The 57671-nt window shown below is 63.6% G+C and carries 47 protein-coding genes (2 of these 47 running past the window's edge); 17 read left to right on the top strand and 30 right to left on the bottom strand.

Annotation, left to right across the window (positions count from 1 at the left end; translation table 11 throughout):
• Positions 1-507: the start of a DUF3857 domain-containing protein gene (locus BLR66_RS02850; RefSeq protein ID WP_093280116.1), read on the bottom strand. 1452 nt of this gene lie to the left of the window's left edge; the window shows 507 of its 1959 coding nt (coding positions 1-507); its start codon is at positions 505-507; the stop codon falls past the left edge of the window.
• Between the two features lie 51 nt (positions 508-558).
• Positions 559-2925, bottom strand: coding sequence for a DNA translocase FtsK (locus BLR66_RS02845; RefSeq protein WP_093280115.1), 2367 nt, complete (start codon positions 2923-2925; stop codon positions 559-561).
• A 367-nt stretch (positions 2926-3292) separates the two neighbouring features.
• On the opposite strand from BLR66_RS02845, the gene trxB reads away from it, so the two are divergent.
• The 6 genes from trxB to BLR66_RS02815 all read left to right on the top strand — a co-directional run bounded on the left by trxB (position 3293) and on the right by BLR66_RS02815 (position 8016).
• Complete coding sequence (gene trxB, locus BLR66_RS02840; protein WP_093280114.1) at positions 3293-4246, top strand: thioredoxin-disulfide reductase; 954 nt, start codon at positions 3293-3295, stop codon at positions 4244-4246.
• Positions 4247-4278: 32 nt separating this feature from the next.
• Positions 4279-5175 carry a metallophosphoesterase gene (locus BLR66_RS02835; RefSeq protein ID WP_093280113.1) on the top strand — a complete coding sequence of 299 codons (897 nt, stop codon included), beginning with the start codon at positions 4279-4281 and terminating at the stop codon, positions 5173-5175.
• Positions 5175-6299 (top strand): GNAT family N-acetyltransferase, encoded by a 1125-nt coding sequence (locus BLR66_RS02830; protein WP_093280112.1) that lies wholly within the window; start codon positions 5175-5177, stop codon positions 6297-6299. The genes BLR66_RS02835 and BLR66_RS02830 overlap by 1 nt, the downstream gene beginning before the upstream one ends.
• 79 nt (positions 6300-6378) lie before the next feature.
• Entirely contained in the window at positions 6379-7140 is a 762-nt protein-coding gene (aat, locus tag BLR66_RS02825) for a leucyl/phenylalanyl-tRNA--protein transferase (protein ID WP_093280111.1), read from the top strand.
• 82 nt (positions 7141-7222) lie between these two features.
• Positions 7223-7441: a translation initiation factor IF-1 gene (infA, locus tag BLR66_RS02820; RefSeq protein WP_079726088.1), complete on the top strand. Its 219-nt coding sequence runs from the start codon at positions 7223-7225 to the stop codon at positions 7439-7441.
• A 209-nt stretch (positions 7442-7650) separates the two neighbouring features.
• Positions 7651-8016, top strand: a complete 366-nt coding sequence (locus BLR66_RS02815; protein ID WP_143014532.1) for a DUF2059 domain-containing protein — start codon at positions 7651-7653, stop codon at positions 8014-8016.
• 77 nt (positions 8017-8093) lie between these two features.
• Here the strand turns inward: BLR66_RS02815 and clpA are convergent, their stop codons facing one another.
• Together clpA and clpS are read right to left on the bottom strand one after the other, a co-directional pair.
• Positions 8094-10376 carry an ATP-dependent Clp protease ATP-binding subunit ClpA gene (gene clpA, locus BLR66_RS02810; protein ID WP_093280109.1) on the bottom strand — a complete coding sequence of 761 codons (2283 nt, stop codon included), beginning with the start codon at positions 10374-10376 and terminating at the stop codon, positions 8094-8096.
• Positions 10377-10547: 171 nt separating this feature from the next.
• Positions 10548-10868, bottom strand: a complete 321-nt coding sequence (gene clpS, locus BLR66_RS02805) for an ATP-dependent Clp protease adapter ClpS (protein WP_093280108.1) — start codon at positions 10866-10868, stop codon at positions 10548-10550.
• A gap of 70 nt (positions 10869-10938) precedes the next feature.
• Between clpS and BLR66_RS02800 the strand changes: the two genes are divergently transcribed.
• The 4 genes from BLR66_RS02800 to hflD are packed head-to-tail and all read left to right on the top strand — an operon-like array spanning position 10939 to position 13657.
• On the top strand, positions 10939-11445 hold the full coding sequence (locus BLR66_RS02800) for a YbjN domain-containing protein (RefSeq protein ID WP_093280107.1): 507 nt from the start codon (positions 10939-10941) through the stop codon (positions 11443-11445).
• Positions 11446-11922, top strand: coding sequence for an NUDIX hydrolase (locus tag BLR66_RS02795; RefSeq protein ID WP_093280106.1), 477 nt, complete (start codon positions 11446-11448; stop codon positions 11920-11922).
• The gene (gene mnmA / locus BLR66_RS02790; protein ID WP_093280105.1) at positions 11919-13049 is read left to right on the top strand and encodes a tRNA 2-thiouridine(34) synthase MnmA; all 1131 of its coding nucleotides are present in this window, start codon (positions 11919-11921) and stop codon (positions 13047-13049) included. The genes BLR66_RS02795 and mnmA overlap by 4 nt, the downstream gene beginning before the upstream one ends.
• A complete protein-coding gene (hflD, locus tag BLR66_RS02785; RefSeq protein ID WP_093280104.1) occupies positions 13046-13657 on the top strand; it encodes a high frequency lysogenization protein HflD in 612 nt (203 codons plus the stop codon). Before mnmA ends, hflD begins: the two co-directional genes overlap by 4 nt.
• 166 nt (positions 13658-13823) lie before the next feature.
• On the opposite strand, the gene acnB is transcribed toward hflD, so the two are convergent.
• The 3 genes from acnB to BLR66_RS02770 are packed head-to-tail and all read right to left on the bottom strand — an operon-like array spanning position 13824 to position 17121.
• Positions 13824-16409: a bifunctional aconitate hydratase 2/2-methylisocitrate dehydratase gene (gene acnB / locus BLR66_RS02780; protein WP_093280103.1), complete on the bottom strand. Its 2586-nt coding sequence runs from the start codon at positions 16407-16409 to the stop codon at positions 13824-13826.
• Between the two features lie 39 nt (positions 16410-16448).
• A complete protein-coding gene (locus BLR66_RS02775; RefSeq protein ID WP_093280102.1) occupies positions 16449-16850 on the bottom strand; it encodes a type II toxin-antitoxin system VapC family toxin in 402 nt (133 codons plus the stop codon).
• 25 nt (positions 16851-16875) lie between these two features.
• Positions 16876-17121, bottom strand: a complete 246-nt coding sequence (locus BLR66_RS02770; RefSeq protein WP_093280101.1) for an AbrB/MazE/SpoVT family DNA-binding domain-containing protein — start codon at positions 17119-17121, stop codon at positions 16876-16878.
• A gap of 251 nt (positions 17122-17372) precedes the next feature.
• On the opposite strand from BLR66_RS02770, the gene acnA reads away from it, so the two are divergent.
• Positions 17373-20162, top strand: a complete 2790-nt coding sequence (acnA, locus tag BLR66_RS02765) for an aconitate hydratase AcnA (protein ID WP_093280100.1) — start codon at positions 17373-17375, stop codon at positions 20160-20162.
• Positions 20163-20245: 83 nt separating this feature from the next.
• Here the strand turns inward: acnA and BLR66_RS02760 are convergent, their stop codons facing one another.
• Positions 20246-20656, bottom strand: coding sequence for a hypothetical protein (locus BLR66_RS02760; RefSeq protein WP_093284220.1), 411 nt, complete (start codon positions 20654-20656; stop codon positions 20246-20248).
• A 157-nt stretch (positions 20657-20813) separates the two neighbouring features.
• On the opposite strand from BLR66_RS02760, the gene BLR66_RS02755 reads away from it, so the two are divergent.
• Positions 20814-22499, top strand: a complete 1686-nt coding sequence (locus tag BLR66_RS02755) for a long-chain fatty acid--CoA ligase (RefSeq protein ID WP_093280099.1) — start codon at positions 20814-20816, stop codon at positions 22497-22499.
• A 268-nt stretch (positions 22500-22767) separates the two neighbouring features.
• Positions 22768-23640, top strand: coding sequence for a crotonase/enoyl-CoA hydratase family protein (locus BLR66_RS02750; protein ID WP_093280098.1), 873 nt, complete (start codon positions 22768-22770; stop codon positions 23638-23640).
• A gap of 78 nt (positions 23641-23718) precedes the next feature.
• On the opposite strand, the gene BLR66_RS02745 is transcribed toward BLR66_RS02750, so the two are convergent.
• The 5 genes from BLR66_RS02745 to BLR66_RS02725 all read right to left on the bottom strand — a co-directional run bounded on the left by BLR66_RS02745 (position 23719) and on the right by BLR66_RS02725 (position 31074).
• Complete coding sequence (locus BLR66_RS02745) at positions 23719-25887, bottom strand: ATP-binding protein (protein WP_093280097.1); 2169 nt, start codon at positions 25885-25887, stop codon at positions 23719-23721.
• A gap of 3 nt (positions 25888-25890) precedes the next feature.
• The gene (locus BLR66_RS02740; protein WP_093280096.1) at positions 25891-27030 is read right to left on the bottom strand and encodes a cyclic di-GMP phosphodiesterase response regulator RpfG; all 1140 of its coding nucleotides are present in this window, start codon (positions 27028-27030) and stop codon (positions 25891-25893) included.
• A 291-nt stretch (positions 27031-27321) separates the two neighbouring features.
• Entirely contained in the window at positions 27322-28836 is a 1515-nt protein-coding gene (lysS, locus tag BLR66_RS02735) for a lysine--tRNA ligase (RefSeq protein ID WP_093280095.1), read from the bottom strand.
• A gap of 145 nt (positions 28837-28981) precedes the next feature.
• Positions 28982-30107, bottom strand: a protein-coding gene (prfB, locus tag BLR66_RS02730) for a peptide chain release factor 2 (protein WP_143014531.1) whose coding sequence is annotated in 2 segments (ribosomal slippage) — positions 28982-30031 and positions 30033-30107 — 1125 coding nt in all. Because the reading frame shifts where the segments join, the coding sequence is not laid out codon by codon here.
• Positions 30108-30174: 67 nt separating this feature from the next.
• On the bottom strand, positions 30175-31074 hold the full coding sequence (locus BLR66_RS02725; RefSeq protein WP_093280093.1) for a LytTR family DNA-binding domain-containing protein: 900 nt from the start codon (positions 31072-31074) through the stop codon (positions 30175-30177).
• A gap of 155 nt (positions 31075-31229) precedes the next feature.
• Between BLR66_RS02725 and BLR66_RS02720 the strand changes: the two genes are divergently transcribed.
• Positions 31230-32429, top strand: coding sequence for an acyltransferase family protein (locus BLR66_RS02720; RefSeq protein ID WP_093280092.1), 1200 nt, complete (start codon positions 31230-31232; stop codon positions 32427-32429).
• A 69-nt stretch (positions 32430-32498) separates the two neighbouring features.
• Here BLR66_RS02720 and BLR66_RS02715 read toward each other — a convergent pair whose 3' ends face one another.
• From BLR66_RS02715 to hrcA, 13 genes are all read right to left on the bottom strand, one after another.
• Complete coding sequence (locus tag BLR66_RS02715; protein WP_093280091.1) at positions 32499-35444, bottom strand: VIT domain-containing protein; 2946 nt, start codon at positions 35442-35444, stop codon at positions 32499-32501.
• 105 nt (positions 35445-35549) lie between these two features.
• Positions 35550-37274 carry a single-stranded-DNA-specific exonuclease RecJ gene (gene recJ / locus BLR66_RS02710; RefSeq protein WP_255402271.1) on the bottom strand — a complete coding sequence of 575 codons (1725 nt, stop codon included), beginning with the start codon at positions 37272-37274 and terminating at the stop codon, positions 35550-35552.
• Between the two features lies 1 nt (position 37275).
• Positions 37276-38196, bottom strand: a complete 921-nt coding sequence (locus BLR66_RS02705; RefSeq protein ID WP_093280089.1) for a phosphoglycerate mutase — start codon at positions 38194-38196, stop codon at positions 37276-37278.
• Between the two features lie 11 nt (positions 38197-38207).
• Positions 38208-38672: a transcription elongation factor GreA gene (gene greA, locus BLR66_RS02700; protein WP_176943811.1), complete on the bottom strand. Its 465-nt coding sequence runs from the start codon at positions 38670-38672 to the stop codon at positions 38208-38210.
• Positions 38673-38680: 8 nt separating this feature from the next.
• Positions 38681-41926 (bottom strand): carbamoyl-phosphate synthase large subunit, encoded by a 3246-nt coding sequence (carB, locus tag BLR66_RS02695; protein ID WP_093280087.1) that lies wholly within the window; start codon positions 41924-41926, stop codon positions 38681-38683.
• 17 nt (positions 41927-41943) lie between these two features.
• Positions 41944-43848 carry a S9 family peptidase gene (locus BLR66_RS02690; RefSeq protein WP_176943740.1) on the bottom strand — a complete coding sequence of 635 codons (1905 nt, stop codon included), beginning with the start codon at positions 43846-43848 and terminating at the stop codon, positions 41944-41946.
• Between the two features lie 94 nt (positions 43849-43942).
• A complete protein-coding gene (gene carA / locus BLR66_RS02685) occupies positions 43943-45067 on the bottom strand; it encodes a glutamine-hydrolyzing carbamoyl-phosphate synthase small subunit (RefSeq protein ID WP_093280085.1) in 1125 nt (374 codons plus the stop codon).
• A 182-nt stretch (positions 45068-45249) separates the two neighbouring features.
• The gene (gene dapB / locus BLR66_RS02680) at positions 45250-45966 is read right to left on the bottom strand and encodes a 4-hydroxy-tetrahydrodipicolinate reductase (RefSeq protein WP_093280084.1); all 717 of its coding nucleotides are present in this window, start codon (positions 45964-45966) and stop codon (positions 45250-45252) included.
• Between the two features lie 22 nt (positions 45967-45988).
• Positions 45989-47194, bottom strand: a complete 1206-nt coding sequence (locus BLR66_RS02675; protein ID WP_093280083.1) for an aminotransferase-like domain-containing protein — start codon at positions 47192-47194, stop codon at positions 45989-45991.
• A 403-nt stretch (positions 47195-47597) separates the two neighbouring features.
• Positions 47598-48725: a molecular chaperone DnaJ gene (dnaJ, locus tag BLR66_RS02670; RefSeq protein WP_093280082.1), complete on the bottom strand. Its 1128-nt coding sequence runs from the start codon at positions 48723-48725 to the stop codon at positions 47598-47600.
• A gap of 144 nt (positions 48726-48869) precedes the next feature.
• Positions 48870-50786 carry a molecular chaperone DnaK gene (gene dnaK, locus BLR66_RS02665; RefSeq protein ID WP_093280081.1) on the bottom strand — a complete coding sequence of 639 codons (1917 nt, stop codon included), beginning with the start codon at positions 50784-50786 and terminating at the stop codon, positions 48870-48872.
• 178 nt (positions 50787-50964) lie between these two features.
• Positions 50965-51495: a nucleotide exchange factor GrpE gene (gene grpE / locus BLR66_RS02660; protein WP_093280080.1), complete on the bottom strand. Its 531-nt coding sequence runs from the start codon at positions 51493-51495 to the stop codon at positions 50965-50967.
• A 50-nt stretch (positions 51496-51545) separates the two neighbouring features.
• On the bottom strand, positions 51546-52595 hold the full coding sequence (gene hrcA / locus BLR66_RS02655) for a heat-inducible transcriptional repressor HrcA (RefSeq protein ID WP_093280079.1): 1050 nt from the start codon (positions 52593-52595) through the stop codon (positions 51546-51548).
• Positions 52596-52689: 94 nt separating this feature from the next.
• Between hrcA and recN the strand changes: the two genes are divergently transcribed.
• Positions 52690-54357: a DNA repair protein RecN gene (gene recN, locus BLR66_RS02650; RefSeq protein WP_093280078.1), complete on the top strand. Its 1668-nt coding sequence runs from the start codon at positions 52690-52692 to the stop codon at positions 54355-54357.
• Positions 54358-54497: 140 nt separating this feature from the next.
• Here recN and fur read toward each other — a convergent pair whose 3' ends face one another.
• Positions 54498-54899, bottom strand: a complete 402-nt coding sequence (gene fur, locus BLR66_RS02645; protein ID WP_176943739.1) for a ferric iron uptake transcriptional regulator — start codon at positions 54897-54899, stop codon at positions 54498-54500.
• A 114-nt stretch (positions 54900-55013) separates the two neighbouring features.
• Between fur and bamE the strand changes: the two genes are divergently transcribed.
• Complete coding sequence (gene bamE / locus BLR66_RS02640; RefSeq protein WP_093280076.1) at positions 55014-55409, top strand: outer membrane protein assembly factor BamE; 396 nt, start codon at positions 55014-55016, stop codon at positions 55407-55409.
• A 3-nt stretch (positions 55410-55412) separates the two neighbouring features.
• Here the strand turns inward: bamE and BLR66_RS02635 are convergent, their stop codons facing one another.
• Both BLR66_RS02635 and BLR66_RS02630 read right to left on the bottom strand, forming a co-directional pair.
• Positions 55413-55688, bottom strand: coding sequence for an RnfH family protein (locus BLR66_RS02635; protein WP_093280075.1), 276 nt, complete (start codon positions 55686-55688; stop codon positions 55413-55415).
• Complete coding sequence (locus BLR66_RS02630; protein WP_093280074.1) at positions 55688-56116, bottom strand: type II toxin-antitoxin system RatA family toxin; 429 nt, start codon at positions 56114-56116, stop codon at positions 55688-55690. The genes BLR66_RS02635 and BLR66_RS02630 overlap by 1 nt, the downstream gene beginning before the upstream one ends.
• Positions 56117-56179: 63 nt before the next feature.
• On the opposite strand from BLR66_RS02630, the gene smpB reads away from it, so the two are divergent.
• Positions 56180-56674, top strand: coding sequence for an SsrA-binding protein SmpB (gene smpB, locus BLR66_RS02625; RefSeq protein WP_093280073.1), 495 nt, complete (start codon positions 56180-56182; stop codon positions 56672-56674).
• Positions 56675-56752: 78 nt separating this feature from the next.
• Here smpB and BLR66_RS02620 read toward each other — a convergent pair whose 3' ends face one another.
• Positions 56753-57671 carry the end of a S8 family peptidase gene (locus BLR66_RS02620; protein WP_255402370.1) on the bottom strand. 1397 nt of this gene lie beyond the right edge of the window, so only the last 919 of its 2316 coding nucleotides appear in the window; the start codon falls outside the window, past its right edge; the stop codon is at positions 56753-56755.

Raw genomic sequence — 57671 nt, 5'->3', positions numbered from 1 at the left:
GAAATAGCCGGGAAAATACGGAGCGTTCTGGCTCTGCCGATAGCGGTAGACCAAGCGCGTGCCGGGCGAGAGATTGGGGAATACGATGACCTTGACCTTGCGGTCGGCGTACATCGCGGCCGAGGCGCTGGAATAACTCTCCTGGGTGTAGATCTTGTCCGCCGGCACGTCGTGGCGCTCGCCGTCGGGCGTCAGCGTGTAAGCCGCCAACACTTCCAGCGACTCCATCTTCTCGCTGTAGCTCAGGCGCACCTGGCTGAAGTTGTCCACGCCGGCCTTGGTCTTGATCAGGATTTCGTATTCGTTGGTTTCCACGCTGGTGGCGTCGGCCTTCACTTCGTAATCGGCACGGTAGCGGACGAAGCTGAAGCTGTTGACGGGTTCCTGCGCGGCGGCGGGCTGTGGCTCCGTTGGAGCAGTCGTCTGGGTCGAGCTCGCCGGTTCTTGCGCCAAGGTGGCGGAAGAAAAGGCGATCAACAGCAGTGCGGCGATAGGTCGCATGCGCATTTTCCGGTTATCCGATGGAGTGCCGCAGGAATGCGGTCGTTGCCGGCGTCATCAGTCGCGCGGCGGCGGCGCCAGCACGCTGCGATCGCCGTTGTGTTCGGGCGGAGTCACTACGCCTGCCGCTTCCATGGCTTCGACCAGGCGCGCGGCGCGGTTGTAGCCGATCTTCAGCCGGCGCTGCACGCCGGAGATGGAGGCCCGGCGCGTTTCGGTGACGATGCGCACCGCTTCGTCGTAGAGCGGGTCGCTTTCGGCGTCGCCCGATCCCGCCGCGGCTTCGGGCAGGCCGGTGGCTCCGACCACGGTGCCGTCGCCCATGGTCTGGATTTCCTCCAGCACGCCTTCGATGTAGTCGGCCTTGCCGGTGGCTTTCAGATGCTCGACCACGCGGTGCACTTCTTCGTCGCTGACGAAGGCGCCATGGATGCGCTCGGGCATGGCGGTGCCGGGCGGCAGGTAAAGCATGTCGCCCATGCCCAGCAGCGTTTCGGCGCCCGACTGGTCCAGGATGGTGCGCGAATCGATCTTGCTGGAAACCTGGAAGGCGATGCGGGTGGGGATATTGGCCTTGATCAGGCCGGTGATCACGTCCACCGACGGGCGCTGCGTGGCCAGGATCAGGTGCATGCCGGCGGCGCGCGATTTCTGCGCCAGGCGCGCGATCAGTTCCTCCACCTTCTTGCCGACGATCATCATCATGTCGGCGAATTCGTCGATGAAGATAACGATGAAAGGCAACGTCTCCAGCGGCATCGGCGCTTCGGACAAATCGGGGTTGGGCTTGAACAGCGGATCCATCAATGGCTGCCCGGCATCCTGGGCATCCTTGACCTTCTTGTTGAAGCCGCCCAGGTTGCGCACGCCCACCGCGCTCATGAGCTTGTAGCGGCGCTCCATTTCCGCCACGCACCAGCGCAGGCCGTTGGCAGCCTCCTTCATGTCGGTGACCACCGGCGCCAGCAGATGCGGAATGCCCTGGTAGACGGACAGCTCCAGCATCTTCGGGTCGATCATCAGGATGCGCACGTCCTTGGCGCTGGCTTTGTACAGCAGGCTCAGAACCATGGCGTTGACCGCAACGGACTTGCCCGAGCCGGTGGTGCCGGCGACCAGCAAGTGCGGCATGCGCGCCAGATCGGCCACGGTCGGGCGGCCGGCGATGTCCTTGCCCAAGGCAATCGTCAGCGGGCTGGGCGACTTGTCGTATTCCTTGGAACGCAACAGCTCGCTGAGGTAGATCATCTCGCGGCTGGTATTGGGGATTTCCAGACCGATCACCGACTTGCCGGGAATCACGTCCACCACGCGCACGGATTTCACGCTGAGGCCGCGGGCGATGTCCTTGTCCAGCGAATTGACCTGGCTGACCTTCACGCCGGGCGCGGGTTCCATCTCGAAACGCGTGATCACCGGCCCCGGATAGGCGCCGACCACCTGCACGTCGATGCGGAAGTCCTTGAGCTTGAATTCGATCTGGCGCGACAGGGTTTCCAGGGTTTCCTCGGAATACCCCCGGGTCTGCGGCTTGGGATCGTCCAGCAGCGACAGCGGCGGAATGCCGGAGTCGTCGCCACCGGTACCGTGGAACAACGGGATCTGCTGCTCGCGCTTGGCGCGGTCGCTCTTTTCGATCACCGGTGCCGGCGGCGGTTCGATGTGCACGGGTTCGCGGCGGGCGCGCTGCACCGCGTCCACCTTGCGGACTTCCTCGCGCTCCTCGCGCAGCACGCGGGTCTGTTGCCATTCCGCCGCTTGATGGGTGCCGCGGCGGAACAGCGCCGGCAACGCCATCACGCCCTTGCCGATGCGCTCCATCACTGCGAACCAGGACAGGCCGGTGGCCAGGGTCACCGAAACCAGGAACAGGGCCAGCAGGAATAGATTGCCGCCCAGGCTGCCGAACAAGGTGTTGAGCGAACTACCCACCAGCTTGCCGAGGATGCCGCCCGGCCCTGCGGAGAAATCCGCGGCGGGCAGGTCACGCATGAACAGCAGTCCAGTCGATGAAATCAGGAAGCCCACGATGCCGACCAGGCGTAGCGCCGGCCCCAGGTCGGCCTCGCCATCGCCATCGGTATCCATGCCAAACAGCGCTATCCACGCGACCACGCCCAGCATGATCGGCAGCAGGAAGGCCACATAGCCGCAGAACGAAAGCAGCAATGCCGCCACCCAAGCCCCTACTCGTCCGCCCAGATTATGGATGGGTGCGGTCAGGCTACCGGACTGCGTCCAGCTGGGATCGTCGGGCGAATACGTGAACAGACTCGCCAGCAGATAGAGCAGCAATGGCGCGATGGCGATCAGCGCAAGATCGCGCCACAGGCGCTGGCGGCGCGGATTGACCGCCGACGCCTGCTTGCGGGCGGCCGAATTGGCGCCCTTGGCTTTGGAAGTTTCCGGAAGCTGCTTTGCCACCTATCGACCAGACCTTAAGAATGCTGCATTAGTCTTTGATAATAAACGAATCAGGAAGGGATTTCAGTAGCAATCCGCCATTGTGATGCGATTACCGGTAACCGAGGATCTCCATGATCCCGTTCGTGGTGAGCCTGTCGAACCACGCTTTTCGCGGACGAGCTCAGTATTCGGTGCTAACCCGCAAAGAGCGTGGTTCGACAGGCTCACCACGAACGGGGCTATGAGATCGCCACAAACCAATACGCATCAGCGCATTCCACCGGTACGCCTTGATTCAACTTCGCCCCACCGCCACTCTATGCGCTTGCCGAAGCGATGCGAAAACGCAGCCGCATCGCCTTTCCCACCTTCATTTTGAGTATACATGAGCACTTCAAAGCACTGCCGTCTCTTGATCCTGGGTTCCGGCCCCGCCGGTTGGACCGCCGCTGTCTATGCCGCGCGGGCCAACCTCAAGCCGGTCCTGATCACCGGGCTGCAGCAAGGGGGTCAGCTGATGACCACCACCGAAGTGGACAACTGGCCGGGCGACGCCCACGGCCTGATGGGCCCGGACCTGATGACGCGCATGCAGGCGCATGCCGAGCGCTTCGACACCGAGGTGATCTTCGACCACATCCACACCGTGGACTTGGCCCAGCGCCCGTTCAAGCTGATCGGCGACAACGGCGAGTACACCGCCGACGCCCTGGTGATCGCCACCGGCGCTACTGCCAAGTACCTGGGCCTGGAATCGGAAGAGCACTTCAAGGGCCGCGGCGTGTCCGCCTGCGCCACCTGTGACGGGTTCTTCTACCGCGACCAGGATGTGGTGGTGGTGGGCGGCGGCAACACGGCTGTCGAGGAAGCGCTTTATCTCTCCAATATCGCCCGCAAGGTCTACCTGGTGCATCGCCGCGACACTCTGCGCGCGGAAAAGATCATGCAGGACAAGCTGTTCGCCAAGGTCCAGTCCGGCAAGATCGAACTGGTCTGGCACCACGCGGTCGACGAAGTGCTGGGCAACGAGGCCGGCGTCACCGGCGTGCGGGTCAAGTCGGTGCAGGACGACAGCACGCGTGAGATCACCGCGCACGGGCTGTTCGTGGCCATCGGCCATACGCCCAATACCAGCCTGTTCGAGGGGCAGCTGGCGATGAAGAACGGCTACATCACCATCCGCACGGGCCTGGACGGCGAAGCCACCGCCACCACCGTGCCGGGCGTGTTCGCTGCCGGCGATGTGGCCGACCAGGTCTACCGACAGGCCATTACCTCGGCCGGTTTCGGTTGCATGGCCGCGCTGGATGCCGAGCGCTTCCTCGATAAGGACGCCTGAATAGCCGCATCCTCGCAACGGCCGCGCAGGGCATGGACAAGATCCTGATCAAGCACTGCCTGTTCTATGGCAGCTATCTCGCGTTCCCGTTCATTGCTTACCTGCTTTGGCGGATGCGCAAGTCGGGAAAGCGCGTACGCATGTTCGCGGGCTGCCTGCTGGCGCTAAGTCTGTTGTTCGTATGGGCGCGGTTCGTCGAGCCGCAGATGATTCGGGTGCGGGAAACCACGCTTTCCGGAACCGGCATGAATGCCGACATCGCCCTTATCAGCGATATCCATCTGGGAATCTACAAGGACCCGGAGTTCCTCGAGCGCATCGTCGGCCGCATCAATACCTTGCCGGCCGATGCAATCGTAATCGCGGGTGATTTGACCTACGAGCCAGAACCAGGCGCGTTGCCTGCGCTTTTCGCCCCGCTCGCCCGGGCGCGCAAGCCGGTGTATGCCGTATTGGGCAACCACGACCAGCAGGCTCCCGGCCCGGATATCGACCAGGCCTTGCGCCAAGCGCTGACCGATCACGGGGTGGAGATCCTCGAAGGCCGTCTCGTCGATACACGATCCGGCTATCGCTGGGCGGGATTGGGCGATCGCTGGGCAGGCAAGGACGATCCTGCTTTCCTCAAGGCCAGGCCCGCGGCTGTGCCCACGATCGTGGTCGCGCACAACCCGGACAGCGCGATGGGGCTGGCACCGACCGATGCGGCGATCGTGCTGGCCGGACATACGCACGGCGGACAGATCCGGATTCCCTGGCTATACCGGCGTGTCATACCCAGCGCTTATGGCTTCGACCGTTCCGAGCAGTTCGCCCATACTCGGGAAGGGGATGTGCGCGTCTTCGTTACCACGGGGGTCGGAGAAATCGGACTGCCCATGCGCTTGTTCAACCCGCCTACCATCGATCTACTGCACCTGCGCCCTTGATGCCTTCTGTGCGCACGCTCGACACCTTGAGCCGAATTCCCGCGGCGCAGTGGGATGCGCTGCACGACGGCCGCAACCCATTCGTTCGTCACGCCTTCTTGTCCGGTCTTGAGGAACACGGCTGCCTGCGCGAGGACTGGGGCTGGATTCCACAGCACATCACCTTGTGGGAAGGCAGTGAACTGGTGGCTGCCGCCCCCGGCTACTTGAAAACCAATTCGCACGGCGAATTCGTGTTCGACCATGCCTGGGCGCACGCCTACGCGCAGTATGGACGGGACTACTTCCCCAAGTGGCTGGGCGCGGTGCCCTACTCGCCCGTCACCGGGCCGCGCCTGCTTGCGCGCACGCAGGCGCATAGGACAGCCCTACTGGACGCCACTATCGTGCAGGCGCGCGATGGCCGCTTGTCCTCAGCCCACATCAATTTCCACACGGACGAGGAGGATTCCACGTTCGGCCCTGAATGGCTGGCCCGTACCGATGTGCAATACCACTGGCGCAACGAAGCGGGCTGGAAGGATTTCGACGGCTTCCTCGCCGCCTTCGACCACAAGCACCGCAAGAACATCCGCCAGGAACGCGCCAAGGTGCAGCGCGCCGGCATCGGCTTCCGCGTCGTGCACGGCGACGAGGCCAGCGACGAGGACCTGGCGACCATGTTCGCCTTCTACCTGCTGACGTTCCGCGATTATGGAAACTCTCCCGCGCTGACCCTGGAATTCATCCGCCATTTGGCCCGAACGATGCCTCGCAACCTGGTGCTGTTTCTGGCCGAGCGCGAAAGCCGTCCGATAGCAGGTGCGATGTGCCTGCGCGGCGGCGACACGCTTTACGGCCGCTATTGGGGTGCCAGCGAAACCTCGCCCGGGCTGCATTTCGAAACCTGCTACTACCAGGGCATCGAATACTGCCTGCGCGAAGGCCTGAAGGTCTTCGAACCCGGCGCCCAGGGCGAGCACAAGCTGGCACGTGGCTTTCTGCCGACCTTTGTGCGCAGCCGGCACTGGATCGCCGATGCGGACTTCGCCGATGCGCTGAAGCACTGGTGCGCCGAGGAAACCCGCTCGGTGCAGCGCTATGCCGCCACGCTGGCCTCCCATTCCCCTTTCCGCCACCTGTAGGAGCGGGCCCTGCCCGCGACGCTTTTGCTGGTCGTCAAAATAGAGCTTCGCGGGCAGGGCCCGCTCCTACAATGGAGGGATGAGCCGCCATCCTGTCTTGCTTGGCATTGATCCGGAATCGCCCTTCCCTCCGGCCGAGGCCGCGCTGCGCCAGCCCGATGGTCTGCTGGCCATCGGCGGAGATCTTTCTCCGAGGCGCCTGCTCAACGCCTACCGCCAAGGCATCTTCCCCTGGTATTCCCAAGGCCAGCCGGTGCTGTGGTGGACGCCGGATCCGCGCATGGTGTTCCGTACGGAAGGCGTCCGGTTGTCCTCGCGTTTCCGGCGGCAGCTGCGCCGAAGCGCGTGGCAGGTGCGCGCCGACACCGCGTTCGCCAGCGTGGTCGCCGCTTGCGCCGGCACGCCCCGGCCGGGCCAGGACGGCACCTGGATCACCGATGACATGCAGGCCGCTTACCTGGAGTTGCACCGGCTGGGCCATGCGCATTCGGTCGAGGTCTTCGATGTCGGGGATTCGAATGAAAACCGCCTGGTCGGCGGCATTTACGGGGTGGCGATCGGCCGGATGTTTTTCGGCGAAAGCATGTACAGCGGGGAATCCGGCGGGTCCAAGGTGGCGCTGGCCGCGCTGGCGCTGCGTTTGCGCGAATGGGGATGGCCGCTGATCGATGCCCAGGTGGAAAATCCGCACCTGTCCAGCCTGGGGGCGGAAAGCTGGCCGCGTTCCCGGTTCCTGGCCCAGGTGGGCGTGCTTACCCGGATCCCGGAAGCTGGGGGCGTTTGGACCCGGCGCTTCGGCATAATCCAGGCCGCCGCACTAGCGGAAGTCAGCGCCGATTAACGCATTTTTTGCATGCACGGCGGCCGGCGCGTAGAATCCCCGCTCTTACGGCCCACGCCGCTCGCTACACCTACAGGTTTACATGTCGAAAGACGACTCAATCGAATTCGAAGGCACCGTCACCGAGACGCTGCCCAACACCATGTTCCGGGTCAAGCTGGAGAACGGGCACGAAATCATCGCCCACATCTCCGGCCGCATGCGCAAGAACTACATCCGCATCCTCACCGGCGACAAGGTAAAGGTCGAAATGACCCCCTACGACCTGACCAAGGGTCGCATCACATACCGGATGAAGTAATTTCATCAAGTCATTGATAACAAAGGCGACTTCGGTCGCCTTTGTCGTTCTTGCAGAATCTGCGCCCTAACCGGCCGCCTACCGACTTTGCATGCTTTGGTCTGAGCACGTGCGATTGGTCACCGACACTTCAAGCAGATTCATGCCTGCCCCGGGTTGCCTAACCTGAGCTCAGCCCACTTCCGGGCTGTCATCCTGGTCAGGCTCAGATGTTCAAGCTCAAATCGACAATGATTCTCGTGGCCCTTTTGGGTTTCGCGACCGCAGCCCACGCTCAGCAGGACAACGACAAGCTGGCGGATTGCGTCGACCTGCCTACCGATTACCAGGCCACGCGCTTCGGTTCCCAGTACCTGCTGGTCAAAGACGGCGATAACTACTACCGGCTCGGATTCGGCGGCAGTTGCAGCGCCATTTCCCTCTCATCAAGCGTCAAGATCAGCACTGAAGGCCAGGCCAACCGGCTGTGCCCGAAGGAAACAAAAATTTCGACCAAGCGCGACAGCTGCAATGTGCGCGAAGTGATACGTGTGGACGAGCACGAATACCAGCAATACGCCCGCAAGAATCGATGATGGCGGAATAAACCCAGCGTTATGGACAAAAAAGGCGGCCGAACGGCCGCCTTTTCCATCCGTGTCTGGATTGCCGCCTAGACAGTCGCAGGCAACAGCCGCTCCGGTTCGGATTGGGCGACGACCACCAGGTCGTCGTCCTTCACGTCGATGCTGACGCGCCCGCCGCCCACCAGCTTGCCGAACAGCAACTCGTCGGCCAGCGGACGTTTGACCTTGTCCTGGATCAGGCGGGACATCGGGCGTGCGCCCATCAACGGGTCGAAACCGTGCTTGGCCAGCCAGTCGCGTGCGGCCGGCGTGCTGGACAGGCTTACGTGCTTCTCCTGCAGCAGCATTTCCAGCTCGATCAGGAACTTGTCCACCACGCGCTGGATATGATCGAAGCCCAACCCCTGGAACTGCACCACCGCGTCCAGGCGATTGCGGAATTCGGGAGTGAAGCTCTTGCGGATCACTTCCATCGCATCAGTGGAATGGTCCTGCTGGGTGAAACCGATGGTGCGCCGCGCCGCCTGGGTGGCGCCGGCATTGGTGGTCATCACCAGGATCACGTTCTTGAAATTGGCTTCGCGACCGTTGGTGTCGGTGAGGATGCCGCGGTCCATGACCTGCAACAGGATGTTGAAAATATCCGGGTGCGCCTTCTCGACTTCGTCCAGCAACAGCACGCAATGCGGGGTCTTGACGATCTTCTCGGTCAGCAGGCCGCCCTGGTCGAAACCGACGTAGCCCGGAGGCGCGCCGATCAGGCGGCTGACCGAATGCGATTCCATGTATTCGCTCATGTCGAAGCGCACCAGTTCTATACCCAGCTGCAGCGCCAGCTGCTTGGTCACCTCGGTCTTGCCCACGCCGGTGGGGCCGGCGAACAGGAAATTGCCGATCGGCTTGTCCGGATTGGCCAGGCCCGAGCGGGCCAGCTTGATCGCAGAGGCCAGCGTCTCGATGGCCGGATCCTGGCCGAAGATCACCATCTTCAGGTTGCGCTCCAGGTGCTGCAGCACGTCCTTGTCGGACGAGGACACCTGCTTGGCAGGAATACGCGCCATCTTGGCCACGATGGTCTCGATTTCCTCGACGTCGATCAGGCTCTTGCGCACGCCCTCGGGCAGCAGCTGCTGGCGCGCACCGGCCTCGTCGATGACGTCGATGGCCTTGTCGGGCAGCAGGCGGTCGCCGATGTGCTTGACCGACAGGTCCACCGCCGCCTGCAACGCGTCGTCGGCATAGGTGACGTGGTGGTGGGCTTCGTATTTTGGCTTCAGGCCCTGCAGGATCTCGAAGGTTTCGCCGACGGTGGGTTCGACGATGTCGATCTTCTGGAAGCGGCGCGCCAGGGCGCGGTCTTTTTCGAAGATGCCGCGGTATTCCTGGAAGGTGGTGGAACCGATGCAGCGCAGCTCGCCCGAAGCCAGCGCGGGCTTGATCAGATTGCTGGCGTCCATGGTGCCGCCGCTGGCCGAGCCGGCGCCGATGATGGTGTGGATTTCGTCGATGAACAGGATGGCCCCAGGCAGCTTCTTGATCGCCGAGAGCACGCCCTTCAGGCGCTTTTCGAAGTCGCCGCGGTACTTGGTGCCCGCGACCAGCGCGCCCAGGTCCAGTGAGAAGATGGTCGCATCCAGCAGCACTTCGGGCACCTGCCCTTCGACGATGCGCTTGGCCAGACCCTCGGCCAGGGCGGTCTTGCCCACGCCGGCCTCGCCCACATAGAGCGGATTGTTCTTGCGGCGGCGGCACAGGACCTGGATGGTGCGCTCGACCTCGTCGGCGCGGCCCACCAGCGGATCGATCTTGCCGCTGCGCGCCAGTTCGTTGAGGTTGCTGGCGAATTCGGCCAAGGCGTCGCCCTTGCCCTCGCCCTCGGCACCCTCGCCGGTCTTGCCCTCGCCTTCGGGGTGGCCGCCGGATTCGTGCTCCTCGCCCTGCTTGGCGATACCGTGCGACAGGTAATTGACCACGTCCAGGCGGGTGACGTCCTGCTGGGTCAGGAAATAGACCGCGTGGGAGTCTTTTTCGCCGAAGATCGCAACCAGCACGTTGGCGCCGGTGACTTCCTTCTTGCCCGAGGACTGCACGTGGTAGACCGCGCGCTGGAGCACGCGCTGGAAGCCCAGGGTGGGCTGGGTGTCGCGCCCATCATCCTCGGCCAGGCGCGAAACGGAGGCCTCGATGGCCTGTTCCAGGTCGTTGCGCAGGCGTGGGGCGTCGCCGCCGCAAGCCTTGAGCACGGCCTGGGCCGAAGCGTTGTCCAGCAGGGCCAGCAGCAGGTGCTCCACGGTCATGAATTCATGCCGGGCTTCACGGGCGCGCTTGTAGCACTGGCCGATGGTTTGCTCTAGATCTTTGCTGAACATGGGTTACTCCGACTGCTGTTCCCCACAATATGAGGCCTGTCCGGCGGATTTCCACAACCCTTTCGGGTTTCAGTGTTCAGGATATGGAAAGCACCAATGGCCAAAGGCCAAGCTCAAGATCTGGCCGCCGCTGGCTCCCATTTGCCCTTTACCCTTCTCCCTTCACCGCTTTTACGCCTTTTCCATCGTGCACAACAGCGGGTGCTGGCTCATCCGTGCGTATTCGTTGACCTGGGAGACCTTGGACTCGGCCACTTCGCGGGTATAGACCCCGCAGACGCCGCGCCCCCGGGTATGGACGTGCAGCATCACCTGGGTGGCTTTTTCGATATCCATGGCGAAGAACTGCTGCAGTACCAGCACCACGAAATCCATCGGGGTGTAGTCGTCGTTGAGCAGCAGTACCTGGTACAGCGGCGGGCGCGCCACCTCCGGTTTGCTGGTCTCCACCAATACGCTGTGGTCGCGTTCGTTTTCGTTATTGCGGGGCATGGGAGAATTATACGGATTGGACGGGCCGCATCGCTGCCCGCACAATTCATGAAATCACTGGAGAACCGCCTTGCACAGGAAATCGCCCCTCAAGTCCCTCTCGCTGGCCCTCGGTATCGGCCTTGTAATATCCGCGCCACTGGGCGCCCAGGAAACGGAAAGCACCGTTCCGGATGCGCGCATCAAGGCCCAGCTGACCGAGCTGGGCTACAAGTACGAGCTGGACGAGGACAACGATTTCAAACTGGTCTTCGAGGTTGGCGACGAGGGCCGCAGCCAGATCGTATACGTGCTGTCCGGGGTGGAGACCTATGGCGAGCACTCGGTGCGCGAAGTCTGGTCGCCGGCCTACGAATCGCCCACCGAGGATTTCCCCGGGCCTGTGGCCAACCGCCTGCTGGAGGCCTCCAACATCGCCAAGCTGGGCGCCTGGGTGAAGCAGGGGAAGAACGCGACCTTCGTGATCAAGATTCCATCCGATGCCAGCAAGGAAGAACTGGACGATGCTATCGACGCGGCCATCAAGCTTGCCGACGAAATGGAAAACGAACTCAGTCCCGGCCAGGACGATCTGTAAGTGAGTTACCGCGAAGGCCGTTTCTGGCAGCCTGACGTGACCGTGGCCACTGTGGTGGTGCGCGACGGACGCCTGTTGATGGTCGAGGAACGGGCCCAGGGCAAGCTGGTGTTCAATCAGCCGGCCGGCCATCTGGAGCCGGATGAAAGCCTGTCCGAAGCGGCCCTGCGCGAGACCCGCGAAGAAACCGGTTGGGAGGTGAAATTGACGGCATTCATCGGCGCCTACCAATGGAAAGCCGTCGATTCCGATGGCAGCGGCGACCGGCATTACCTGCGTTTCGCTTTCGCCGCCGAGCCGCTGAGCCACGACGCGGCGCGCGAGCTGGATGAAGGCATCGTGCAGGCGTTGTGGATGACGCCCGCGGAATTGCAGGAACAGCAGGCGCGTCACCGCAGCCCGCTGGTCTGGCAGGTGGTGCAGGACTACCTGGCGGGACGCCGCTCGCCGCTATCGATGCTGCAGCAGATCGCATGAGCACGCCGCGCGTCATCGTGGGCGTGTCGGGCGGCGTTGATTCGTCGGTGGCCGCCCTGCAGCTGGTGAGGGACAGCGAACGGACCGGCGACTCAGTGGCCGGGCTGTTCATGCAGAACTGGGCCGACGACGGCAGCGGCGACTGCCGCGCGGAAGAGGATCGCCGGGATGCGGTGGCGGTCTGCGGAAAACTGGGGATCCCCTTCCATTTCCGCGATTTTTCCGCCGAATACTGGCAAGGAGTGTTCTCGCATTTCCTTGCCGAATACGCCGCCGGCCGCACGCCCAATCCGGACGTGCTGTGCAATCGGGAAGTGAAATTCAAGCATTTCCTGGATGCGGCGCGCGAACTGGGCGCCGAGAAGATCGCCACTGGCCACTATGCGCGCATCGCTCACGAGCGCGGCATGTCCAAGTTGCTGCGCGCGGTGGATCGTAACAAGGACCAGAGCTACTTCCTGCATCAGCTGGGCCAGGCCCAGTTGTCGGCGACCTTGTTTCCGGTGGGCGAGCTGCAGAAATCGGATTTGCGCGATATCGCCCGCCAAGCCGGATTGCCGACCCACGACAAGAAGGATTCCACTGGCATCTGTTTCATCGGCGAGCGTGATTTCCGCGAGTTTCTCGGCCGCTACCTGCCCGCCAGGACCGGCGAGATGCGGGACCCCGGCGGACAGAAGATCGGCGAGCACCCCGGAGTTTTCTATTTCACTCTCGGCCAGCGCGAGGGCCTGCAGATCGGCGGCGTGCGCGGCCGCGCGGCCGCCCCGTGGTATGTGGTCGGCAAGGACGTGGCCAGCAATGTGCTGTACGTGGATCAGGACACGGCGAGCCCTTACCTGCAATCCACGGCGTTGTGGTCGGAAGCCACGCACTGGGTGGCAGGAGATCCTCCGGCCGATGAGTTCGTATGCACGGCGCAGACGCGCTACCGGCAGGCGGACGAACCCTGCCGCGTAAAAGTCACGGACGACGGCGCATTGGAAGTAGTTTTTTCGAATCCCCAACGGGCCGTGACCCCGGGACAATCGGTGGTGCTTTACCAGGGCGATGTGTGCCTGGGCGGTGCGGTGATCGCGCGCACCAATGCGCCTCTGGAACAGAAATTAGCGGAGCAGGCAGCTTGAGCAGACCCCTTCCAGAACGCGTGCTGGCCTTGGCCGGCGTGGTCCAGGCGCTGGCCCAGGTGCGGCGCATCGCAGAGACCGGCCAGTCCGACGCCAGCGCGGTGCAGACTGTGCTGGACAGCGTGTTCCGCATCGATGCCGACACGCCGCAGGCCGTCTACGGCCGTGCCTCCGATCTGGCGCCCGGCTTGCGCCTGCTGCGCGACTATTTCAACAAGGAAACCGCCGACGACGGCCTGCCCCGCCTTGCGCTGGCGGTATTGCAGCTGGAAAGGCGCTTCGTGGGCGAAACCAATACCGTGGCGGCGGTGGCCAGCGGAATAAACGAGATATCGGCCCAGGCCGAGTCCGCCGGCAGCACGCATCCGGACGTGCTTTCGGCATTGGGCACGTTGTACGCGGACACCATCAGCCACCTGCGCCCACGTGTGATGGTGCAGGGAAATCCGCACTATCTGGGCCAGCCTGGCGTGGTGGCGGAGATCCGCGCCATTCTGCTGGCGGCGGTGCGTTCGGCGGTGCTGTGGCGGCAGCTCGGCGGCAGCTATTGGGATTTCCTGTTCTCGCGCCGTGCGATGGCCGATGCGGCCAGCGAGTGGTTGCGTTAAAACCACTGTAGGAGCTGCGTAAGCTGCGACCGGATGGTATGAGTCCGTGTAGCCATTCGTTGCATAGAACGTTTATGGGGTCGCAGCTTACGCAGCTCCTACAACTTCCCGCCAATGAAAACCCGGAACGAAGCCCGGGTTTTCATTGCGGAAGTTGCCGTCGCGATCAGGCAGTTACAGTATCCGCTACGTCCTTGTAGTCCTCGATCTGATCGAAGTTCATATAGCGGTAGATCTCGGCACCGTTGGCGCTCAATACGCCCATGTCGGCCATGTATTCGGCCTTGGTGGGAATACGCCCCAGGCGCGAGCAGATCGCGGCCAGTTCCGCCGAGCCCAGGTACACGTTCGAGTTCTTGCCCAACCGGTTGGGGAAATTGCGCGTGCTGGTGGAGAACACGGTGGCGCCTTCGCGCACCTGCGCCTGGTTGCCCATGCACAGCGAGCAACCTGGCATTTCCATGCGCGCGCCGGCGGTGCCGAAGGTGCCGTAGTGGCCTTCCTTGGTCAGTTCGGCCGCATCCATCTTGGTCGGCGGCGCGACCCACAGCTTGGTCGGGATATCGCGCTTGCCTTCCAGCAGTTTCGATGCCGCGCGGAAGTGGCCGATGTTGGTCATGCAGGAACCGATGAATACTTCCTCGATCGGCGCGCCGGCGACTTCGGACAGCGTCTTCACGTCGTCCGGATCGTTCGGGCAGGCGACGATGGGCTCGTGCACGTCGGCCAAGTCGATGTCGATGATCGCAGCGTATTCGGCATCGGCATCGCGTTCCAGCAATTGTGGATCGGCCAGCCATGCTTCCATGGCCTTGATGCGGCGGGTGATGGAACGCACGTCCTGGTAGCCCTCGGCGATCATCCACTTCAGCATCACGATATTGCTGTTGATGTACTCGATGATCGGCGCTTTGTCCAAATGCACGGTGCAGCCGGCGGCGGAGCGTTCGGCCGAGGCGTCGGACAGTTCGAACGCCTGCTCCACTTTCAGGTTCGGCAGGCCTTCGATCTCGAGGATGCGGCCGGAGAAGATGTTCTTCTTGCCCTGCTTGGCGACCGTCAGTAGACCGGATTTGATGGCGTACAGCGGAATCGCGTTGACCAGATCGCGCAAGGTCACGCCCGGCTGCAGTTCGCCCTTGAAGCGCACCAGCACTGATTCGGGCATGTCCAGCGGCATCACGCCGGTGGCCGCGGCGAAGGCAACCAGGCCGGAGCCTGCCGGAAACGAAATACCTATCGGGAAGCGCGTGTGCGAGTCGCCGCCGGTGCCGACGGTGTCGGGCAGCAGCATGCGGTTGAGCCAGCTGTGGATGATGCCGTCGCCCGGACGCAACGGAATGCCGCCGCGCGTGCTGATGAAGGCCGGCAGCTCGTGATGGGTCTTGACGTCCACCGATTTCGGATAAGCCGCCGTATGGCAGAACGACTGCATCACCAGGTCGGCTGAAAAGCCCAGGCAAGCCAGATCCTTCAATTCATCGCGCGTCATCGGGCCGGTGGTGTCCTGTGAACCCACCGAGGTCATCTTCGGCTCGCAATACGTGCCCGGACGCATGCCTTTGCCTTCCGGCAGACCGCAGGCGCGGCCGACCATCTTCTGCGCCAGGGTGAAGCCCTTGCCGGTATCGGCGGGCACCTGCGGCAGGCGGAACAAAGTGGACGGCGGCAGGCCCAGCGCTTCGCGCGCCTTGGCGGTCAGGCCGCGGCCGATGATCAGCGGGATGCGGCCGCCGGCGCGCACTTCGTCGAAGAGCACGTCCGACTTGACCTGGAATTCGGCGATCACTTCGCCGTTCTTGAGCGCCTTGCCTTCGTACGGACGCAATTCGACCACATCGCCCATGTTCATCTGGGTGACGTCGAGTTCGATCGGCAGCGCGCCGGCGTCTTCCATCGTGTTGTAGAAAATAGGCGCGATCTTGCTGCCCAGGCACACGCCGCCGAAACGCTTGTTGGGAATGAAGGGAATGTCCTCACCGGTGAACCACAGCACCGAGTTGGTCGCCGATTTGCGGCTGGAACCGGTGCCGACCACATCGCCCACGTAGGCGACCAGATGGCCCTTTTCCTTCAGCGATTCGATGAACTTCACCGGGCCGCGCTTGCCGTCTTCCTCGGGCGTGATGCCATCGCGCTTGTTCTTGAGCATGGCGAGCGCGTGCAGCGGGATATCAGGACGCGTGGTGGCGTCCGGCGCGGGCGACAGATCGTCGGTGTTGGTTTCGCCGGTCACCTTCAGCACGGTGACGGTGAGGCTTTGCGGCACTTCGGGGCGGCTGGTGAACCATTCGGCCTCGGCCCAGCTCTTGATCACGCCCTGCGCGTGGGCGTTGCCGGCATCGGCCTTGTCCTTGACGTCATGGAAGGCGTCGAACATCAGTAGCGTCTTCTTCAGCGCTTCGGCGGCGATGGCGCCCAGCTGCGCGTCGTCCAGCAGCTCCACCAACGGATGGATGTTGTAGCCGCCCAGCATGGTGCCGAGCAGCTCGGTCGCGCGTTCACGTGAAATCAGCGCGCACTTTTCGCTGCCGAACGCCACCGCCGCCAGATACGACGCCTTGACCTTGGCCGCGTCGTCCACGCCCGCCGGTACGCGATGAGTGATCAGGTCGACCAGGAAGGCTTCTTCGCCCGCAGGCGGGGTCTTCAGCAGTTCGATCACCTCGGCGGTCTGTTGCGCGGACAGCGGCAGCGGCGGAATTCCGAGCGCGGCGCGTTCGGCAACGTGTTGGCGGTAGGCTTGAAGCATGGATACGTCTCCGGGTAAATCGATTGAAGTGTGAAAGGCTCAGGCTGCAGGAACGATCAGCTTGAGGCCCTTGAAATAGTCGCGGTAGAAGCTGTCGTCGCGGGTGATCAGTCCATCGCATTGCAGCAGTGCGTGGGCGCCGATCAGGAAATCGGGAACCGCGCGGCTGCGGGCGCCGCCACGCTGGCGGTAGCGCCGCTGCATTTCGCCGGCGCGCAACGCCGATTTGGCTTCCAGGGCGTTGAAACGGATGCTCATTTCCTCCAGCACGCTCAGGGCCTCGGAGCCATCGCGCAAGGCGCTGCAGACTTCGGCCAGCGCCACGTCACAGACCACCACGGGTCCATTGCTCAGGCATTGACGCAGGCAGGCTTCGGCGGCATCGGCCTGCGGGCCGTCGGCCAGCAGGTCCACCAGCACCGAAGAATCGATGGCGATCATGACAAGGTCGTCTCAGGGGCGCGTTTCAAGGATCTAGCGGATCGCCGGGCGCGCGCCCGCGGATGGCGCGCATGGCCTCGTCGGTGGAATCGAAGCCATCCAATTTGAAGCGGCCGCGTGCGCGGGAAATCGCATCGTCCACGCTCTTGCGCAGGACGATACGGCCGTTCTCCAGCTCGACTTTCAGGATGCTGCCCTTGGTAAGGCCCAGAGCATCGCGCACTGCCTTGGGCAGGGTGATCTGGCCACGTTCGGCGACGGTCGCTTCCATCGGCATGCTCCTCAGGTATGCCGCAATAATACGTACTTTATTATCCATACTCAAGCGCGCATACTGCGTAGGTCGGGGCTACGTCCCCGACCCTGTGCATCCGGAACGTCGGGAGCGTAGCTCCGACCTACATTGGTCGTAAGGTGGATGACACCCCGATTGGGGATAATCACTGAACGGTCGATGCGGTATGACGGCCTGACCCGCAGCAAGCGCCAACCGCGCCCTCCCCCAGCTACAGGAGCCTCCCGATGAGTGATTCCTTCGCCACCCGTACCTCCCTGCAGGTCAATGGCAAGTCCTACACCTACTTCAGCCTGCCCAAACTGGGCCAGCGCTTCGACCCCGGATCGAGTCCGGGGCAGGCATTCGCCCGCCTGCCCTACTCCATGAAGATCCTGCTGGAGAACCTGCTGCGCCACGAAGACGGCGGCATGACCGTGGGCAAGGACCATATCGAAGCGGTGGCGCAGTGGGATGCGACCCGCGAGCCGGACACCGAAATCGCCTTCATGCCGGCGCGGGTGGTGCTGCAGGATTTCACCGGCGTGCCCTGCGTGGTCGATCTGGCCGCCATGCGCGATGCGGTGGGAAAATTGGGTGGCAAGGCCAGCCAGATCAACCCGCTGATTCCTTCCGAGCTGGTCATCGACCACTCGGTGCAGGTGGACGTGTTCGGCCGCGCCGATGCGCTGGACCTCAACGGCAAGATCGAATTCGAACGCAACAAGGAGCGCTACAGCTTCCTGCGCTGGGGCCAGAAATCCTTCGGTAACTTCAAGGTGGTGCCGCCCAACACCGGCATCGTCCACCAGGTGAACCTGGAGAACCTCGCCCGCGTGGTGATGGAGCGCGAGGTGGACGGCGAACTGCTGGCGTTCCCCGATACCGTGTTCGGCACCGATTCGCACACCACCATGATCAACGGCATCGGTGTGTTGGGCTGGGGCGTGGGCGGTATCGAGGCCGAGGCCGCGATGCTGGGCCAGCCTTCGTCCATGCTGATTCCGCAGGTGGTGGGCTTCAAACTGACCGGCAAGCTTCCCGAAGGCGCCACCGCCACCGATCTGGTGCTGACCGTCACCCAGATGCTGCGCAAGTTCGGCGTGGTCGGAAAGTTCGTGGAATTCTTCGGCGACGGTCTGCAGCACCTGCCACTGGCCGACCGCGCCACCATCGCCAACATGGCGCCCGAATACGGCGCCACCTGCGGCATCTTTCCCATCGATTCGGAATCGCTGACCTACCTGCGCCTTTCCGGGCGCCCGGCCGATCTGATCGCTCTGGTGGAAAGCTACGCCAAGGCCCAGGGTTTGTGGCACGAACCGGGCCAGCAGGAAGCGACCTATTCGGCGACGCTGCATCTGGACATGGCCGAAGTGCGGCCGTCGATGGCCGGTCCGAAGCGCCCGCAGGACCGGGTGCTGCTGGAAGATGTGGGCCGCAATTTCACCGAGAACCTCGGCCCGCTGACCGCAAACCGGAAGTTGAAGACCGGTTGCGCGGTGGAAGAATTCAAGGCCGAAGGCGGCGGACAGCCGCAGGCCGAGCATCTTGCCGCCAAGCCGATTTCCAAGATCTTCATCCAGGAGCAGGATGCCGAGCTCAACGACGGTTCGGTGGTCATCGCCGCGATCACTTCCTGCACCAACACCTCGAACCCGGCGGTAATGCTGGGCGCCGGCCTGCTGGCGCGCAACGCGGTGGCCAAGGGCCTGAAGTCCGCGCCCTGGGTGAAAACCTCGCTTGGGCCGGGTTCGCTGGTAGTCACCGACTATCTGAAGAAAGCCGGGGTTCTTTCGGAACTGGAAAAGCTCGGCTTCTTCGTCGTCGGCTACGGCTGCACGACCTGCATCGGCAATTCTGGGCCGTTGCCGGATGCCGTATCCAAAGGCATCGCCGAGAACGAACTGGTGGTGGCTTCGGTGCTGTCGGGCAACCGCAATTTCGAAGGCCGCGTGCACCCGGAAGTGAAAGCCAACTATCTGGCCTCGCCACCGCTGGTGGTGGCCTATGCCATCGCCGGCACGGTCAACATCGATCTGACCACGCAGCCGCTGGGCAAAGGAACGGACGGCCAGGACGTCTACCTGCGCGATATCTGGCCCAGCAACAAGGAAATCGGCGACGCCATTGCGGCCACGGTCGGACCGGAACTGTTCGCGCAGAACTACGCGGACGTGTTCAAGGGCGACTCGCGCTGGGCCTTGATCGAATCGCCAGATGGCGAGTCCTACGCGTGGGATGCGGCCTCCACCTACATCAAGAACCCGCCCTACTTCGACGGCATGACCATGCAGGTGGGCACGATCGACGATGTGCACGGCGCGCGCGTGCTCGGCCTGTTCGGCGACTCCATCACCACCGACCACATTTCGCCGGCCGGCAACATCAAGAAGGACTCGCCCGCCGGCCGCTTCCTGCAGGAACGCGGCGTGCAGCCGATCGACTTCAACAGCTACGGTTCGCGCCGCGGCAATGACGATGTGATGGTGCGCGGCACCTTCGCCAATATCCGCATCAAGAACCTGATGTTCGGCGGCGAGGAAGGCGGAAATACCCTTTATTTCAGCGGTAAAAACGCAACCGGAGAAAAAATGGCCATCTACGATGCGGCCATGAAATACAAGGCCGACGGCGTGCCGTTGGTGGTGTTTGCGGGCAAGGAGTACGGTACCGGATCGTCGCGCGACTGGGCAGCAAAAGGCACCAACTTGCTGGGAGTCAAAGCGGTGGTCGCCGAAAGTTTCGAGCGCATCCACCGTTCCAACCTGGTCGGCATGGGCGTGCTGCCCCTGCAGTTCAAGGAGGGCGAGAACGCGCAGACGCTGGGGCTGGACGGTTCGGAAACCTTCGACATCTCCGGCTTGGAGGACGGCGCCGGCAAGCAGGCCACACTCACCGCAACCCGCGCGGACGGTAGCACGCTGAAGTTCGACGCCAAGGTGCTGTTGCTCACGCCCAAGGAAGTGGAGTACTTCCGCAACGGCGGTCTGCTGCACTACGTGCTGCGTCAATTGGCGGCCAGAAAGGCGGCGTAGGTCGGGGCTACGTCCCCGACGCATGAGATATCGATTGCCGCACGTCGGGGACGTAGCCCCGACCTACGGTGACGGATTCCCAGTTACGGGTTTGGTTTCCATTGCGCGTAATAAACGCGCCATTCGCCGTCTTCCAGGCGCCAGCCGGTGATGATGGAATACGTCTGCGCGCTATCGGGAATGAAGCGACCCTGGCTTCCGGTCAGCAGCGCCGTGAAGCGCAAAGTCGCCTGGCCCGATTTCTCTTCGAATTCGACCGGTCCGATGGTTACGCCTATCGTCGAATTGCTCAATACCTGTGCCCGCATTAGATTGTGCAATGCAGCACGATCCATTCCATCGTTTCCGATGAAATCGGCAGACACGCCTTCCATGAAATCCCCTGCTCTGCGTTCGGTCGCCGCGGCCTGCATGCGCTGCAGTTGCGCGCGCAGCGCCGTTTCCGGCGTATCGCGCGCGCAAGCGGCCAGTGCCGCCAGAGCCAGCAGCAGCAAGCCGGTTCGGACCAGCCGCCGAAAGGTCCGCAGTCTCGATTCCAATGTCTTCGCCTTTTCCATCCGGGGCGGTATGCTCGTATCGTGGAACCCCACAAACGGACACTTGCTCTTCGCATGTGCCGGACCAAACAAGGCCCTGGGGAGGGAGTGAAAGATGAGTCAGGATCGTCCGTGGTTCAAGAATTATCCGCAAGGCGTGCCGCATGAAATCGATCTGGACGAATACCGCTCGATCGTTTCGGTATTCGAAACAGCAGTCAAGAATTTCAATGGCCGCCCGGCATTCTCCAACTTCGGCAAGACCCTGACCTATAACGAAATAGAGGTGCTCAGCCGCCATTTCGCGGCCTACCTGCTGGGCGAGTTGAAGCTCAAGAAAGGCGACCGCGTCGCCATCATGGCGCCCAACTGCCTGCAATACCCGATCGCCATCTTCGGCATCCTGCGCGCCGGGCTGACCGTGGTGAACGTCAACCCGATGTACACCGCGCGCGAACTCAAGCACCAGCTGATCGACTCGGGCGCCAGCGCACTGGTGGTGGTGGACAATTTCGGCCACACCGTGCAGGAAGTGGTGGCCGATACGCCGCTCAAACAGGTCATCACCACCGGGCTGGGCGACCTGGTCGGCTTCCCCAAGGGGACCATCGTCAACTTCGTGCTGAAGTACGTGAAGAAGATGATCCCGGACTACGACATCGCCGGTGCGGTCCGCTTCAAGGATGCATTGACCCTGGGCCGGATGCATCAGCTGCCCGAAATAGATATCGATGGCGAAGACATCGCCTTCCTGCAGTACACCGGCGGCACCACCGGCGTGGCCAAGGGCGCGATGCTGACCCATCGCAATCTGGTGGCCAACATGCAGCAGGCCTCGGTGTGGATAGGCGGCAGCGCCGTGGCCGGGCAAGAGGTCATCGTCACCGCCCTGCCGCTGTACCACATCTTCGCCTTGACGGCCAATTGCCTGGTCTTCATGAAGTTCGGCGCGGAGAACTACCTCATCACCAATCCGCGCGACATGCCGGGTTTCGTGAAGGAACTGAGCAAGACGCCCTTCACCGCGATCACCGGCGTCAACACGCTGTTCAATGGCTTGTTGAACACCCCTGGTTTCGACCAGGTCGACTTCAGCAAACTGAAGATGACGCTGGGCGGCGGCATGGCGGTCCAGCGCGCGGTGGCGGAGAAGTGGAAGAAAGTGACTGGCGTGACTCTGGTGGAAGCCTATGGTCTTACCGAAACCTCTCCGGCCGCCTGCATCAACCCGCCCGACCTGAAGGACTACAACGGCGCCATCGGATTGCCCATTCCTTCGACCGATGTGTGCCTGAAGGACGACGACGGCAATATCGTGAGCGGGCTGGAGGTGGTCGGCGAGCTTTGCGTGAAAGGCCCGCAGGTAATGAAGGGGTACTGGCAGCGCCCTGAGGAGACGGCCAATTCCATCGATTCCGATGGCTGGCTGCACACCGGCGACATGGCGAAAATGGACGCGGAAGGCTTCTTCTATATCGTCGATCGCAAGAAGGACATGATCCTGGTGTCGGGATTCAATGTGTATCCGAACGAGGTGGAGGACGTCATCGCCGGCATGGAAGGCGTGCTGGAGGTGGCGGCGATAGGCGTGCCGGACGAGAAGTCGGGCGAGGCCGTGAAAGTGTTCATCGTCAAGAAAGACCCCTCGCTCACGGCCGAGCAAGTGAAGGCCTATTGCCGCGAGAACATGACCGGCTACAAGCAGCCCAGGACCGTCGAGTTCCGCACCGAGCTGCCCAAGACCAATGTGGGCAAGATCCTGCGCAAGGAGCTGCGCGACCCCGTCCCCCGGCCCTCATGAGGACATCGATAACAAAGCCGGCTTACGCCGGCTTTTTTTTGGCCTGACGGTCACGAATGGCTGGAGCGCCATGCAGAATTTCTTGACGAACGTCACAATTCTTAAAGTGGTGCTACCAATCACACCTGTACAAAGGCCCTTCACGCCGCCGCAAGGGGTTTTTAACGGAGTGTTCAGGTGTAGGATCGGGCCCGCCACTCACCCAGATCGCAACACCGCCCTAACCCCATAGCTTCCCTTACAAAGCATTCAAGCCGAGGACCCGAAAATGAGCAACGTCGAAAAACTGCTGCGCAGCCGTGATTACTCCACCATCCGCGCCGAATCTTCTCCCAGCGGCGACAACCACTGGCTGTACATGCACGACAACATCGGCAGCGGAATGCGTCCCTGTTTCCGCAACGATCTGTTGGACGACATGTGGAGCTTCACCTCCTCCATCATCAAGCGCGACAGCGAGCGCCGGCCCGGACAGCTGCGCCATTTCGTGCTCGCTTCCGCGGCTTCGGCCTTCAACCTGGGCGGCGACCTGGAACTGTTCTCGCAATTGATCCGCGCCAACGACCGCGAACACCTGCTTGCCTATGCGCGCCGCTGCGTGGACGGCGTCTATGGTTTGCACACCGGATTGGGCGGCGACGTCCGTACCATCGCACTGGTCCAGGGCGACGCGCTGGGCGGCGGATTGGAAATGGCCCTGGCCTGCCACACCATCGTCGCCGAGGAAGGCGTCGGCATGGGTCTGCCGGAAGTACTGTTCGGCCTGTTCCCAGGCATGGGCGCCTATTCGTTCCTGTGCAAGCGCGTTACCCCGCAACTTGCAGAAAAAATCATCCTGGACGGCAACATCTACACCAGCGACGAGATGTACAAGATGGGCGTGGTGGACGTACTGGTTCCCAAGGGTCAAGGCGAAATCGCCGTGCAGGAACTGATCCGCCAGCAGCAGCGCGCGCCGCAAGCCCATCTGGCCATGAACAGCGTGCGCAACATCGCCCAGCGCGTGGGTTACGACGAGCTGATGGGCATCACCGAAGTATGGGTGGACACGGCATTGGCCCTGGGCGACAAGTCGCTGCGCATGATGGAGCGCATTGTCCGGGCGCAGGAAAGGCGTCTGGGCGCATCCAACGCCGCATAAGCGGCACGATTGCAGAGCGGAGATTCAGATTTAACGAAGTGGCGAACCCTTGAAGAACCAAGGGTTCGCTTGGACCAGTCAGTTGCGCTCGCCTTTGTCGAGCGCATCATGGCGGCTGCGCGCTCGTGCTTCCAGCGCGGTACGTCCCTGGCTGAGGTAGGTATTGAGCATGGCCAGGCGCTGGCGCCATTCCTTGGCCATTTCCGAGTCGGCCAGCCTCATCATCTCGCCGCTGGCGCCGGCCAGCTTGACCAGACCCAGATTGCTCGCGACGCCTTTGAGCGCATGCGCATGCTCGCGCATGTGCGCGCCATCGCCCTGCTCCATCGCATGGGCCATCGCGCCCAGGCAGCCTTCGGCGTCGTTGAGGCATTGGGTGATGAATTCGCGTTCGAAGGCATCGCCCATGCCCAATGCGCTGAGCTCGTTGAGCACGCCGGGGTTCAGCACGTCGTCCGACACCGGCTGATCCTGCCTGCCGACCTGGACCGGCGTGGCGACGCGGCCGTTGTTCGCGATTTCGGCCAGCACATCCAGCAAGCGGGTGGCCACGATCGGCTTGGCGAGGAATGCGCGCGCACCGGCCTGTTCGCAACGCGAGATCGCATCGGGAGTAACGTCGGCGCTGAGCACCAAAACCGGAGTGCGCGGGCCGCCGCCGGCTTCCATGATGCGCAACTGCTTCAGCAGATCCAGGCCGCTGATCCCGGGCATATGCAGGTCGACGATGACGGTGTCGTAATCGGCGATCTCCAGCGCATCCAGCACTTCTTCGCCACCGTTCACGCAGACCACCCGGTGGCCCGCTTTCTGCAACAGGCGCTGGACGACCATGCGGTTGGCCTCGTGATCGTCGGCGACCAGGATCTGCAGGCTGCGCACGCGAGCGCGGTGGCGTAGGAACGGATCGGAGAACGCGATGATGTTTTCCGCGCCGTGCGGCGCATGGTCCTCGATCCATGCGGGTACGACGGGGGCTTGAGCGGCATCGACGGTTTCGAAGGGAACTTCCACCCAGAAACTGCTGCCCTGCTTCTCCACGCTTTCGAAACCGATGCGTCCGCCCATCGACTCGGCCAGGCCCTTGGCGATGGTGGTGCCCAGGCCGGTGCCGCCATAACGGCGCGACAGGCTGACGTCGGCTTGTTCGAAGGCCTCGAAAAGCTTCGCCTGCGTGCTCGCCGGAATACCGATACCCGTATCGGTGATGGTGAAACGCAACTTGGTCTTGTCGCCGGCGTCGGTCAGGTTCTTGACCTCCAGGCGCACGGTTCCGACGTCGGTGAACTTGACCGCGTTGCCGGCCAGATTCAGCAGGACCTGACGCAGGTGGCGGACATCGCCGCGCAGTTTGTTCGGCACGTCGGCGGCAATCTGGACGCTGTAATCCAGTTTCTTGGCCCGTGCCTGCGGCAGCAGGATCATGCCTATGTTGTCGACCAGCTCGCGCGGCGAGAACTCGACGATATCCAGTTTCAGTTTGCCCGCTTCGATCGCGGAAATGTCCAGCACGTCCTCGACCAGCGCCAGCATGCTGCGCGTGGAAGCCTGGATGGTGGAAAGGCATTCGCGCTGCTCGCTGTCGAGCTGGGTGGTTGCCAGCAACTCGGACATGCCGGACAGGCCGTTGAGCGGCGTGCGGAATTCATGGCTCATGTTGGCCAGGAAGCGGCTCTTGGCTTCGTTGGCGCGGCGAGCCTCTTCGGTGGCGCGGGTCAACTGGCGCAGCAGATTGGACAGGTACATGGGCACCGCGACCAGGCCCACCAAAAGACCGACGCCCAGGCTGACGTTTTCGCCCCAGTATTCGTTGGTCAGCAGCACTCCGGCGAAACCGAACACCGCTATGCTGACCGCGCCGCCCAGGTAACGGTTGCCGTAGCGCAGGCCGTTGCCGACCGTCACCCACATCATGATCACGTACAGCCAAGCCAGCGGCTCGCCCATCAGCGCCATCGCGATCGACATCAGGCCGTAGTCGGTCACCATGCCGATGATGCGGCGCAGGTTGGATTTGCCCGGCGACCACAGGATCCAGCAGTACAGCCCCAGGCCCACGGTAACGCCGACCGAGCTCATCGCCAGCGCCCTGTTGGAAACAGCCTGGTCCAGACCGCCCAAAGCCGCGCCCAGCAGCATGTACACCATCACGCCGCTGAAAATGATCAGGCGGATCAGTGCCTGCCCGTGTTCGCTGTCGGGGCGGTTGGCAAGGCGCGAGTGCAGCCAGGAAGTGAGCTCTTTCATGGCTTACTGCATGCCAGGGCGGACGTGCACGGTGGAGAACTGGTCGCAGATATCGTCCAGCCTGGCGCGGCCGCGGCCCAGCGCATCCACGCAGGCCGGGTCGAACAGGCGGCCGCGTTGCGCGTAGAGATACGCCAGCGCCGCGTCCCGGTCCCAGGCTTTCTTGTACGGACGCGGCGAGATCAGCGCGTCGAACACGTCGGCGACCGCCACGATCCTGGCTTCCAGCGGAATGGCATCGCCCTTCAGGCCATCGGGATAGCCGCTACCGTCGTAACGTTCGTGGTGGCGCAGCGCGATGATGGCGCCGGCCTGGATGAAACGGTTGTGGCTGCCGCTGAGCAGTTCGTGGCCGATGCGCGGATGCCGGCGCATGACCTCGGTTTCTTCTTCGGTCAACGGGCCGGGCTTCATCAGCACCGAATCGGGGATGGCGATCTTGCCCATGTCGTGCAGTGGCGCGGCCATCTCGATGGCGCGCACTTCGTCTTCGGGCAGACCCAGTTGTTCGGCGATCAGGCCAGCGATATGGGCCATGCGTTCCAGGTAGGCGCTGGTGCCGCTGTCGCGGTACTCGATGGCCCGGGCCAGCCGCGAAAGCGTCTCGCGTTCGCGCTCTTCCACTTCGTGCATGCTGGAAAGCAGCCGCTGTTCCAGCGACATGGCGCGCTGTTTGATGTTCTCGCTCTGCTGGCGAAGCTGCAGCAGGTTGCGGCAGCGGGCGCGCAGCTCGCGCGGACGCACGGGCTTGACCAGGAAGTCGATGACGCCGGCTTCCAGCGCGGCCTGGCGGATCGGCTCGTCGCCGACCACGGTGATCAGGATGATCGGGATATCGCGGTGCATCGGCAGGCGGCGGAACCGGCGCGCGAATTCCAGTCCGTCCATACCGGGCATACGGTAGTCCAGCAGCAACAGGTCGGTGCGATTGGCTTCGCACCAGGCCAGCGCGACGGCGGGATCGCCGAAGTCGTGCACGGACAATTCCGAGGCGATGTCCTCGATGACATGGCGCAGCATGGTGCGCGCAGAAGTTTGATCGTCGACGATGACGATATCCAAGCCGTTTCCAACCCCATGAGGCCACGTGACATGGCTGTCTGGAGAGGATACTCCGGTGTAGACCCTGCTGGCATCTAGCATAGCTTCAACCCCTCCCGGCCAACTCGTCTTTGCGACGAACAAACCGGCGCTTCGGAACTGGGAGACTCCTCACCCGCATGTTAGGGGGAACGAGAGAAAAGTCCTGTCTTTAGCGGGAATAACGCAGAAACCGTGCCACTTCTGGTATCTGAACGCGTCAACGAATAAATGTGACACACATCACATTATTGACCATGGACGGGTTCAGGGACCTGCCGGGCTGGAATGCAGGGCAACGGAGAGAGCTGGCGTGCGGGCAAAAGCTGCCCAATGGCGTCACTTTGAGCGCCTTCAGCCTGCGGTTTCGGGGCGCATATAGGGGAACAGCAGCACGTCGCGGATCGAGTCCGACCCGGTCAGCATCATCACCAGGCGGTCGATGCCGATCCCCAGCCCTCCGGTGGGGGCCAGGCCGACTTCCAGGGCCCGGATGTAGTCGGCGTCGAAGTGCATGGCCTCGTCGTCGCCGCCCTCTTTCGCCTCGACCTGTGCCAGGAAGCGAGCCGCCTGGTCCTCGGGATCGTTGAGCTCGGAGAAGCCGTTGGCCAGCTCCTTGCCGTTGACGAACAGCTCGAAACGATCGGTGTAGCCGGGCTGGTCGTCGTTGGCGCGGGCCAGCGGCGAAACCTCGACGGGGTGATCGGTGATAAAGGTCGGCTGGACCAGATGGTGCTCGACCGTCTTTTCGAAGATTTCCAGCAACAGCCTGCCCCAGCCGTAACCGGGCTTGACGTGGATCTTCAGGCGTTCGCAGTGGCGGGCCAGGGCCTCGCGGTCGGTGCAGTCGGCCAGGCTGATTTCCGGGTTGTGGTGGCGTACGGCTTCGTCCATGCGCCAGCGGCGGAAAGCAGGATCCAGGTCGATGGTTTCGCCGTCCCAGGTCACCTGCCCGGTCGCCAGGACCTCGTGGGCCACGTCGCGGATCACGCCCTCGGTCAGGTCCATGATCTCGTTGTAGGTGGCGTAGGCCTCGTACAACTCCAGCATGGTGAATTCGGGGTTGTGGCGGGTGCTGACGCCCTCGTTGCGGAAGTTGCGGTTGATCTCGTATACCCGCTCCATGCCGCCCACGACCAGGCGCTTGAGATACAACTCCGGCGCCACCCGCAGATACAGATCCAGACCCAGCGCATTGTGGTGGGTGGTGAACGGCTTGGCCGCGGCGCCGCCGGGAATGTAATGCATCATCGGCGTCTCCACTTCCAGGAAGCGGCGCGCGTCCAGCCACTCGCGGATGGCGCGGATGATCTTGGAACGCTTGATGAAGACTTCGCGCGCTTCCGGCGTCACGATCAGATCGACGTAGCGCTGGCGGTAGCGCTGTTCCACGTCCGACAGGCCGTGCCACTTGTCCGGCAACGGACGCAGCGACTTGGTCAACAGGCGCAGCGCAGAGACCTTGATCGACAGTTCGCCGGTGCGGGTGCGGGTCAGGCCGCCTTCCACGCCGACGATATCGCCAACGTCCCAGCCCTTGAAGGCGTCGTAGACCTCGCCCAGCGTGTTGGACTGCAGGAACAGCTGCACGCGCCCCGATTCGTCCTGGATCTGGGCGAAGCTGGCCTTGCCCATGACACGCTTGGCCATCAGCCGGCCGGCGACTTTCACTTCGCGGTTGGCCGCTTCCAGCGCTTCGGACGTCCACTTCTCGGCGTCGGCGTATTGCGTCTGCAAATCGCCGGCGTAATCGAGGCGGCGGAAGTCGTTGGGGAAGGCGATGCCCTGTCCGCGCAGGGCCGTGAGTTTCGCGCGGCGCTCGGCGATGAGGCTGTTTTCGTCGACGGGAGGCGTGGTGGTGTCTGTCATGAGAGTCGGCCGTGGTTGCGCGCTGTTCTGTTTTCGATCGTCATTCCCGCGAAAGCGGGAACCCAGTGTCTTTGATTTTTCTTGGCGAAGCGAAAGTCGCTGGATCCCCGCCTTCGCGGGGATGACGGCTTCTTTCGGTTGCTTCTTATGCGTCGCTGCGTTTGGAACCGGCTTCCAGGCCGGATTTGAGGCTGGCCTCGACGAATTCGTCCAGATCGCCGTCCAGCACCTTCTGCGTGTCGGTGCGCTCCACGCCGGTACGCAGATCCTTGATGCGGCTCTGGTCCAGCACGTAGTTGCGGATCTGGCTGCCCCAGCCGATGTCGGACTTGGTCGCTTCCAGCGCATCGCGCTCGGTATTGCGCTTCTGGATCTCCAGCTCGTACAGCTTGGCCTTCAGCATCTTCATCGCGGTGTCGCGGTTGGCGTGCTGGCTGCGGCCGGTCTGGCAGGCAACCACGGTGTTGGTCGGGATGTGGGTAATACGCACCGCCGACTCGGTCTTGTTGACGTGCTGTCCGCCGGCGCCGGAGGAGCGGTAGACGTCGGTACGCAGGTCGGCCGGATTGATGTCGATCTCGATGTTGTCATCGACTTCTGGCGATACGAACACCGAAGTAAACGAAGTGTGCCGGCGATTGTCCGAATCGAACGGCGATTTGCGCACCAGCCGGTGCACGCCGATTTCGGTCTTGAGCCAGCCGTAGGCGTAGTCGCCTTCCACACGGAAGGTAGCCGATTTCACTCCGGCCACTTCGCCGGCGCTGACTTCCATCAGCTCGGTCTTCCAGCCACGCGATTCGCACCAGCGCAGGTACATGCGCAGCATCATCTCGGCCCAGTCCTGGGCTTCGGTGCCGCCGGCGCCGGCCTGGATGTCGACGAAGCAGTTGGCCGGGTCCAGTTCGCCGGAGAACATGCGCTGGAACTCCAGCTTCTCCACGTGCGTATTGAAGCGGTCCACGTCGCTCACCACGGCCAGCGCGGTTTCCTCGTCGTTCTCGCTTTCGGCCAGATCCAGCAGTTCGCTGGCTTCGCCCAGGCCTTCTTCCAGGCTGGCGATGCCGTTGACGTTCTTTTCCAGGCTGGAACGTTCGCGGCCCAGGGTCTGGGCGTACTCGGCGTTGTTCCAGATGTCCGGGCTTTCCAGCTCGCGGTTTACTTCTTCCAGGCGCTCGCGCTTGGCGTCGTAGTCAAAGATACCCCCGAAGCGAATGCAGCCGTTCCTGCAGATCGGCGATGCGCTGGCGGATGGGGTTGAGTTCGATCATGGGTATGGGCAACAAAAGGCTGAAACAGCCGCCGATTCTAGCAGGCCGGCTCAGCAGACCGGCATGTTCAGGCGCTGGAATCCACAGCGCTGGCGCCTACCCGCCCACGCAGGCCGGCGCGGTAGCGGCGGCTGCACGGCAGTGTGGTCCCGTCCTTCAGGTGCAGGCGCGCATCGCCGGTGTCCAGGGGTTCGATGGAAGCCACCTGGTCAAGGTTCACCAGGTAGCTGCGATGGACGCGGGCGAAGCGGCGCGGATCCAGCTTGGTCTCGATGCCGGCGATGGTGCTGCGCAACGGGTAGTCGTGCTGGCGGACGCGCAGGTTGACGTAGTTGCCCGAGGCCTGGATCCATTCGATGTCGTTGGCCGCGACCAGGAACTCCCGGCCCAGCTTGCGCACCAGGAAGCGCTCCGGCAGCTCGACGGGTTCCACTGGCGGTCCTTCGTCGGGCGCGTCCAGCAGGCTGGCCTCGCCTTGCCAGCGCCGCAGCACGAAGCGGTAGCCCTCCATCATCACCACGATGGAGGCGAAGCTGCGGATGTCTTTCAGGTATTCGTAGAGGAATTCCCTGCCCCATGGGCCGAAATCGTATTGCATGCCCTGCCAGCGGTAGACCAGCATGCGCAGCGCCACCATCCCCGCCACGTGCAGCAGCGAAACCGCCACGCTGGCCAGCAGGTACCACGGCATGCGCTGTCGCCAGTTGTCCCAGTGCAGCGGGAAGCGGCGGGTGAACCAGGCGATGGCGGGCAGCAGGGCCAGCAACCAGACCAGGCCGCTGCTCGCTTCCCACACCATCGGTTCCCAGCTGAGGGTGTCCGAGGGGTGTCGCCTGATCTCCATCAGGGTGGTGAGGCTGTTGCCGATGAAGTTGCTGCCGAGCAGCAATACCCAGAAGCCGACCTCGACGGTACGCTGCCAGGGCAGGAAACGGCGATAGGCGGCGTCGGAATCGGACAAGGGCATCGGCGCATTCTAGGCGAGCGGGCTATTCGATCGCCGGCATCCATCCCCGGGAAGCAGCGATTGGTCCCTTGCTGCCCGCAACTAATCCCTTCGCCCTGGCGCCATGGCAGCCGCGGACAGCCAATGGCGGCCTGTCCCAACAAAAAAGGTTAGCCATGGAACGTCGCCACGATCTCGACTGGGTGCGCGTCTGCGCCTTCGGCTTATTGGTGCTGTACCACGTGGGCATGTACTACGTGAGTTGGGATTGGCACGTCAAAAGTCCGCACGCTGGCGAAACCCTGGAACCATTCATGCTGCTGTCCGGCCCCTGGCGGCTGTCGCTGCTGTTCCTGGTGTCCGGCGCGGCCAGCGCCTTCCTGTTGGCGAAGATGCCGAAAGGCTTCCTGGGTTCGCGTTCCTGGCGCCTGCTGCTGCCCCTGATCTTCGGCATGCTGGTCATCGTGCCCCCGCAGTCCTACTACGAGATTCTGGATTCGGGTTATCCGGGCGGTTACCACGATGGCTACCTGGCCTTCTGGGGGCGCTACCTGGCCGGCGACGGCTCGTTCTGCGACCAGGACGGCTGCCTGGACCTGCCGACCTGGAACCACCTGTGGTTCGTCGTCTATCTGTGGGTCTATACGGTGGCGGTCTGGCTGATCAACTGCATTGCGCCCAGCGCCCTGCCCCGTGCCAGCCAGTGGCTTGGCCACAGGCTGTCGGGTCCGGGCATTTTGCTGTGGCCTGTACTGTTGCTGGCGGTCGTCCGGATCGCCCTGGTCGAGCGCTTCGAATCCACCCATGCGCTGGTCGACGACTGGTACAACCACGGGCAGTACTTCAGCGTATTCCTGCTGGGCTTCCTGATGGCCCGCACGACGGGCTTCTGGGAATCGCTGCAGCGACTGCGCTGGGTTTCGCTGCCGCTGGCGGCGGCCAGCTACGGTTTCCTCATCTGGTACTTCTATGCCAGCGGCTACGGCGACGCCAATCCGCCGCCGGACGCCCTGCGCAACTTCCAGCGCGCGGTCTGGGCGACCAACCAGTGGGCCAGCATCGCCGCCATCTTCGGTTTCGCCTATCGGTTGCGGCATTCCGACAGCCCGGCGCTGCGCTACCTGACCCCGGCGGTGTTCCCGGTCTACATCCTGCATCAGACCGTCATCGTGGTGGCTGCGTACAACCTGAAAGCGCTAGGCATCCCGCCTTTGCCGGAAGGGCTGTTGCTGGTCGCACTGACGTTCGCCGTATGCTTCGGAGGCTACGAGATCATCAAGCGCATCCGCTGGTTGCGGCCCTTGTTCGGCCTGAAGATAGAGAACAGGTCGCGCGCACGAAAGCTGGACGCTGCCGACACACCTGCATCGCTTTAACGGGAACAAGCACGGCTCCGGTGGCAGCGAATCGATGCGGAGACCCGGAGTCTCCGCATAGGTGGTGGATCACTTGACCTCGAACTCTCCCACCAGCACCGTTTCCGCCTGCTCCTTCAAACGCATGGTGACTAGCTGTTCCTTGGCCTTACCGCTGCCGAAGTGGGTGGTGAGTTTGAGTTGCAGAGTGGTGGTGCCGGTAACCAGCTGCTGGCGATCGCCGAAGAAGTTGGCTTCCACCTTGTACTTGCCCGGCTTGGCATCGCGCAGCGAGAACTCTTCCGGCCCGTACCCGCCGGTGAAGTCGTCGGACATCAGTCCGCCCTGGTAGGTGTGCGGGTTGCTGTAATAGCACCGCTCGCCGTTGGGATCGGTGACCCAGAGGTCCATGTCGCTGTTGTCGCTGTCCCAGCTCAGCACCACGCGCAGGTCGAGCGGCAGGTTCCTGAGTAGTCGCGGGTCCACGCGACGGGTGTCCGGGCGTTGCTTCGCATTGGCCGCAATGTCGTTGAGTTCGGCCAGGGCGATCAGCTTGACTCCGTCGAAACGGCCGTCCCATTGGCGTTTGACCACTTCGTACAGCTGGTCAATGGCCGCCTGCGATTTTCCGACCGCCGCATACGCCAGCCCCAGGTCGCGGAAACTCTGGGGCTCTTCCTCCCCAAAGCGCTTGACCTGTTCGAATACGGGCACCGCCAGGGCCGGCTGCCTGGCCTGCATCAGGCGATAGGCGAGCACGCGGAGCACATGGCGGTTCTCCAGATCCAGTTCGGCCAGGTTCGATAGCACGCGCAGCGCGAGCGCCTGCTGGCCTTTCTGGAACAACAGATCGGCCACATCCAAGTAGAAGGCGGTGCTGTTGATGTGGGAGTCGCGTTCGTCCAGGTAGAGGGCGTAGATGCGATCCTCGGGCGCTTCGCGCAGGCGGCGTGCGTAGGCTGAATCCGGTTCCCATGCCTGCAAGGCGATGCTGATATCGCCCGAGTTGCTGCCATCTTTTTTGCTTTCCGCAATCCCGTCCTCGCTCAAGCGGGCGGCGGTGACCTGGATCCTGTCCAGGCTGTTCCCGTCGGCGTAGCCATCGGCAGCAGCGACAGCGGCCGGCTGCGCCTGGTCGGGGGCAGGCATCGGTTCTGGCGGCGGGCTCTCGACCGGCGCCGCCGGGGCATAGGCGATCGCTGCCACTGGAACTGTCTCCTGAATGTTTTTCTCGGGCTGGCCTTTGGGCCAGCCGTTCTTCCACCACTCTATTTTCTGCCCGAAGGCAACGGCTACTTCGTCGATGCGTTCTTTCTCCGAACTCGCCATCTCCTTCGTCCGCTGCGATTTCAGTTCGGTATAAGCGGTCAGCAATTCCTGTGGCGGCTCAATCTCGTTAGTCACGTAGTCTTGCACTGTCTCCAGCACGATCAGCGAGGTTTCGGCGGTCACCATGCCGAACTGCTGGCCAAGGCGTCGGATGCTGGCACGGTTGGTTTCCGGGTCGCCGGACAGGCCGTCGATCTGATAACCGGCCCAAAGCTGTGCGATGGGTCCGCTAGCAGCGGCTTCGCTCGCCTCCACGGGCAACGCCAACGATTGCGTGCGGCCTTGGCCGTCACGGTATTGCAGCTGGAGCTTGCCGCCGTTGCCACGCAGCCGCCCGGCGATACGGAACATGCCGTTGCGCGGCGTTGCCGATTCGTGCGCCAGCGCTTCGCCGCCGACCAATGTTTCGGAGAGCAATCGCGGGCTCTCTTCCAGCAAGGCCTTCTTCGCCACCTCCAAGCCGGAAGCGCCGATGGCGATCAGGCTTCCACCGCTAGCCTCGGACCATGCGCGCAAACGCTGGCCATCGGCATTGGCGCCTGCCGCATGCAGCGCATAAAGACGCTGGTTGGCATCGACTTTGGGGAAGGGTTGCGCGCCATAGTTGTCGAGGCCATCGCTGAAAAGCAGATATTCCCCGATCCCGGCCTGCGGTTTCCAATCGCCGAGGTTGCTCGCGCCGTCGTAGATCGTGCCCAGCAGCGATGTTTTCAATGCGGACCAATCGCCGCCGCGTACGCTGAAATCCTCGGCCGTATCGGCATGGTCGCGCAGACGCACCAACGAAACTTCGATCGCGCCGGCGGCCTTGAAGTAGGCGTCCAACACGGCCAGCTCGCTGGCGATGTCGCGCTTGCGCGCGGAGGCCGAACTATCCCATAGCAGACCCATGCGCTTGGGCAAGGCGCGCGGCGCCGCGGTTTCCCGCACCGGAACTTCAGCGAGGAAGTAGGTGCTGCCATCGAATTCCTGCGTATAAACCTGCGGGCCTGCCGCCGTGGGCAAGCTTAGGGTCAGGTCGCCACTGCCCTTGAAGCTGGTGCGGCGCACATCCGCGACCCAACCCCTGCCATTGCGCTCGAACTCGACCTTACCCAGCGCGCCGACCGCCATCGGTTTGCCGCTGAAGCCTTGGGCGGCGATACGCAGCGAAAGCGTTTCGACGCCTTCGGCATAGCCGAGCGGCAACGACAGACGCATGCCCTTGCCCTCGCGCGACAGGCTTTCGACGTAGCGCAGCTGCACGCGGCGGCTGCCGTTGGCGGGAATGGGAAAAATGCGCAGCTTGAAGTGATTGCCCACGGTCTGTTCCAGCAACGCCGGATCCACCCGTTGGCGTTCGATGGCCTCGAACACCTGTCGGCCCTTGGCTTTGTCCACCGGCACTGCCGGACGCAGCTTGCCGTCGAAATCCAGCGCGAAGCCGGTGACGTTCTGCCCATCGCGCAACGGGAAATCCAGGTTCCCTTCCAGCGGCCGCGCATTCGGATTGAAAAACACCATTTCGACCGTGGTCTGTGCCATACCGCCCATCACGACGGTGTCGATATCCACCGAACGCAGCACGACCGGCGTCTCGGCGCCGCTGACCTGAAGCAATGGCGGAGTACGCGGCGCGGTGAGGTTCTGTGCCGTGCCCAATGTAGCGAAGGCCACGCAGGCGAAACTTGCGATCCAGAGGAATACGGGCTTGGCGATCCTGCGCATGATTATCTGTTTGTCCTGGGATAGGTGAGCCGACAAACGTGCGGCTTCCGGAAACGGGGTTGATGGGCTGCTTCGATGACGGACCCATGCGGAGCCCACCCGGCTCTACAGGGCTTCGCGGTGTTCTACGATCAACTGGATGGCGTTGCCGCCACGGTAGTCGTCGGGCACCAGGCGATAGGCGATCCGCAGGCGCGGCTCGGGTTCTTGCTCGCGCCAGCCGCCGAAATGGATGGCATTGAGAGGTTCGCGGCGGCCCTCTGCGCGCAGGGCCAGCTTGAGGTGGCGTTCGCCGACCACGCGCCAGTCGATTACTTCGAACACGCCATCGAACAGCGGCTCGCCATAGCCCTGCCCCCACGGCCCGCCGTTGCGCAGCGCCTCGGCGTTGGCTGCGGCGAACTCCTCCGCCGACAGTTCGCCGTCGCTGAGCAGTTCCGCATGCAGCATCGCTGGGTCCATCATCGCTTCGACCTGTCCGCGGAAGGCGGCCTGGAAGCGGGCGAATTCGCTTTCTTCCAGACTGAGCCCCGCCGCCATGGCGTGGCCGCCGAACTTGCCCATCAATCCCGGATGCGCGGCATCCACATTGGCCAGCGCGTCGCGGATGTGGAAGCCGGGAATGGAACGGGCCGAGCCGCGCAGGCTGCTGCTGCCGGGCTCCGAAGGTGCGAAGGCGATCACCGGGCGGTGCAGCTTTTCCTTCATCTTCGATGCCACCAGACCGACTACGCCTGGATGCCATTCCGCATCGAACAGGCACACTGCGATCGGCGTCTGCAGATCGCCCTGGCTCTCGATTCGTTCCATGGCGGCTTCGGCTTCGTCCACCATCTGCTGTTGCACGCCACGGCGTTCTGCGTTGATGCCGTTCAATATCTGAGCGAGCTCGTAGGCCTGGGTGGCGTCGTCGCTGAGCAGGCATTCGATGCCGATGGCCATGTCTTCCAGACGCCCGGCGGCATTGAGCCGCGGCCCGATGGCGAAACCTATGTCGGCAGTCGTCAGGCGTGCGGCCTCACGGCCGGACACTTCGATGAGCGCGCGCAGTCCGGCGCATCCCTGTCCTGCGCGCAGTCGTCGCAGCCCGGCGCCGACCAGGGCGCGATTGTTGACGTCCAGCGGAACGAGATCGGCGATGGTGCCTACTGCGACCAAGTCGAGCAACGTGGAAAGGTCAGGCTCGCCTTGTGTCAACGCTCCCTGCTCGCGCAGTTTCTTCCGCAACGCCAACAGCACATAGAACATCACCCCCACGCCGGCCAGCATCTTGCTGGGGAACGCATCGCCGCGCAGATTGGGATTGACGATGGCGTCGGCCGGCGGCAGCGCCTCACCGGGGAGATGGTGATCGGTGACCAGCACCTTCCAGCCCAAGGCCTTGGCTGCCGCAATGCCCGCATGGCAGGCGATGCCGTGGTCGACGGTCACCAGCAGATCGGGCTGCAGCCCGGCGAGTTCGCCTACCAGCGCCGGCGACAGGCCGTAGCCGTGCAACATGCGGTTGGGCACCGCCGGGGTCACGCGCGTGGCGCCGAGCATGCGCAGCCCACGCACGCCCACCGCGCAGGCGGTGGCGCCGTCGCAGTCGAAGTCGCCGACCACGACGATATGACTGTTCGCCGCTATCGCATCTGCGAGCAAGGCGGTGGCTTCCGTCAGCCCGCCCAGGGTTTCGGGTGGCAGCAGTTGTGCCAACTTCGGCTGCGCCTGTTCCAGGCTGGTGGCGCCGCGCCCGGCGTAGATGCGGCGCAACAGCGGCGAAAAGTTCTCCGGCCAGCTTCCCGTCGCGTCGATCTGGCGTCGACGGATCCTTGGGGTTTGGGCCACGTTACAGCTTCGCCAACGGCCTGCGCCAGAATCGCCAGCGCTGGTCGCGGCGCAGGTGGAAAATCGCGCCATCCTCGAAGTCGAGCGTCAGCGATTGCAGTTCGCGCTTGCGCACCGCTTCCAGTAGGGGTTGCACGGCCTCGTGGGCGACCAGGTCCAGATCGCGCAGATGGCGCAGGTCGACCAGCGCATCGACTTCCCCGCCATCATCGGCCGTAGCCGACACTCCCGCGGCGCCGGCCAATGCGCGCAGCAGGATCTCATTGCCTTTGACCTGTTTGTAATGCGTGCGCACGAAATCCGGCAGCGTGCCTGCGCCCCAGAACCACAGGGAATTGACCGCCGGTTTACCCAGCGATGCGCGCATGGCGTTCCAGGGATGGTTGTGCAGGACCACTTGGGTTTCGGTGAGCAACGCGCGCCAGCGGCGTCCCAGGTCGCCTTCGGGCAGATGCACGAACAGGTCTTCGCCCAGTACTTCGTCGGGCGCGGCGAACGCCGGCAGTTTCGATTCGCGCGGAAGGCGCAGGTACCAGCGCGAAGGCCGCGGCGCATCCAGGGCGAACCCGGCATCGCCGAACAACGGCCGCAGCGCCGGCAGCAACTGGGCGCTATCTTCAGCGGTGAGCGCCAACGCCTCGCCATGCGAAAGCATCCGCGCCCCGCCCATGTCCGGCGCCACATGCGCGGGATCCACCCGCAGCCACGACGACTGCGCGGCATCGCCGGCATCCAGCTGCCGGGTAAGCGCTGCGACCGGCCAGTGGTCCGGGATCAGCTGGAAATGACGGCGCAACTGTTCGCTTTCGCCTGCAGAGCCGCTCTGGCGATCGGCCTGCGCCAGCGCCTTGGCGAACGCCGCCGGCAACGGCCGGCCCGCGAACCGCGAACGCGCGGACAGCAGCAGCGTTGCCGAGGCCATCGGTGGTTCGCTCAGCCCGCGTACGCGACGCTGACGATTTCGTACTCGCGCTGGCCGGCGGGCGCGTCGATGACCACCGAATCGCCTTCGTTCTTGCCGATCAGGGCACGGGCCAGCGGCGAGGAAATGGCGATCATGGCCAGCTTGATGTCCGCTTCCAGGTCACCGACGATCTGGTACTTCTTCTCTTCGTCGGTTTCCACATCGGCCAGGGTCACGGTGGCGCCGAAGACCACGCGCGAACCGGCGTTGAGCTGGGCCACGTCGATGACTTCTGCGTGCGAAAGCTCGCCTTCCAACTGCTTGATGCGGCCTTCGATGAAGCTCTGCTGCTCGCGCGCGGCGTGGTACTCGGCGTTTTCCTTCAGGTCGCCGTGCGCACGCGCTTCGGCGATGGCGGTGATGACCTCGGGACGCTTCACCGATTTCAGCTGGTCCAGCTCGTCGCGCAAACGTTGCGCGCCTTTCATTGTCAGTGGCGCTCTCATTGCCCTTGCAGCTCCTTGTGCAGTTCCTGCAGCGCCCAGACGGGGCCGGTGCCGCGGAACTCCAGCGAATGCACCAACGCGCGCGCGCCGGCGATGGTGGTGGAATAGGTCACGCGATGCTGGAGGGCTTCGCGCCGGATCGAGAACGAGTCGGAAATCGCCTGACGTCCTTCGGTCGTGTTGACGATATACACGATTTCGCCGTTCTTGATCAGGTCCACGATGTGCGGCCGGCCTTCGACCACCTTGTTGATCTGCTCGCAGGCATGACCGTTCTGCTGCAGCCAGGCGCAGGTACCGCGGGTGGCCACCAGCGTGTAGCCGCGTTCGATCAGGTCCTTGGCCACCGGCAGCACGCGGGATTTGTCGGGATCTCGTACCGACAGGAATACCTTGCCCACCGGCGGCGCCTTGATGCCGCCGGCTTCCTGCGCGCGCGCGAAGGCGGCGCCGAAATTGCGGCCGACGCCCATCACCTCGCCGGTGGAACGCATCTCCGGGCCAAGGATCGGGTCGACGCCCTGGAACTTGGCGAACGGGAAGATGGCTTCCTTGACCGAATAGTAGTGCGGCACGATTTCCTTCACCGCACCCTGCTCTGCCAGCGATTTTCCGGCCATGCAGCGCGCAGCGATCTTGGCCAGCGGCATGCCGGTGGCCTTGGACACGAACGGGACCGTGCGCGAGGCGCGCGGGTTCACTTCCAGCAGGAAGATGGTGTCATCGCCATTGTCGCCGGTCTGGATGGCGAACTGCGTGTTCATCAGGCCGACCACATTGAGCGCCTTGGCCAGCTCAACCACCTGGCGGCGCAGTTCGGCTTGCGTTTTGGCTGACAGCGAATAAGGCGGCAGCGAGCACGACGAGTCGCCGGAATGCACGCCGGCTTCCTCGATGTGCTCCATCACCCCACCCACCAGCACCGCACCGGTGCTGTCGGCGATGATGTCCACGTCCACTTCCACCGCATTGTCCAGGAAGCGGTCCAGCAGCACCGGCGAGTCGTTGGAAACCTTGACCGCGTCGCGCACATAGCGGGCCAGATCGGATTCGCCGTAGACGATTTCCATGGCGCGGCCGCCGAGCACGTAGGACGGGCGCACCACCAGCGGGTAGCCGATCTCGCGTGCCAGCACCAGCGCTTCCTGGTCGTTGCGGGCGATGCGGTTGGGCGGCTGCTTCAGGCCCAGCTTCTCGACCAGCTGCTGGAAGCGTTCGCGGTCTTCGGCCAGATCGATGGAATCGGGCGAGGTACCGATCACCGGCACGCCGTTGGCTTCCAGCGCCTGCGCCAGTTTCAGCGGGGTCTGGCCGCCGTACTGCACGATCACGCCCTTGGGCTTCTCCAGCTCCACGATCTCCAGCACGTCTTCGAGCGTCAGTGGCTCGAAGTACAGGCGGTCGGAGGTGTCGTAGTCGGTGGAGACAGTTTCCGGGTTGCAGTTGACCATGATGGTTTCGTAACCATCCTCGCGCAGCGCGAGCGCCGCGTGCACGCAGCAGTAGTCGAACTCGATGCCCTGGCCGATGCGGTTGGGTCCGCCGCCAAGGATCATGATCTTGTCGCGGCCGGTCGGCTCGGCTTCGCACTCGTCCTCGTAGGTCGAGTACAGGTAGGCCGTGCTGGTGGAGAACTCCGCCGCGCAGGAATCCACGCGTTTGTAGACCGGCCTGACTTTGAGCGTGCGGCGCAGGTTGCGTACTGCGCCCTCATCGGTGCTGGCCAGTTGCGCCAGGCGCGCATCGGAGAAACCGGCGCGCTTGAGCTTGCGCAGGCGCGCCGCATCCAGCGATCCGAGGCCTGCTGCGGCAAGCTGCTTTTCTTCGGCGATGATTTCCTCGATCTGATCCAGGAACCAGGGATCGATGAACGACAGCGCGTGCACGTCTTCCACGCTCATTCCGGCGCGGAACGCATCGGCCACGTAGAACAGGCGTTCCGGGCCGGGTTCCTTCATCTCGCGGCGCAACGTGGCTAGGTCATCGGCGTTGGACAGATCCAGGCCGGTCGGGTCCAGGCCCACTTTGCCGGTTTCCAGTCCGCGCAAGGCTTTCTGCAGCGATTCCTGGAAGGTGCGGCCCATCGCCATCACCTCGCCCACCGATTTCATCTGCGTGGTCAAGCGCGCATCGGCGGCGGGGAATTTCTCGAAGGCGAAGCGCGGGATCTTGGTGACCACGTAGTCGATGGCTGGCTCGAACGAAGCCGGGGTCAGCCCGCCGGTGATTTCGTTGCGCAGCTCATCCAGCGTATAGCCCACGGCGAGCTTGGCGGCGACCTTGGCGATGGGGAAGCCGGTGGCCTTGGAAGCCAACGCCGACGAACGCGACACGCGTGGATTCATTTCGATCACCACCACGCGGCCGGTCTGCGCGTTGATGCCGAACTGCACGTTGGAACCGCCGGTGTCCACGCCGATCTTGCGCAGCACCGCGATGGACGCATCGCGCAGGCGCTGGTATTCCTTGTCGGTCAGGGTCTGCGCCGGAGCCACGGTGATCGAGTCGCCGGTGTGCACGCCCATCGGGTCCAGGTTTTCGATGGAGCAGACGATGATGCAGTTGTCCGCGGTGTCGCGGACCACTTCCATCTCGAATTCCTTCCAGCCCAGCACCGATTCTTCCACCAGCACTTCGCTGGTGGGCGAGAGTTCCAGGCCGCGATTGACGATCTCGATCAGCTCTTCGCGGTTGTAGGCGATGCCGCCGCCGCTGCCGCCCAGGGTGAAACTGGGGCGGATGATGGTGGGATAGCCCACGCGCGTCTGGATGTCGAGCGCCTGCTCCAGCGAGCGCGCGACTTCGGCCTTCGGGCATTCAAGGCCGATCTCCTTCATCGCCACGCGGAACAGTTCGCGGTCCTCGGCCATCATGATCGCTTCGCGCTTGGCGCCGATCAGTTCGACGCCGTACTTCTCCAGCACCCCGTTGTCGGCCAGGTCCAGCGCGCAGTTGAGTGCGGTCTGTCCGCCCATGGTGGGCAACAGCGCGTCGGGCTTTTCCTTGGCGATGATCTTCTCGACCATCTGCCAGGTGATCGGCTCGATGTAGACCGCATCGGCCATTTCCGGGTCGGTCATGATGGTGGCCGGGTTGCTGTTGACCAGCACCACCCGGTAGCCCTCGTCCCTAAGCGCCTTGCAGGCCTGCGCGCCCGAATAATCGAATTCGCAGGCCTGGCCGATGACGATGGGGCCTGCGCCGATGATCAGGATGGTTTTGAGGTCGCTACGCTTGGGCATGGGGTTCGCTTTCCGGATTACTTGGCGACTTGCGCGGATGCGCTTGCCGGACCGATGTACTTGTCGAAGAAGACAAGCATCTTGGTATAAAGGTTGATCTGGTTGCCCAGGTCCTGAAACCCGTGGGCTTCTTTCTTTTCGACGATCACTTCCTCAGGCTGCTTGCCGACCGATTTCAGCTGACTGATCAGGAAGTTCATGTTTTTAATAGGCACGCGCACATCCTTCTCGCCCTGCACCAGCATGATGGGCACTTTGATGCGGTCGACCCCATATGCGGGCGACTGCGCCCGGCGCTCGCCTACAGTCGTTGGATAGACGTCGTTGAGATAGCTCTGGCCGGCCTTGATCTCTGCGGTATCGCTGGCGGTCCGTTGGATATCCAGATCGTAGACACCCACATAGCCCACCGTGCACTTGTAGAGGTCGGGCTCGCGCACGACACTCATCAAGGCGGCGTAGCCGCCATAGGAAGCGCCGTAAATGCAGACGCGGTTGCGATCGGCGATGCCCTGACCGATGGCCCACTTGACCGAATCGGTCAGATCGTCCTGCATGGTGGTGCCCCACTTCCGGTATCCGGCGCGCTCGAAGGCGTTGCCATAGCCGCCGGAACCACGATAGTTGATCTGCAACACGGCATAGCCGCGGTTGGCGAACAGCTGCACTTCCGGATTGAAATGCCACTCATCGCGGGGGCCGTGCGGGCCGCCGTGCGGATTGACGATGAGCGGAAGGTTCTTGCCATCGCTGCCGTTGGGAATGGTCAGATAGCCATGCAGCACCAAGCCGTCGCGTGCCTTGACCTCAATGGGCTTCATGATCGACATCTCGGCGGGCTTGATCCAGTCGCGGCTCGCTGTCAGGAACTTGGCTTTCCCCGTTTCGCGGTCGAACATGAAGGCTTCGCTGGGTGCGGTATCGGAATACGCACGCAGACCGATGTACCGCCCATCCTGGGTCGTATCGAGAAATGTCACAGCCTTGCCTGGGAATGCCTTCACCAAGCCTGCGTAGACCTTGGTTTCGGGGTGGTCCGGCGCGACGAAATCCCAATATGGGATTCCATCTTCGTAAAAGACGGCCAGCAGCGTTTTTTCATCGGAGCTCCACAAATAGTCAGAAGGACTGACTGTGCCGTTATTGGACAGCTGTTCTTCCTCGCGCGTATCCAGGTTCAGCAAGACTATCGATTCGGGCTTTCCGTCCACGCCCTTGGCGACGTAGACGCGTTTGTTGTCCGCGGCAAAGCCCAAGGGGCGGTAGGTAGCGCCGCCACGCTCGCTTTCGTGTATCTGCGTCCATTTTTCGCCGTCGCGGCGATAAGTCAGCGAACGGCCGTCATCCATTTCACCAGAGACATAGCGCACTTTGCCGTCATGGTCGAGCAAGAAACTGCCGTACCGCACGGGGGCGGTGGCAACGGTCGTGATCTTGCCGTTGTTGACATTGAGTTTGAACAGGAACGCGCTCTCCACCGAGCGCTGAACCAGCACTGTGTCGGGATCGGACGGCGTGAGATCGAGTATGTCGTAATAGTTTCCGTTCGGAATATCGATGCGCCCGCCGCCATCGATATTGGAAGCGTACAGGTCCGCTTTCCCGGTCTCGAAATCGAACTTGCCAGTCTTGAAACCAACGCGGAACAGCAGACGGTTGTTGTTCGCCCACAGCACTTCGCGGAAATGACGGTTCTCGCCGTAGTCCCACTTGCCCACCAATCCTTGGTCCGACACACGCAACACGGCCAGCACCGTTCGGTCCGCCTGGGGCACCGTGACAGCCATGTGCTTGCCATCGGGCGAGAGCGTGACGGAAGAAAACTCCGGATCCTTGAAGAAATCCTGGATGGGCACCTCGCGTGCCATCAGCAGCGAAGGAAGCAATACCAGCATCAAGGCCAATCGACTAAGCAACTTCATATCCAATTCCCTTTTTGAATTCCAAACGCGGCTTGCATGCCGTTCTCTAGTCACTCTTCCAACATCCATCGCAAATCACCGCTGCGGCGCTGCGTCATGCCGCAGCGCCCATCGATGCCACGAATCGATCGAACAGTGGGCTTACATCGCGCGGCCCCGGCGAAGCTTCCGGATGCCCCTGAAACGAGAACGCCGGCGCATCGGTCAACTCGATGCCTTGGTTGGTGCCGTCGAACAGCGAGCGATGGGTCACGCGCACATTGGCCGGCAGCGTCGTTTCATCGACCGCGAAGCCGTGGTTCTGCGAAGTGATCATCACCCGGCCGCTATCGAGATCCTGCACCGGGTGGTTGGCGCCGTGGTGGCCGTGGCCCATCTTCAAGGTCTTGGCGCCTGCTGCGAGCGCAAGCAACTGGTGGCCCAGGCAGATGCCGAAGGTCGGGATCTTCATGGCGACGAACTCGCCGATCGCGGCGATCGCGTAATCGCACGGTTCCGGATCGCCGGGACCATTGGACAGGAACACGCCGTCGGGCTTGAGCGCCAGCGCATCCGCAGCGGAGGTCTGCGCAGGTACCACGGTCACTTCGCAGCCGCGCTCGGCCAGCATGCGCAGGATGTTCAGTTTGACGCCGAAATCGTAGGCAACGACTTTGAATTTGGCCTGTGCGTTGACGGGAATCCCCGTATCCAGATTCAGTTGCCCGTCTTTCCACGGGTAACTCTGGGTAGTGGAAACCACCTTGGCCAGGTCCATGCCCTTCAGGCCGGGGAACTTGCGCGCGGCTTCAAGGGCCGCTTCGACATCGATCCCGCCGGCCATCAGCGCGCCGTTCTGCGAACCGCGATCGCGCAGGATGCGGGTCAGCTTGCGGGTGTCGATGCCGGCGATGGCCACCACGTTGCGCTGCGCCAGCCATTCGGGCAGCGCCTGCTGGTTGCGCCAGTTGCTGGGGCGGCGCGGCACGTCGCGCACGATCAGGCCGGCGGACCAGACCTGGCGCGCTTCGTCGTCCTGGTCCGTGCAGCCGGTGTTGCCGATATGGGGATAGGTCAAAGTGACCAGTTGGCGGGCGTAGGAGGGATCGGTGAGGACTTCCTGATAGCCGGTCATGGCAGTGTTGAACACCACCTCGCCTGCGGAAAGGCCACTCGCGCCTACGGATTCGCCCTCGAATACGGTGCCGTCTTCGAGTACGAGGATTGCGGGTTGGGTCACTGGGCTCGCCTTGGGGGTGAAGGAACCCTGTCCCTCCAACTTGCGGCTGCAAGAAACCGCGAACTCGGTATTTCTCCGGTCCGTGGCGGTGGGTATCAGGCGAGCGAGAATTGTACGGGCGCGGGGTCGCGGGCGCCAGTCGTTTTTTCAGCAACCGGGCGAAACCGGCACGGACTTGGCGCTCAGTTCAGCAAATCCCGCACCCGGTAGGCCGCAGCAGGCTTGCCGGCAATGCGCGAGGCCGCGTGCAAAGCGCCGCGGGCGAAAATATCGCGGTTGCCGGCCCGGTGCACCAATTCCAGGCGTTCGCCCAGGCCGGTGAACTGGACCGTGTGCTCGCCCACGATATCGCCAGCTCGCAGGCTGGCGTAGTTGACCTTTGCGCCGTTGGCGGTCGCGGCTTCGCCCAGGGTCAAAGCTGTGCCGGAGGGAGCATCTTTCTTCTGGTTGTGATGGGCTTCGACCACATCGCAATCCCAGCCCGGCAAGGCCGCCGCGGCGCGCTCCACCAGTTCGGTCAGCACCGCCACGCCCAGGCTGAAATTGGAAGCCCAGACCAGCGGGATCTTTTTTGCGGCCTCGTCCAGAGCGGCACGCTGCGCATCGCTCAGTCCGGTGGTTCCCGACACCAGCGCGGCACCACGGGCCACGCATAGGTCGAGCACCGGGTCGAAGCCCTCCGGCAGGCTGAAATCGATGGCGACGTCGAATGCGGGAACCCCGGACAGTTCCTTCGCTGCGAAAAAAGGCACACCATCGATTACCCGTTGCGCAGGCGACTTGCGGGTAACGGCGGCAACCACCTGGCAACCGCCCTGCCCCGCGCACAAGCGCAGCAGGGCCTCGCCCATGCGCCCGGAAGCGCCGTGGATCAGCAGTCGCACCGTTTGTTCGCTCATGCGTAGCTGCCCGCGTTCCGGCTCAAGCGGCCGCGGGCCGCGCGAGCGCGGCGATTTCCGCCTTCAGCAGCGCGCCGAGTTTCTGCATGCCGATCTCGATCTTCTCCGCAGGCACGGTAACGAAGGACAGGCGCAGCGTGTTCGCCTGCGGGTCGACCGCATAGAACGGCGCGCCGGGTACGAAAGCCACGTTCTGCTCGATGGCCTTGGCCAGCAGCGTGCCGCTGTCCACGCCCTTGGGCAGATTGACCCAGATGAACATGCCGCCGGCCGGCTGGTTCCAACTGGCTTCCGAGGGGAAATAACGGTCCAGCGCGGCCAGCATCAACTCGCACTGCTTCGCGTACAGAGTGCGAATGGTGGGAATGTGGGCGTCCAGGAAGCCGTCCTGCACGGCTTCATACACGATGCGCTGCGAGAACGACGGCGTATGCAGATCGGCCGCCTGCTTGGCCTGCACCAGCTTGCCGTGCAGTTCTTCAGGCGCGACCACGAAGCCCAGGCGCAAGCCCGGTGCCAGCACCTTGGAGAACGAGCCCATGTAGATCACGTTTTCCGGAGCCATCGACAGCAGGCTGGGCAGCGCGTCGCCGCTGTAGCAGAGCTCGCCATAGGGGTCGTCCTCGACTACCGGCACGCCGGCAGCGATGGCCTTTTCCAGCAGCGCCTTGCGGCGTTCCAGCGGCAGGCGGCGTCCGGTGGGATTCTGGAAATTGGGCAGGCAGTACATGAAACGCGCGCCCGTCAGCTGTTCGGCCGTCAACGCATCGGTGACGATGCCGTCCTCGTCGGTTTCCATCGCCGAGAACGCCGGCTGGAACAGCGAGAACGCCTGCAGCGCACCCAGGTAGCTGGGGGTTTCCACCAGCACCTTACTGCCTTCGTCGATCAGCACTTTGCCCAGCAGGTCCAGGCCCTGCTGCGAACCGGTGGTGATCAGCACCTGGCTGGCGCGGATCGCCGCGCCGTTCTGGCTGAGCCGCGCAGCGACCCACTCGCGCAACGGCGTATAGCCCTCGGTGGGACCGTACTGCAGCGCAGCCTGCGGGGCTTCGTCCAGCACCTTGGTGCAGGCCCAGCGCATGCGCTCGATGGGGAAGGTATCCGGCGACGGCAGGCCGCCGGCGAAGGAAATCACCTCCGGGCGCTCGGTCACTTTCAGAATTTCACGGATCGCCGAGCTGGTGAGGCCCTGGGCGCGCTTGGAGATGCGGATAGAGGTAGTCATGGACCAAGTTTACCGGGTTCTGGCGGCTAGCCGTGAGCACGGACCTGACCGGGCTTCAGCGCCCTTGGAGTCGTCTGGACGAAGTCCACTCATCTAAATCTCAGGCCCAGCCGATAGCTCGAAAAAAGCTTGGCTTCACGACGTATCGGCAACCTCACTTCAATGTCGTTGTGAACGACCGATTCGCGTGCAAACGCATGCGTTGCAAACGCGTGTGGATTCACGTCATTGTGCGGCGGCTCCCGCTTCTGTCTCCCCCTTTGCAAAAGGGGGATTGAGGGGGATTTGCTCTTCGCGGGGAGCCTGCTGGAGATCAAGTTCAAAAGCAAATCCCCCTAGCCCCCTCTTTTTCAAAGGAGGGAATGCAATGGCTAGGGGTTTTCGGTATCGCCTGCGCTATGGCTCAGGACGTCATCCGGTCCCAGAACGACTTCACTCCATCCAGGAACGTAGCCGACTTGGGCGAATGCCTGCGCGCATCCTCGCCGGTGAAGGTCGCCTCGAACTTCTCCATCAGCTCGCGCTGTTCGGCGGTCAGGTTGACTGGCGTTTCCACCGCCACCCGGCAGAACAGGTCGCCGGTGCTGCGGCTACGCACGGATTTCACGCCCTTGCCGCGCAGGCGGAACAGCTTGCCGGTCTGGGTTTCGGCGGGAATGCGGATTTCCGCCTCGCCGTCCAGAGTGGGCACGCGCACCGTGTCGCCCAGCGCGGCTTGCGAAATGCGGATGGGCACTTCGCAGTGCAGGTCGTCGCCGTCGCGCTGGAAGATATCGTGCTCGCGCACACGCACTTCTACGTACAGATCGCCCGGCGGAGTGCCGACGGGCCCGGCTTCGCCCTCGCCCGCCAGACGGATACGGTCGCCGTTGTCGACGCCCGCGGGAATCTTTACCGACAGGACCTTCTCTTCTTCCACCCGGCCGGCGCCATGGCAGGTCTTGCAGGGGTTGCGGATGATCTGGCCGCGGCCACCGCAGTGCGGACAGGCCTGCTGCATGGCGAAGATGCCGCGCTGCATGCGCACCTGGCCGCGACCGCCGCAGGTGCTGCAGGTTTCGGTCTTGCCGTCTTCCGAACCGGAGCCATGGCAAGGCTCGCAGGCAGCGAGCGTGGGAATCTCGATGCGCTTTTCGATGCCGGCGACGGCTTCTTCCAGGTCCAGCTCCATCACGTAGCCGACATCGGCGCCACGGCGCGCGGCACGTGCCCCGCCGCCTCCGCCGAAGATATTGCCGAAAATATCGCCGAAAATGTCGCCCATATCGGCCGGGTTGGGTCCCGCACCGCCGCCGCCCATGCCGTGCTCGAACGCAGCATGCCCGTGCTGGTCATACATGCGGCGCTTGCCGCCGTCGGACAGCACTTCGTAGGCCTCCTTGCATTCCTTGAACGCGGCTTCCGCGGCGGAGTCGCCGGGATTGCGGTCGGGGTGGTGCTTCATCGCACAGCGACGGTAAGCCTTCTTCAGCTCTTCTTCGCTGGCGTTGCGGGCCACGCCCAGGACTTCGTAGTAGTCGCGCTTGCTCATGTAGCCGGGAATCGGAAATAGGGAGTGGGGAATGGTCTAAAGCAAGTTCCGTACAACGGACACAAGAACGGGGAACCGGGCGCCAGGGCATGCGTGGCGGAGCCTCGCATTTCCAATTCCCGATTCCCCATCCTCTATTCCCGCTTACTTCTTTTCGTCTTCTTTGACTTCGGTGAACTCGGCATCCACCACGTCGTCGCCCGCGCCCGACTGCGGGCCCGTGCCGGCGTCGCCGGGCTGCGAAGCAGTGGCGGCAGCTGCGTACAGCGACTGGCCGGCTTCTTCCAGGCTCTTGGTCTTGGCTTCGATCTGGCCCTTGTCGTCGCCCTTCATGGCGGTCTCAAGGTCGGCCAACGCCGCTTCGACATTGCCGATGACGCTGCCATCGACCTTGCTGCCGTGCTCGGTGATGGCGCTGCGGGTGGCGTGGATCAGGCTGTCGGCCTGGTTGCGCGCCTGCACCAGCTCGTGGAACTTCTGGTCCTCTTCGCGGTGCGCTTCGGCGTCGGCCACCATCTGCGCGATCTCGGCTTCGGACAGGCCCGAACCGGACTTGATCTCGACCTTCTGTTCCTTGTTGGTCTTCTTGTCCTTGGCGCTGACGTGGATGATGCCGTTGGCGTCGATGTCGAAGGACACTTCCACCTGCGGCAGGCCGCGCGGGGCCGGCTCGATGCCGGACAGGTCGAACTTGGCCATCGACTTGTTGAAGCGGGCCTGCTCGCGTTCGCCCTGCAGCACGTGCACGGTCACCGCGGACTGGTTGTCTTCGGCAGTCGAAAAAGTCTGCGAAGCCTTGGTCGGAATGGTGGTGTTCTTCTCGATGATCTTGGTGAACACGCCGCCCAGGGTTTCGATGCCCAGGCTCAGCGGGGTCACGTCCAGCAGCAGCACGTCCTTGACGTCGCCGCCCAGCACGCCGCCCTGGATCGCGGCGCCCAAGGCGACGGCTTCATCCGGGTTGACGTCCTTGCGCGGTTCCTTGCCGAAGAACTCGGTCACCGCCGCCTGCACCTTGGGCATGCGGGTCTGGCCGCCGACCAGGATCACTTCGCCGATGTCGCTGGTGCGCAGGCCGGCGTCGTTCATGGCGATGCGGCACGGCTCGATGGTCTTCTTGATCAGGTCTTCAACCAGGGCTTCCAGCTTGGCGCGGGTCAGCTTGATGTTGAGGTGCTTCGGGCCCGAGGCATCTGCAGTGACGTACGGCAGGTTCACTTCGGTCTGCTGCGAGGACGACAGCTCGATCTTGGCGCGCTCGGCCGCGTCCTTCAGGCGCTGCAGGGCCAAAGGATCCTTGCGCAGGTCGATGCCCTGGTCCTTCTGGAATTCTTCAACGAGGTAGTCGATGACGCGCTTGTCGAAGTCTTCGCCGCCCAGGAAGGTGTCGCCGTTGGTGGCCAGCACTTCGAACTGCTTCTCGCCGTCGACGTTGGCGATCTCGATCACTGATACGTCGAAGGTGCCGCCGCCCAGGTCGTAGACCACGATCTTGCGGTCGCCGCCATCCTTGTCCAGGCCGTAGGCCAGCGCGGCCGCGGTGGGTTCATTGATGATGCGCTTGACGTCAAGGCCGGCGATCTTGCCGGCGTCCTTGGTCGCCTGGCGCTGGCTGTCGTTGAAGTAGGCCGGTACGGTGATCACGGCTTCGGTGACGGTTTCGCCGAGGAAGGCTTCAGCCGTCTTCTTCATTTTTTCCAGGATCCGCGCGGAGATTTCCTGTGCGGACAGCTTCTTGCCGTCGGAGGTGGTCACCCAGGCGTCGCCGTTGTCGTGCTGGACGATGCCGTAGGAAACCAAGCCGATGTCCTTCTGCACTTCGGCGTCGGTGAACTTGCGGCCGATCAGGCGCTTCACCGCGTAGAAGGTGTTCTTGGGGTTGGTGACGGCCTGGCGCTTGGCCGAGGCGCCCACCAGCACTTCGCCGTCCTTGGTGTAGGCGACGATGGAGGGCGTGGTGCGGTCGCCTTCCGAATTTTCGATGACGCGGGCTTTGCCGCCGTCCATGATCGCCACGCACGAGTTGGTCGTGCCCAGGTCGATGCCGATGATCTTGCCCATGTTGCTTGCTCCCTAAAAGGTCTGTCTTTGGCCGGCCATGCGCCGGGTTATGGATGGAATGTGGGGTTTGCGACGTTCAGTTCAAGAGTTCTGCGTGGGAGCGGCGTCCCGCCGCGAGCTTTTGGACGACCGATTTGCTGAATGAAGAGCTCGCGGCGGGACGCCGCTCCCACGTGTTTCAGTCGTGCTTGGCCACCACCACGAGGGCGGGTCGCAGCAGGCGGTCGTTGAGCAGGTAGCCCTTCTGAAATACCTGCACCACGCTGTCCGGGGCCGCGCCAGGCGCTTCCACATGGCTGACGGCCTGGTGGTATTCCGGGTTGAATGCCTCGCCGGTGGGGTCGATCATGCTCAAGCCATTATCCGCGGCGACTTTCAACAACTGACGGAAGGTCAGCTCCAGGCCGTCATGCAACGGACCGGGTTCCTTGCCTGCCGCAGCCAGGCCAGCATCCAGGCTATCGAAGACCGGCAGCAGGTCCGACAGCAGGCGCTCATTGGCGAATTTGCGCAGCTGCTCCAGGTCGCGGCTGACGCGCTTGCGCTGGTTTTCCAGATCGGCGCGTTCGCGCAGGACATCGGCGCGGGTCTGTTCCAACTCGGCGCGCAGGTGCTCTACTTCGTTGGCCAGCTGGGCTTCAAGATTGTTTTCCTCGCCTTCGGACACATCGTCGGGCGCGGAATCGGATTGGTTTTGGCTGTGGGTCATGCGGGCTTCCGTGGCGGGCCGTCCTCGGTAACGGACGGCGTAAGACGAACCTATGGGGTCGGCGCTTCAGGATTCAAGGCGGAGCCCAGCGCATCGGCGGCGGCCTGAACCACCGGAATCACCCTTTCATATGCCATCCGGGTAGGCCCGATCACCCCCAGCACGCCCAGCACCTGCCCGCCGGCGATATACGGCGCGGTCACCACCGAGACCCCGTCCAGCGGGGCCAGGCCGGTTTCCTCGCCGATGAAGATGCGCACGCCCGGGGCCTGCAGAGTCCGTTCCAGCAACTGCAGGATCTCGCGCTTGCGGGCGAAGGTCTCGAACAGCTCCCGCAACCGGTCCAGGTCCGAGAGGTCCTGCACGCCGATCAGCCGGGTCTGCCCGGTCAGCACCATGTCCTCGCCAGCCGGAACGAAGGCGTGTTCGGCCAGCTCCACTGTATGGGCCAGCAGCCCCTCCATCTCGGACTGGGCATTGCGCAGGTCGCGCAGCAGCGTGGCGCGTATTTCGGACAATGGCCGGCCCGCGAAATTGGAATTCAGGTAATTGGCGACCCGCTCCAATTCGGAAGGGTCGTAGGTGCGGCGCGGCTCGATCACCCGGTTCTGCACGTCGTTGTCGGCGAACACCAGGATCGCCAGCACCCGGCGCCCGTCCAACGGTACGAAGTCGATATGGCGGAAGGCGAACTGCTCGCGCTTGGGGGCGCTGACCACGCCGACGAAATGGGTCATGGCCGAGAGCAGTTCCGAGGCGTTACCCAGCAGCGCCTGGGTGCCGACGCCCGCCGGCAATTCGGAGCGCAAGCGCGCCACTTCGCCCTCGCCCAGCGGCTTCATCTGCACCAGGCTATCCACGAACATGCGGTAGCCCTGCGCGGTGGGTATGCGCCCGGCCGAGGTGTGCGGCGAGACCAGCAGGCCGATTTCCTCCAGGTCGCCCAGGATGTTGCGGATGGTGGCGGCGCTGACGTCCAGTCCCGCATGCTTGGCCAGCGTTTGCGAGCCGACGGGCTCGCCATCGCGGATATAGCGCGAGATCAGCGTGCGCAGCAGATGCCGGGCACGGGGATCGAGGGAGACGGGCTGGGACGACATGCGGGATAGATAGCCCCAGCCGGGGCCCATTGCAAGCTGCGGCGTTCGAGCCCTGTCTCAGACACTGCGCCGCATGCCACTACAATGCGCAGCCATGCTCAGACACCTAGCCCTCAAGGATTTCGCCGTCGTCCGTTCCGCCGAACTGGAGTTCGGCCCGGGCATGACCGTTATTTCGGGTGAAACCGGCGCAGGTAAGTCCTTGCTGGTGGATGCATTGGGTTTTCTTTCCGGCCTGCGCGCCGACAGCGGCGTGGTGCGCCATGGCGCCGAGCGCGCCGAACTTTCCGCCGAGTTCGGCCTCGACGACGCCTCGCCCGCCCTGGCCTGGCTGCGCAGCAACGAACTCGACGAGGGCAAGGACTGCCAGCTGCGCCGGGTGATCCGTGCCGATGGCGGCTCACGCGCCTTCATCAACGGCCGCAGCATCACCCTGGCCCAACTGACCGAACTGGCCGGCCTGCTGGTGGAAATTCATGGCCAGCACGAACATCAGGCGCTGCTGTCGCGCCACAGCCAGTTGGAACTGCTGGACGCCTATGCGCGCAACGAATCCGAACGGGCCGCTGTCCGCAACGCCGCGCAGGCCTGGAGCGCTTTGCTGCACGAGCGCGACGCCCTCTCCCAGCAAGGCGATGTGTCTGATCGCATCAATTACCTCGAGCACCAATTCAAGGAACTGGAGCGCGAAGAGCTGGCCGCGGCGGCGATCGAATCGCTGTCCGCCAACCATCGCCGCCAGGCCAATGCCTCGGGCCTCATCGACGCCTGCAACGCCGCCTTCGCGCGCATGGCGGGCGAGGAAGCACCTTCGGTTTCCAGGCAGTTGCAGCAGACCCGCAGCGAACTGGCGCGCATGGCCGAGCATGAACCGCGTCTTGGCGAAGTCGATGCGCTGCTGGAAAGCGCCAATATCCAACTGGACGAAGCGCTGGTGGTGTTGGACAAGGTGCGCGACGACCTCGACGCCGATCCGGCGCAATTCATGGAGCTGGAACGCAAGCTCACCCGTATCCACGACTTGGCGCGCAAGCACCGGGTCGCGCCTGAGCAGCTTGAGGCCCGCCGCGACGCCATCGCTGCGGAACTGGACGGCCTGCGCGGCGCCGGCGAACGCCTGCTCGGTTTGAATACCGAAATCGCTTCGGCCACCACCGCATGGCGCGATGCCGCCGCGAAACTGAGCAAGACCCGCCACAGATCCGCCGACAAGCTCGCCAAGGCGACTGCGGCGCTGATCGCCGAGCTCGGCATGGGTGGGGGCCGTTTCGAGATCGCGCTGGAAGCCAACGAAACCGAACGCGCCGACCCGCTGGGTGGCGAGCGCGTGGAATTCCTGGTGTCGGCCAATGCCGGCCAGCCCCCGCGCGCGCTGCGCAAAGTGGCCTCGGGCGGCGAACTCTCGCGAATCTCGCTGGCTATCGAAGTGGCGGCGCTGGGGCTGGATGCGGTGCCGACCATGGTCTTCGATGAGGTGGATTCGGGTATCGGCGGTGCGGTTTCGGACATCGTCGGGCAGAAACTCCGTGCGCTGGGCGAGAAACGCCAGGTCCTGTGCGTCACCCATCTGCCGCAAGTCGCAGCGCAGGGCCACGCGCACTACCGCGTCAGCAAAGCGCCCGTGGACGGCATGACCCAGAGCTCGGTGGAATTGCTGCGCGCGAAAGACCGGGAGGAAGAACTCGCCCGCATGCTGGGCGGCGTGGAAGTGAGCAAGGAAGCGCGCGCGGCGGCGAAGCGGCTGTTGAGCGACGTGGCGTAGGGCGGGTTTTAACCCGCCATTGCCATGCATGAACCTCGCCTCGGCAGGTAGCGGAATGGCCGTCGCCGCAGAAGGCGCGGATCGGCTTATTGCCATCGCAATGTGGAAGACGGCAATGGCGGGTTGAAACCCGCCCTACGTCAACGCTTCTTTCTGACGTAAAGCACCAGCGAGTGTTCTTCGATCTCGTAGCCGTGCTGGGCCGCGATCTTCGACTGCAGCGCCTCGATCTCCTCGCTGGAGAATTCGATGACCTTGCCGGTGTCGATGTCGACCATGTGATCGTGGTGCTGGCCGCGGTCCAGTTCATAGACCGCCTGCCCGCCTTCGAAGTTGTGCTTGAGCACCAGGCCCGCGGCCTCGAACTGGGTCAGTACACGGTAAACCGTGGCCAAGCCGATTTCATCGCCGTGGTCCAGCAAATGGCGATAGATGTCCTCGGCGGTCATGTGCCGGGGCTTGCTCTGCTCCAGCAGCTCCAGGATGCGCATCCGGGGATGCGTCACCTTCAGTCCGACTTTGCGTAGATCCTGCGATTCCATGGCCTCTCCGTTCATTGGCGGTTTAGCGCCAGCTGCCTCGAACCGGGTTGCGGCGGTCGTCGGAAGTGTATCATCGCCCGGTCAATTCCCTGTCGAATCGCGGTGCCCTTCCCGATGCGTAAATTCCTGCTGATCGCCGCCGTAACCTTCGCTGTCTCCGGTTGCGGCATCCTGTACAAACAGCCGATCTACCAGGGCAACCTGATCGAGAAGAGCAACGCCGACCAGCTGGCCGTGGGCCAGAGCAAGCAGCAGGTCGTCGCGCTGCTGGGCACGCCCTCCATCGCCGACCCTTTCCATGCGCAGCGCTGGGATTACACCGCCGTAGAGCGCACCAACCGCCGCGGCACCACTGAAATCAAGAACCTGACCGTTTATTTCGAAGGCGACGTGGTTTCGAAGTGGGAAGGCGAATACTTCCCGGAAAACGACGTGCAACTGGCCAAAGACGTGCGCAAGTTCGGTCCGAACCTGGCCAAGGAAAAGAAGAAAGGCGGTTCCCGCCGCTGACCTTCAGCGGCCGCTGGTCTTCAATGTTGTGTTCGACGCGCGCCGCCGGCGTGCGTCCTTGGGATCGATCTGCAACGGCCTCAGCAGTTCTATCCGGTCCCCCTCGCGCAATACGGTCGATGCCTCCGCATTGACGCCGAAGATCGCGTAGCCGTCCACGTTTTCCAACTGCGTCCAGCCCGCCTTCTCCAGGGCCTGCTGCAGCGTGGCGTTTTCTGGCAGGTCCAGCGATACGGCCTGGTGCCGGCGCGGCCACGCCATGATCAGTTCGACCTTCATCATTCGCCCCGGTCGGCGACCCGTACGAAATCGTCCACCATGCGGTCCGCCAGCCCCTGGAATCCCAGTGCGATCGCCGGTCCCAGCAAGCGGTTGTTGGGATCGAATTCCAGCGTCAAGGTGACCTTGCTCGCGCATTCGTCCAGCGCATGGAATTCCCAGCGGCCGTGCAATTTCCGGAAGGGGCCATCGACCAGGTTCATATCGATGCTGTGCGGGCGGTCGAGCGTGTTTTCGGTGGTGAACCAGGTGCTCAAGGCGCCCAGCCCCAGGTCCAGCCGCGCGACCAGCCGGTCGGGTCCCGATTCGATCAGCTCGGCGGCGCTGCACCAGTCGAAGCGCCGCGGGTAGGCGGCCACATCGTTGACCAGCTCGAACATGCGGGCGGTGGAGTGTTCGACCAGGGCGCTGCGGCGGATGGTTTGCATGCGTCGACGGGGTTCTCTGTGGCTGGGCTCGCTTGCACTTCCCCCATCGGCGACAATAGCGCCATGGCGAAGAAACCCGGCAAGGATAAAGCAAACAGCACTGGCACGATTGCGCAGAACAAACGCGCGCGCCACGAATACCACCTCGAGGCGCACTACGAGGCGGGCATGGCGCTGCAGGGCTGGGAAGTGAAGGCCATCCGCGCCGGCCGCGCCAACATCACCGAGGCCTATGCGGTGGTCCGCAAGGGCGAGCTGTTCCTGTTCGGCGCGCAGATTACTCCGCTGATCCAGGCCTCCACCCACGTGGTCGCGGACGACCGCCGCACCCGCAAGCTGCTGCTGCACAAGCGCGAGATCGATGTGCTGATCGGCAAGGTCGAGCGCGACGGCTACACCATCGTGCCCACGTCGCTCTACTGGAAGGGCAACAAGGTCAAGGCCGGCATCTCCCTGGCCAAGGGCAAGCAGACCCACGACAAGCGCGAAGCCAGCAAGGACCGCGACTGGGCGCGCGACAAGCAGCGCGTGATGCGCCGCCACAACCGCGACGCCTGATCTTGTAGGAGCGGGCCCTGCCCGCGACAGGCGTTATCGGTAAAGCGGTCGCGGGCAGGGCCCGCTCCTACAGGTGCATCAGGTGGAGGCCAGCATCTGGATCATGTTGGGAATGCCCTTGCCCTGCATATAGGGATCGCGCCCGATATCGGTGCAGTGATTCAGCACTATCTGTTTGACCCGGTCGGGGAAGCCGATGAACTCTCGCCGTACCGACAGAAAGCCCGCGATCAATCCAGACACATGCGGCGCAGCCATGCTGGTGCCGCTCATCTCCACCATCCAGGTGCTTGGATCCGACGCCTTGAACCCGTAGTGCGCCGAAATGATTTTTTCGCCGGGCGCCACCACATCGGGCTTGTGCCGGCCATCGGCGGTAGGACCCCGCGAGGAAAAATAGGAAACGCCGTAACTGTGCGGATTGCCCTTGTGCACCGAGCCGACCGCGATCGCATCCTCGAGGTTGGCCGGATCGCCGATGGTCATATCCATGTTCGCCGGGTACGACTCGCCGTCGTTCTGCACCAGCCAGGCCAGGCCTTCGTTGCCTGCGGCCAGCACCACCACCACGCCCTGCCGCCACAAGCGCCGCAGCTCGTTGCACAGCGGGGTGAAGCCGCAGCCGTAGCTTTCCGCATCGAAGTATCCACCCAGGCTCAGGTTCATGCCGTGGATGACCAGCTCCCCCGCGTGATCGTTGATGTCGGCGACCTGTTGCACCGCCTTGATGATCCACGAATCGCGACCGTTGCCGTCATCGTCCAGCACCTTGAAGCCGTACAGCTGCGCCAGCGGCGCGATGCCGGCGAAATCCACCTTTTCCTTGCCGTCGCCCGGTACAGGAGCGCTGCATTGCCCCGCGATCACTCCCGCCACATGGGTGCCATGGCCGTTGCGGTCCAGCTTGCTGAAAGCCACGCCGTCGGCGCGCAGCAATTTCCTCGGCTTGCCGCGCACGGTGCAATCCCACTGCGCCGCCACTACGTCGCGCTTGCCC

The sequence above is a fragment of the Pseudoxanthomonas sp. CF125 genome (genome assembly GCF_900104085.1).
GTDB lineage: Bacteria > Pseudomonadota > Gammaproteobacteria > Xanthomonadales > Xanthomonadaceae > Pseudoxanthomonas_A.
This window is presented reverse-complemented; position numbering and strand designations above follow the sequence as displayed.

Excerpts from the sequence above, each read along its gene's own strand:
- dapB (WP_093280084.1), bottom strand. The coding sequence starts at position 45,966 with ATGAGCGAACAAACGGTGCGACTGCTGATCCACGGCGCTTCCGGGCGC.
- BLR66_RS02690 (WP_176943740.1), bottom strand. The coding sequence starts at position 43,848 with ATGAAGTTGCTTAGTCGATTGGCCTTGATGCTGGTATTGCTTCCTTCG.
- recN (WP_093280078.1), top strand. The coding sequence starts at position 52,690 with ATGCTCAGACACCTAGCCCTCAAGGATTTCGCCGTCGTCCGTTCCGCC.
- BLR66_RS02835 (WP_093280113.1), top strand. The coding sequence starts at position 4,279 with ATGGACAAGATCCTGATCAAGCACTGCCTGTTCTATGGCAGCTATCTC.
- BLR66_RS02720 (WP_093280092.1), top strand. The coding sequence starts at position 31,230 with ATGGAACGTCGCCACGATCTCGACTGGGTGCGCGTCTGCGCCTTCGGC.
- BLR66_RS02725 (WP_093280093.1), bottom strand. The coding sequence starts at position 31,074 with ATGCCCTTGTCCGATTCCGACGCCGCCTATCGCCGTTTCCTGCCCTGG.
- BLR66_RS02635 (WP_093280075.1), bottom strand. The coding sequence starts at position 55,688 with ATGAAGGTCGAACTGATCATGGCGTGGCCGCGCCGGCACCAGGCCGTA.
- acnB (WP_093280103.1), bottom strand. The coding sequence starts at position 16,409 with ATGCTTCAAGCCTACCGCCAACACGTTGCCGAACGCGCCGCGCTCGGA.
- BLR66_RS02815 (WP_143014532.1), top strand. The coding sequence starts at position 7,651 with ATGTTCAAGCTCAAATCGACAATGATTCTCGTGGCCCTTTTGGGTTTC.
- grpE (WP_093280080.1), bottom strand. The coding sequence starts at position 51,495 with ATGACCCACAGCCAAAACCAATCCGATTCCGCGCCCGACGATGTGTCC.
- BLR66_RS02830 (WP_093280112.1), top strand. The coding sequence starts at position 5,175 with ATGCCTTCTGTGCGCACGCTCGACACCTTGAGCCGAATTCCCGCGGCG.
- BLR66_RS02705 (WP_093280089.1), bottom strand. The coding sequence starts at position 38,196 with ATGGCCTCGGCAACGCTGCTGCTGTCCGCGCGTTCGCGGTTCGCGGGC.
- BLR66_RS02770 (WP_093280101.1), bottom strand. The coding sequence starts at position 17,121 with ATGGAAGCGACCGTCGCCGAACGTGGCCAGATCACCCTGCCCAAGGCA.
- bamE (WP_093280076.1), top strand. The coding sequence starts at position 55,014 with ATGCGTAAATTCCTGCTGATCGCCGCCGTAACCTTCGCTGTCTCCGGT.
- hrcA (WP_093280079.1), bottom strand. The coding sequence starts at position 52,595 with ATGTCGTCCCAGCCCGTCTCCCTCGATCCCCGTGCCCGGCATCTGCTG.
- BLR66_RS02755 (WP_093280099.1), top strand. The coding sequence starts at position 20,814 with ATGAGTCAGGATCGTCCGTGGTTCAAGAATTATCCGCAAGGCGTGCCG.
- fur (WP_176943739.1), bottom strand. The coding sequence starts at position 54,899 with ATGGAATCGCAGGATCTACGCAAAGTCGGACTGAAGGTGACGCATCCC.
- acnA (WP_093280100.1), top strand. The coding sequence starts at position 17,373 with ATGAGTGATTCCTTCGCCACCCGTACCTCCCTGCAGGTCAATGGCAAG.
- trxB (WP_093280114.1), top strand. The coding sequence starts at position 3,293 with ATGAGCACTTCAAAGCACTGCCGTCTCTTGATCCTGGGTTCCGGCCCC.
- BLR66_RS02740 (WP_093280096.1), bottom strand. The coding sequence starts at position 27,030 with ATGCTAGATGCCAGCAGGGTCTACACCGGAGTATCCTCTCCAGACAGC.
- clpS (WP_093280108.1), bottom strand. The coding sequence starts at position 10,868 with ATGCCCCGCAATAACGAAAACGAACGCGACCACAGCGTATTGGTGGAG.
- infA (WP_079726088.1), top strand. The coding sequence starts at position 7,223 with ATGTCGAAAGACGACTCAATCGAATTCGAAGGCACCGTCACCGAGACG.
- BLR66_RS02630 (WP_093280074.1), bottom strand. The coding sequence starts at position 56,116 with ATGCAAACCATCCGCCGCAGCGCCCTGGTCGAACACTCCACCGCCCGC.
- BLR66_RS02775 (WP_093280102.1), bottom strand. The coding sequence starts at position 16,850 with ATGATCGCCATCGATTCTTCGGTGCTGGTGGACCTGCTGGCCGACGGC.
- BLR66_RS02750 (WP_093280098.1), top strand. The coding sequence starts at position 22,768 with ATGAGCAACGTCGAAAAACTGCTGCGCAGCCGTGATTACTCCACCATC.
- dnaJ (WP_093280082.1), bottom strand. The coding sequence starts at position 48,725 with ATGAGCAAGCGCGACTACTACGAAGTCCTGGGCGTGGCCCGCAACGCC.
- smpB (WP_093280073.1), top strand. The coding sequence starts at position 56,180 with ATGGCGAAGAAACCCGGCAAGGATAAAGCAAACAGCACTGGCACGATT.
- mnmA (WP_093280105.1), top strand. The coding sequence starts at position 11,919 with ATGAGCACGCCGCGCGTCATCGTGGGCGTGTCGGGCGGCGTTGATTCG.
- BLR66_RS02745 (WP_093280097.1), bottom strand. The coding sequence starts at position 25,887 with ATGAAAGAGCTCACTTCCTGGCTGCACTCGCGCCTTGCCAACCGCCCC.
- dnaK (WP_093280081.1), bottom strand. The coding sequence starts at position 50,786 with ATGGGCAAGATCATCGGCATCGACCTGGGCACGACCAACTCGTGCGTG.
- BLR66_RS02715 (WP_093280091.1), bottom strand. The coding sequence starts at position 35,444 with ATGCGCAGGATCGCCAAGCCCGTATTCCTCTGGATCGCAAGTTTCGCC.
- aat (WP_093280111.1), top strand. The coding sequence starts at position 6,379 with ATGAGCCGCCATCCTGTCTTGCTTGGCATTGATCCGGAATCGCCCTTC.
- carB (WP_093280087.1), bottom strand. The coding sequence starts at position 41,926 with ATGCCCAAGCGTAGCGACCTCAAAACCATCCTGATCATCGGCGCAGGC.
- lysS (WP_093280095.1), bottom strand. The coding sequence starts at position 28,836 with ATGACAGACACCACCACGCCTCCCGTCGACGAAAACAGCCTCATCGCC.
- BLR66_RS02675 (WP_093280083.1), bottom strand. The coding sequence starts at position 47,194 with ATGACTACCTCTATCCGCATCTCCAAGCGCGCCCAGGGCCTCACCAGC.
- clpA (WP_093280109.1), bottom strand. The coding sequence starts at position 10,376 with ATGTTCAGCAAAGATCTAGAGCAAACCATCGGCCAGTGCTACAAGCGC.